The sequence below is a fragment of the Streptomyces sp. CBMA291 genome (assembly GCF_014596525.1).
Classification (GTDB): domain Bacteria; phylum Actinomycetota; class Actinomycetes; order Streptomycetales; family Streptomycetaceae; genus Streptomyces.
The window spans coordinates 1-55363 of the sequence record NZ_MSJP01000061.1 but is presented as its reverse complement, the minus strand read 5'-3'; the positions used below and the strand labels follow the sequence as shown (position 1 = coordinate 55363).

56 protein-coding genes, 1 tRNA gene, 1 pseudogene and 1 riboswitch (1 of these 59 cut by a window edge) are annotated in these 55363 nt (G+C 70.5%); of the genes and pseudogenes, 44 read left to right on the top strand and 14 right to left on the bottom strand.

Translation table 11 applies throughout. From position 1 onward, the window contains the following. The 6 genes from BU197_RS16135 to BU197_RS16115 form a co-directional block, all read left to right on the top strand. Positions 1–469: the final stretch of an ABC transporter substrate-binding protein gene (locus BU197_RS16135; protein WP_188268986.1), read on the top strand. 551 nt of this gene lie to the left of the window's left edge; 469 of the gene's 1020 nt are visible here — the last part of the coding sequence; its start codon lies beyond the left edge, outside the window; it ends in the stop codon at positions 467–469. Between the two features lie 10 nt (positions 470–479). Further along, positions 480–1565 carry a FecCD family ABC transporter permease gene (locus BU197_RS16130; protein WP_188268985.1) on the top strand — a complete coding sequence of 362 codons (1086 nt, stop codon included), beginning with the start codon at positions 480–482 and terminating at the stop codon, positions 1563–1565. Next, complete coding sequence (locus BU197_RS16125; RefSeq protein ID WP_188268984.1) at positions 1562–2347, top strand: ABC transporter ATP-binding protein; 786 nt, start codon at positions 1562–1564, stop codon at positions 2345–2347. The genes BU197_RS16130 and BU197_RS16125 overlap by 4 nt, the downstream gene beginning before the upstream one ends. Positions 2348–2391: 44 nt before the next feature. Next, on the top strand, positions 2392–2508 hold the full coding sequence (locus BU197_RS31490) for a putative leader peptide (RefSeq protein WP_317452027.1): 117 nt from the start codon (positions 2392–2394) through the stop codon (positions 2506–2508). Positions 2509–2600: 92 nt separating this feature from the next. Then, a complete protein-coding gene (locus BU197_RS16120) occupies positions 2601–2879 on the top strand; it encodes a MoaD/ThiS family protein (protein WP_188268983.1) in 279 nt (92 codons plus the stop codon). A gap of 5 nt (positions 2880–2884) precedes the next feature. Then, the gene (locus BU197_RS16115; RefSeq protein ID WP_188268982.1) at positions 2885–3835 is read left to right on the top strand and encodes a PLP-dependent cysteine synthase family protein; all 951 of its coding nucleotides are present in this window, start codon (positions 2885–2887) and stop codon (positions 3833–3835) included. A 95-nt stretch (positions 3836–3930) separates the two neighbouring features. Here BU197_RS16115 and BU197_RS16110 read toward each other — a convergent pair whose 3' ends face one another. Next, entirely contained in the window at positions 3931–4452 is a 522-nt protein-coding gene (locus tag BU197_RS16110; protein WP_188268981.1) for a type II toxin-antitoxin system PemK/MazF family toxin, read from the bottom strand. A gap of 202 nt (positions 4453–4654) precedes the next feature. Between BU197_RS16110 and BU197_RS16105 the strand changes: the two genes are divergently transcribed. Beyond that, positions 4655–5407, top strand: a complete 753-nt coding sequence (locus BU197_RS16105; RefSeq protein ID WP_188268980.1) for an MBL fold metallo-hydrolase — start codon at positions 4655–4657, stop codon at positions 5405–5407. A gap of 113 nt (positions 5408–5520) precedes the next feature. Here BU197_RS16105 and BU197_RS16100 read toward each other — a convergent pair whose 3' ends face one another. Beyond that, positions 5521–6786 carry a PTS transporter subunit EIIC gene (locus BU197_RS16100; protein WP_188268979.1) on the bottom strand — a complete coding sequence of 422 codons (1266 nt, stop codon included), beginning with the start codon at positions 6784–6786 and terminating at the stop codon, positions 5521–5523. 337 nt (positions 6787–7123) lie between these two features. Then, positions 7124–8422 (bottom strand): PTS transporter subunit EIIC, encoded by a 1299-nt coding sequence (locus BU197_RS16095; RefSeq protein WP_188268978.1) that lies wholly within the window; start codon positions 8420–8422, stop codon positions 7124–7126. Positions 8423–8656: 234 nt separating this feature from the next. Here BU197_RS16095 and BU197_RS16090 point away from each other — a divergent pair, with 234 nt between their 5' ends. The 4 genes from BU197_RS16090 to rdgB all read left to right on the top strand — a co-directional run bounded on the left by BU197_RS16090 (position 8657) and on the right by rdgB (position 10964). Then, complete coding sequence (locus BU197_RS16090; protein ID WP_018517946.1) at positions 8657–8890, top strand: glucose PTS transporter subunit EIIB; 234 nt, start codon at positions 8657–8659, stop codon at positions 8888–8890. 87 nt (positions 8891–8977) lie between these two features. Then, complete coding sequence (gene rph, locus BU197_RS16085; RefSeq protein WP_188268977.1) at positions 8978–9709, top strand: ribonuclease PH; 732 nt, start codon at positions 8978–8980, stop codon at positions 9707–9709. 234 nt (positions 9710–9943) lie between these two features. Beyond that, on the top strand, positions 9944–10324 hold the full coding sequence (locus BU197_RS16080) for a hypothetical protein (protein WP_223182499.1): 381 nt from the start codon (positions 9944–9946) through the stop codon (positions 10322–10324). Between the two features lie 37 nt (positions 10325–10361). Then, the gene (gene rdgB / locus BU197_RS16075; RefSeq protein WP_188268976.1) at positions 10362–10964 is read left to right on the top strand and encodes an RdgB/HAM1 family non-canonical purine NTP pyrophosphatase; all 603 of its coding nucleotides are present in this window, start codon (positions 10362–10364) and stop codon (positions 10962–10964) included. Positions 10965–11029: 65 nt separating this feature from the next. Here the strand turns inward: rdgB and BU197_RS16070 are convergent. After that, a tRNA-Leu gene (locus BU197_RS16070) sits at positions 11030–11104 on the bottom strand. A gap of 61 nt (positions 11105–11165) precedes the next feature. Beyond that, positions 11166–11633 carry a thioredoxin-dependent thiol peroxidase gene (gene bcp, locus BU197_RS16065; protein WP_188268975.1) on the bottom strand — a complete coding sequence of 156 codons (468 nt, stop codon included), beginning with the start codon at positions 11631–11633 and terminating at the stop codon, positions 11166–11168. A 143-nt stretch (positions 11634–11776) separates the two neighbouring features. Between bcp and BU197_RS16060 the strand changes: the two genes are divergently transcribed. The 3 genes from BU197_RS16060 to BU197_RS16050 all read left to right on the top strand — a co-directional run bounded on the left by BU197_RS16060 (position 11777) and on the right by BU197_RS16050 (position 12972). Next, a complete protein-coding gene (locus BU197_RS16060; RefSeq protein ID WP_188268974.1) occupies positions 11777–12115 on the top strand; it encodes a DUF3618 domain-containing protein in 339 nt (112 codons plus the stop codon). A 46-nt stretch (positions 12116–12161) separates the two neighbouring features. Next, on the top strand, positions 12162–12500 hold the full coding sequence (locus tag BU197_RS16055) for a GroES family chaperonin (protein WP_056558350.1): 339 nt from the start codon (positions 12162–12164) through the stop codon (positions 12498–12500). Between the two features lie 54 nt (positions 12501–12554). Then, positions 12555–12619: riboswitch (guanidine-III (ykkC-III) riboswitch) on the top strand. A gap of 32 nt (positions 12620–12651) precedes the next feature. Further along, positions 12652–12972, top strand: coding sequence for a DMT family transporter (locus tag BU197_RS16050; protein ID WP_188268973.1), 321 nt, complete (start codon positions 12652–12654; stop codon positions 12970–12972). A 372-nt stretch (positions 12973–13344) separates the two neighbouring features. Here BU197_RS16050 and BU197_RS16045 read toward each other — a convergent pair whose 3' ends face one another. Further along, on the bottom strand, positions 13345–15891 hold the full coding sequence (locus BU197_RS16045; protein WP_188268972.1) for a transglycosylase domain-containing protein: 2547 nt from the start codon (positions 15889–15891) through the stop codon (positions 13345–13347). A gap of 260 nt (positions 15892–16151) precedes the next feature. Between BU197_RS16045 and BU197_RS16040 the strand changes: the two genes are divergently transcribed. From BU197_RS16040 to BU197_RS16025, 4 genes and pseudogenes are all read left to right on the top strand, one after another. Beyond that, positions 16152–16952: an ABC transporter permease gene (locus tag BU197_RS16040; RefSeq protein WP_188269006.1), complete on the top strand. Its 801-nt coding sequence runs from the start codon at positions 16152–16154 to the stop codon at positions 16950–16952. A gap of 277 nt (positions 16953–17229) precedes the next feature. Then, positions 17230–18006, top strand: coding sequence for an ABC transporter permease (locus BU197_RS16035; protein ID WP_188268971.1), 777 nt, complete (start codon positions 17230–17232; stop codon positions 18004–18006). Positions 18007–18011: 5 nt separating this feature from the next. Beyond that, positions 18012–18992, top strand: coding sequence for an ATP-binding cassette domain-containing protein (locus BU197_RS16030; protein ID WP_188268970.1), 981 nt, complete (start codon positions 18012–18014; stop codon positions 18990–18992). An 18-nt stretch (positions 18993–19010) separates the two neighbouring features. Beyond that, positions 19011–20273: pseudogene (locus tag BU197_RS16025) on the top strand (DUF445 domain-containing protein); the annotation flags it as partial. Positions 20274–20439: 166 nt separating this feature from the next. On the opposite strand, the gene BU197_RS16020 reads toward BU197_RS16025, so the two are convergent. Continuing rightward, positions 20440–20742 (bottom strand): hypothetical protein, encoded by a 303-nt coding sequence (locus BU197_RS16020; RefSeq protein ID WP_188268968.1) that lies wholly within the window; start codon positions 20740–20742, stop codon positions 20440–20442. Between the two features lie 61 nt (positions 20743–20803). Next, the gene (locus BU197_RS16015) at positions 20804–22570 is read right to left on the bottom strand and encodes a DUF262 domain-containing protein (RefSeq protein ID WP_188268967.1); all 1767 of its coding nucleotides are present in this window, start codon (positions 22568–22570) and stop codon (positions 20804–20806) included. A 229-nt stretch (positions 22571–22799) separates the two neighbouring features. Here BU197_RS16015 and BU197_RS16010 point away from each other — a divergent pair, with 229 nt between their 5' ends. Beyond that, the gene (locus BU197_RS16010) at positions 22800–23552 is read left to right on the top strand and encodes a hypothetical protein (RefSeq protein ID WP_188268966.1); all 753 of its coding nucleotides are present in this window, start codon (positions 22800–22802) and stop codon (positions 23550–23552) included. Positions 23553–23692: 140 nt separating this feature from the next. Here BU197_RS16010 and BU197_RS16005 read toward each other — a convergent pair whose 3' ends face one another. Further along, positions 23693–24172, bottom strand: a complete 480-nt coding sequence (locus BU197_RS16005) for a TrmO family methyltransferase (RefSeq protein ID WP_188268965.1) — start codon at positions 24170–24172, stop codon at positions 23693–23695. Positions 24173–24237: 65 nt separating this feature from the next. After that, positions 24238–25623 carry a Tat pathway signal protein gene (locus tag BU197_RS16000; RefSeq protein WP_223183144.1) on the bottom strand — a complete coding sequence of 462 codons (1386 nt, stop codon included), beginning with the start codon at positions 25621–25623 and terminating at the stop codon, positions 24238–24240. A gap of 122 nt (positions 25624–25745) precedes the next feature. Between BU197_RS16000 and BU197_RS31340 the strand changes: the two genes are divergently transcribed. From BU197_RS31340 to BU197_RS15985, 3 genes are all read left to right on the top strand, one after another. Then, a complete protein-coding gene (locus BU197_RS31340; protein ID WP_317453390.1) occupies positions 25746–26405 on the top strand; it encodes an ATP-binding protein in 660 nt (219 codons plus the stop codon). Between the two features lie 14 nt (positions 26406–26419). Further along, positions 26420–27031 (top strand): ATP-binding protein, encoded by a 612-nt coding sequence (locus BU197_RS15990; RefSeq protein WP_188268964.1) that lies wholly within the window; start codon positions 26420–26422, stop codon positions 27029–27031. Positions 27032–27103: 72 nt separating this feature from the next. Further along, positions 27104–28240: an MrcB family domain-containing protein gene (locus tag BU197_RS15985; RefSeq protein WP_188268963.1), complete on the top strand. Its 1137-nt coding sequence runs from the start codon at positions 27104–27106 to the stop codon at positions 28238–28240. 32 nt (positions 28241–28272) lie between these two features. Here BU197_RS15985 and BU197_RS15980 read toward each other — a convergent pair whose 3' ends face one another. Then, positions 28273–29277 carry a hypothetical protein gene (locus tag BU197_RS15980; RefSeq protein ID WP_188268962.1) on the bottom strand — a complete coding sequence of 335 codons (1005 nt, stop codon included), beginning with the start codon at positions 29275–29277 and terminating at the stop codon, positions 28273–28275. A gap of 62 nt (positions 29278–29339) precedes the next feature. On the opposite strand from BU197_RS15980, the gene BU197_RS15975 reads away from it, so the two are divergent. The 3 genes from BU197_RS15975 to BU197_RS15965 are packed head-to-tail and all read left to right on the top strand — an operon-like array spanning position 29340 to position 31899. After that, the gene (locus BU197_RS15975) at positions 29340–30215 is read left to right on the top strand and encodes a class E sortase (protein WP_411158493.1); all 876 of its coding nucleotides are present in this window, start codon (positions 29340–29342) and stop codon (positions 30213–30215) included. After that, complete coding sequence (locus BU197_RS15970; RefSeq protein WP_317452164.1) at positions 30212–30394, top strand: hypothetical protein; 183 nt, start codon at positions 30212–30214, stop codon at positions 30392–30394. Before BU197_RS15975 ends, BU197_RS15970 begins: the two co-directional genes overlap by 4 nt. Further along, complete coding sequence (locus tag BU197_RS15965; RefSeq protein WP_188268961.1) at positions 30391–31899, top strand: sodium:solute symporter; 1509 nt, start codon at positions 30391–30393, stop codon at positions 31897–31899. The genes BU197_RS15970 and BU197_RS15965 overlap by 4 nt, the downstream gene beginning before the upstream one ends. Positions 31900–31938: 39 nt before the next feature. Here the strand turns inward: BU197_RS15965 and BU197_RS15960 are convergent, their stop codons facing one another. Beyond that, on the bottom strand, positions 31939–33405 hold the full coding sequence (locus BU197_RS15960; RefSeq protein ID WP_317452165.1) for an MFS transporter: 1467 nt from the start codon (positions 33403–33405) through the stop codon (positions 31939–31941). Positions 33406–33674: 269 nt separating this feature from the next. Here BU197_RS15960 and BU197_RS15955 point away from each other — a divergent pair, with 269 nt between their 5' ends. From BU197_RS15955 to BU197_RS15935, 5 genes are all read left to right on the top strand, one after another. After that, positions 33675–34205: a winged helix-turn-helix transcriptional regulator gene (locus BU197_RS15955; protein WP_188268959.1), complete on the top strand. Its 531-nt coding sequence runs from the start codon at positions 33675–33677 to the stop codon at positions 34203–34205. Between the two features lie 292 nt (positions 34206–34497). Next, positions 34498–34800 carry a DUF6412 domain-containing protein gene (locus BU197_RS15950; protein ID WP_188268958.1) on the top strand — a complete coding sequence of 101 codons (303 nt, stop codon included), beginning with the start codon at positions 34498–34500 and terminating at the stop codon, positions 34798–34800. Between the two features lie 102 nt (positions 34801–34902). Beyond that, positions 34903–35670: a YidC/Oxa1 family membrane protein insertase gene (locus BU197_RS15945; RefSeq protein WP_188268957.1), complete on the top strand. Its 768-nt coding sequence runs from the start codon at positions 34903–34905 to the stop codon at positions 35668–35670. Between the two features lie 138 nt (positions 35671–35808). Beyond that, positions 35809–36666 (top strand): fumarylacetoacetate hydrolase family protein, encoded by an 858-nt coding sequence (locus BU197_RS15940; RefSeq protein WP_188268956.1) that lies wholly within the window; start codon positions 35809–35811, stop codon positions 36664–36666. A 213-nt stretch (positions 36667–36879) separates the two neighbouring features. Next, positions 36880–38748 (top strand): choice-of-anchor A family protein, encoded by a 1869-nt coding sequence (locus BU197_RS15935; protein ID WP_188268955.1) that lies wholly within the window; start codon positions 36880–36882, stop codon positions 38746–38748. A gap of 79 nt (positions 38749–38827) precedes the next feature. On the opposite strand, the gene BU197_RS15930 is transcribed toward BU197_RS15935, so the two are convergent. Continuing rightward, complete coding sequence (locus BU197_RS15930) at positions 38828–39925, bottom strand: Gfo/Idh/MocA family oxidoreductase (RefSeq protein ID WP_188268954.1); 1098 nt, start codon at positions 39923–39925, stop codon at positions 38828–38830. Positions 39926–39981: 56 nt separating this feature from the next. Here BU197_RS15930 and BU197_RS15925 point away from each other — a divergent pair, with 56 nt between their 5' ends. From BU197_RS15925 to BU197_RS15915, 3 genes are all read left to right on the top strand, one after another. Continuing rightward, on the top strand, positions 39982–41130 hold the full coding sequence (locus tag BU197_RS15925) for an ROK family transcriptional regulator (protein WP_317452166.1): 1149 nt from the start codon (positions 39982–39984) through the stop codon (positions 41128–41130). A 238-nt stretch (positions 41131–41368) separates the two neighbouring features. After that, complete coding sequence (locus BU197_RS15920; protein ID WP_317452167.1) at positions 41369–42004, top strand: DUF4365 domain-containing protein; 636 nt, start codon at positions 41369–41371, stop codon at positions 42002–42004. A 1-nt stretch (position 42005) separates the two neighbouring features. Further along, positions 42006–43136, top strand: a complete 1131-nt coding sequence (locus BU197_RS15915; RefSeq protein ID WP_188268953.1) for a hypothetical protein — start codon at positions 42006–42008, stop codon at positions 43134–43136. Between the two features lie 405 nt (positions 43137–43541). On the opposite strand, the gene BU197_RS15910 is transcribed toward BU197_RS15915, so the two are convergent. Further along, on the bottom strand, positions 43542–43778 hold the full coding sequence (locus BU197_RS15910) for a DUF6243 family protein (protein WP_188268952.1): 237 nt from the start codon (positions 43776–43778) through the stop codon (positions 43542–43544). 459 nt (positions 43779–44237) lie between these two features. Between BU197_RS15910 and BU197_RS15905 the strand changes: the two genes are divergently transcribed. The 11 genes from BU197_RS15905 to BU197_RS15855 all read left to right on the top strand — a co-directional run. Then, positions 44238–45422 (top strand): hypothetical protein, encoded by a 1185-nt coding sequence (locus tag BU197_RS15905; RefSeq protein ID WP_188268951.1) that lies wholly within the window; start codon positions 44238–44240, stop codon positions 45420–45422. After that, positions 45419–46216, top strand: a complete 798-nt coding sequence (locus BU197_RS15900; protein ID WP_317452168.1) for a GntR family transcriptional regulator — start codon at positions 45419–45421, stop codon at positions 46214–46216. Before BU197_RS15905 ends, BU197_RS15900 begins: the two co-directional genes overlap by 4 nt. 88 nt (positions 46217–46304) lie before the next feature. After that, positions 46305–47426, top strand: coding sequence for a TIGR03364 family FAD-dependent oxidoreductase (locus BU197_RS15895; protein WP_188268950.1), 1122 nt, complete (start codon positions 46305–46307; stop codon positions 47424–47426). Between the two features lie 5 nt (positions 47427–47431). Continuing rightward, positions 47432–48163 (top strand): phosphonatase-like hydrolase, encoded by a 732-nt coding sequence (locus BU197_RS15890; RefSeq protein ID WP_188268949.1) that lies wholly within the window; start codon positions 47432–47434, stop codon positions 48161–48163. Then, complete coding sequence (locus BU197_RS15885; RefSeq protein ID WP_188268948.1) at positions 48160–49212, top strand: ABC transporter ATP-binding protein; 1053 nt, start codon at positions 48160–48162, stop codon at positions 49210–49212. Before BU197_RS15890 ends, BU197_RS15885 begins: the two co-directional genes overlap by 4 nt. Then, positions 49205–50128 (top strand): 2-aminoethylphosphonate ABC transporter permease subunit, encoded by a 924-nt coding sequence (locus BU197_RS15880; protein ID WP_411158492.1) that lies wholly within the window; start codon positions 49205–49207, stop codon positions 50126–50128. Before BU197_RS15885 ends, BU197_RS15880 begins: the two co-directional genes overlap by 8 nt. Next, complete coding sequence (locus tag BU197_RS15875; RefSeq protein ID WP_188268946.1) at positions 50115–50912, top strand: ABC transporter permease; 798 nt, start codon at positions 50115–50117, stop codon at positions 50910–50912. The genes BU197_RS15880 and BU197_RS15875 overlap by 14 nt, the downstream gene beginning before the upstream one ends. A 102-nt stretch (positions 50913–51014) precedes the next feature. Beyond that, positions 51015–52073: a 2-aminoethylphosphonate ABC transporter substrate-binding protein gene (locus tag BU197_RS15870; RefSeq protein ID WP_188268945.1), complete on the top strand. Its 1059-nt coding sequence runs from the start codon at positions 51015–51017 to the stop codon at positions 52071–52073. 210 nt (positions 52074–52283) lie between these two features. Beyond that, positions 52284–53822, top strand: a complete 1539-nt coding sequence (locus BU197_RS15865; RefSeq protein ID WP_188268944.1) for an alkaline phosphatase family protein — start codon at positions 52284–52286, stop codon at positions 53820–53822. A 78-nt stretch (positions 53823–53900) separates the two neighbouring features. Beyond that, entirely contained in the window at positions 53901–54680 is a 780-nt protein-coding gene (locus tag BU197_RS15860; protein ID WP_188268943.1) for an HAD-IIA family hydrolase, read from the top strand. A 125-nt stretch (positions 54681–54805) separates the two neighbouring features. Then, positions 54806–55363: hypothetical protein (locus BU197_RS15855; protein WP_317453391.1), on the top strand; the 558-nt coding region annotated here is incomplete at its 3' end.

Sequence of the window (55363 nt, the reverse complement as noted above, 5' to 3'; positions counted from 1 at the left end):
CGACCGCGCCGAGACCTGGATCCGCGAGGCCCGCACCACCCTCGCCGCCACCGAACAGCGCCTCAAGGGCGTCGAACCCGTCTCCGTCCTCGTCTACGACAGCGGCGACAAGACCGCGTTCACGGCGGGCGGCAAGGGCATCGGCAACGAACTCATCACCCGCGCCGGCGGCCGGAACGTCTTCGCCGACCTCGACAAGACCTTCGGCGACGCCACCTGGGAACAGGTCGTCGCCCGCAAGCCCGAGGTCATCGTCCTCTACGACTACGGCTCCACCACCCTCGCGCAGAAGAAGAAGCGGCTCCTCGACGACCCCGCCCTCAAGGACGTCCCCGCCGTCAAGAACCGCCGGTTCGCCGTGATGCCGCTCTCCGACACCGTCCTCGGCGTCCGCGTCCCCGCCGCCGTCGGCACCCTCGCCGCCCAGCTCCACCCGGCCACCGGCACCACCACCCCCGCCGCCCGGTGATCCCCGCCCCGTGAAGACCGCCACCCGCCCCGCCCCGGCCCGCCACGAGGCCGGGGCCCCCGCCCCCGCGCGCCCCGCCCGCTACGCCCTCGTCGTCGCCGGACTCCTCGCCGCCCTCGCCCTCGCCGCCCTGGCCTCCCTCGCCCTCGGCTCCGTCCGCGTCCCGCCGGGACAGGTCCTCGACGCCCTCACCGGCCGCGCCGCCCCCTCCCCGTACCGCACGATCGTCCTCGACGTACGCCTGCCCCGGGTCCTGCTCGGCGTGGTCGTCGGCGCCGGACTCGCCGTCGTCGGCGCCGTCCTCCAGGCTCTCGTCCGCAACCGGCTCGCCGACCCCTTCCTCCTCGGGATCTCCTCCGGCGCCTCCGCCGGAGCCGTCCTCGTCCTGGTCGTCGGCGGCGGCACCGGCCTCGTCGCCGGGATCACCACCACCGTCGCCCTGCCCACCGGCGCCTTCGCCGGTGCCCTCCTCGCCCTCGTCCTCGTCTACGGCCTCGCCCGCAAGGGCGGTGTCCTGACCGGCACCCGGCTCGTCCTCGCCGGAGTCGCCGTCTCCTACGTCCTCTCCGCCCTCGCCACCCTCCTCCTCGTCCTCGCCGGACGCCCCGAGCACTTCCAGGAGGCCATGTTCTGGTCCCTCGGCGGCCTCGGCAGCGCCCGCTGGGACACCCTCCTGCTGCCCGCCGCCGTCCTCGTCCTCGGCACCGGACTCCTCCTCGCCCTCGCCCGCCCCCTCGACCTGCTCCTCGTCGGCGAGGAGGGCGCCACCGTCCTCGGGCTCGACACCGCCCGCTTCCGCGCCGCCGTCTTCGTCCTCGCCTCCCTCGTCACCGCCGTCATGGTCGCCGCCAGCGGCGCCGTCGGCTTCGTCGGACTCATGGCCCCGCACGCCGCCCGGCTCGCCGTCGGCGCCCCGCACCGGCGCCTGCTGCCCGTCGCCGCCCTCGGCGGAGCGCTCGCCCTGGTCCTCGCCGACCTCGCCGCCCGGACCGTCGCCGCACCCCAGGACATCCCCGTCGGCGTCCTCACCGCCCTCACCGGCGGCCCGTTCTTCCTCTGGCTGATGCGCCGCCGCCCGGAAGGAACCACCCCGTGACCGAACTGCGCGTCCAGGGACTCTCGTACGGAGCCCGGCTCCGCTCCGCCGACCTCACCGTCCGCCCCGGCGAGACCGTCGGACTCATCGGCCCCAACGGCAGCGGCAAGACCACCCTCCTGCGCTGCGTCTACGGCACCCTCGCCCCCACCGCGGGCCACGCCCTCCTCGGCGGCGAGGACCTGCGCGCCCTCGGCCCCAAGGCCCGCGCCCGCCGCGTCGCCACCGTCCCCCAGGACGGCGCCGTCGAGTTCGAGCTGACCGTCCGCGAACTCGTCGCCCTCGGCCGCTCCCCGCACAAGCGCTTCTGGGAGGGCGACACCGGCGCCGACCACGAGCGCGCCGGGAGGGCCCTCGCCCGGGTCGGCCTCGCGGACCTCGCCGACCGCCCGTACCCCACCCTCTCCGGCGGCGAACGCCAGCGCGCCCTGGTCGCCCGCGCCCTCGTCCAGGAACCGGAGCTGCTCGTCCTCGACGAGCCCACCAACCATCTGGACATCCGCCATCAGCTCGACGTCCTCGCCCTGGTCCGCACCCTGGGCACCACCAATCTGCTCGCCCTCCACGACCTCAACCTCGCGGGGGCGTACTGCGACCGGCTCTACGTCCTGGAGCGCGGCCGGGTCGTCACCGGCGGCACCCCCGCCGAGGTCCTGACCCCCGCCCTCCTGGCCGCCGTCTACGGGGTGGAAGCCGAGGTCATCCCCCACCCCGGGACGGGTTCCCCGACCGTCCTCTACCAGGCCCGTCCGGCCACCGGTCGCCAAACATCCACCATGTGAGATCACATTCCGAAACCCGGACCGGGAATCGATACGATGAGCCCATGGTTTCCCACGACGTGAGCGAAGAGACTCCGGGCACGGTCATGCTCGTAGGCCGCCTGCACGTCGACCTGTGCCGCCTCGCCAGCGCGATGTGTCCGTCCCGCGCTGCGCTCTGATACACCGGCCGAGCGCACCTTTTCACGACCCCCCTCCGCGCGGGGGCCCCAGCAGCGCGCCCTTCACGCCACTTCCGACAGGAGCCCACGCCATGGCCATCGAGGTCCGCATCCCGACCATCCTCCGCACCTACACCGACGGCGAGAAGGCCGTCGAGGGCAGCGGCGGCACCCTCTCCGAGCTTTTCGCCGACCTGGAGACCCGCCACAACGGCATCGAGGCGCGCATCGTCGACGGCGGCAAGCTCCGCCGCTTCGTCAACGTCTACCTGAACGACGAGGACGTCCGCTTCCTCGACGGCATCGACACCAAGCTCACCGACGGCGACAGCGTCACGATCCTGCCGGCCGTCGCCGGCGGCATGGTCTGATCCACATGCGCTACGACTCCTCGCTGGAGGCGGTCGGCAACACGCCGCTCGTCCGCCTCCCCCGGCTCTCGCCCTCCGAAGACGTCCGCATCTGGGCGAAGCTGGAGGACCGCAACCCGACCGGCTCGGTCAAGGACCGCCCCGCGCTCCACATGATCGAGCAGGCGGAGAAGGACGGCCGCCTCACCCCCGGCTGCACCATCCTGGAGCCGACCAGCGGCAACACCGGCATCTCCCTCGCCATGGCCGCCAAGCTCAAGGGCTACCGCATCGTCTGCGTCATGCCCGAGAACACCAGTGAGGAGCGGCGGCAGCTGCTCGCCATGTGGGGCGCCGAGATCATCTCGTCCCCGGCGGCGGGCGGCTCCAACACGGCGGTCCGCGTCGCCAAGGAGCTGGCCGCCGAGCACCCGGACTGGGTGATGCTCTACCAGTACGGCAACCCGCACAACGCGGGCGCCCACTACGCCACCACCGGCCCCGAGATCCTCGCCGACCTGCCCTCGATCACGCACTTCGTGGCCGGGCTCGGCACCACCGGCACCCTCATGGGCGTCGGCCGCTATCTGCGCGAGCACAAGCCCGATGTGAAGATCGTCGCCGCCGAGCCGCGCTACGACGACCTCGTCTACGGGCTGCGGAACCTCGACGAGGGCTTCGTACCGGAGCTGTACGACGCCTCCGTCCTCACCACCCGGTTCTCCGTCGGCTCCGCCGACGCCGTCACCCGTACCCGTGAACTCCTCCAGCAGGAGGGCATTTTCGCGGGCGTCTCCACCGGCGCCGCCCTGCACGCGGCGATCGGCGTCGGCAACAAGGCGCTGAAGGCGGGGGAGAGCGCGGACATCGCGTTCGTCGTCGCCGACGGTGGCTGGAAGTACCTCTCCACCGGCCTCTACACGGCCGCGACCACGGAAGAGGCGATCGCGGCGGTCCAGGGCCAGCTCTGGGCCTGAGCCCCGGTACGGCTCCGGCCTGGTCCCGCCCGGCCAGGCCCGGCCCCACCAGGCCTCGCGCCCCCGCGGCCGATCAGGCCCCGCCCCGCGCGGGTCTACCGCGCCAGATGGCGGACCCGGTTCCACAGGACCGGGTCCGCCATCCCCGCTTTACGGCGGAAACGCGCCACCGGCACCTCCCGCAGCTCGTCCGTCTCCAGGAAGCTCGCCCGCCCCCGCGCGTCGCCCACCACACCCGGCGGCAGCGCGATCACCCCGGGCCGCTCGTCATGGTGCTTGCTGGTGATCTTGGCGACGAGAGCCCGGTCGCCGCGGAGCGAGAGCACCAGACACGGCCGGTCCTTCGAACCGGGCCCGTCCTCGAAGGGCACGTCCGCCCACCAGATCTCCCCCTGCTTCGGCAGCCGCGCCGACGCCCTGTCAGAAGCCTTGCCGGGAGCCTTCCCCGAGGCCCTGCCGGGTGCCCTTCCCGGCGCCTTCCCCGAGGTCGAGGGGCCGCGCGGCGGGCGGGTCCGGCCGGTGGGCCGCCGGGACGAGCGCTTGCGTCCCTCGGCGAGCGCCGTCACCAACGCGAGCAGTACGACTCCGGCCGACGCGAGCCACCATGACGTGTCCATACCTCAAGACCGTACCGGCGCCCCGCCCGCGCCACCGCGACGGCCCGCCTTCCATCCGAACCGGTGACAGAGCCCGTGAGTTCGCCCACAACGGGCCACCACGGAGGAGCCAGGGGCCCGGCCGCGCCGTACGCTCGACAGACCGCACAGCCTCCCCCTCCCCAGCGCGCTTTCCGTATCCGTCCACGGAGGTTCACGCTCCATGAAGCTCACCGTCGTCGGCTGCTCCGGGTCGTTCCCGTCCGCGGACTCGGCCTGTTCGAGCTACCTCGTCGAGGCCGACGGCTTCCGGCTGCTCCTCGACATGGGCAACGGCGCCCTCGGCGAGCTACAGCGTCACATCGGTCTGTACGACCTCGACGCGATCTTCCTCAGCCATCTGCACGCCGACCACTGCATCGACATGTGCGCCTATTTCGTCGCCCGCTACTACCGGCACGAGGGCGGGCGCTGCGGCCAGATCCCGGTGTACGCGCCCGAGGGCGCCGAGCAGCGGCTGACCACGGCGTACGCGGACACGCCCTCGGACAGCTCGATGAGCGAGGTCTTCGACTTCCGCACCCTGAAGCCGGGCTCCTTCGGGATCGGCCCGTTCTCGGTGCGCGTCGAGCGGGTCTGCCACCCGGTGGAGGCGTACGGCATCCGGATCGAGCACGGCGGCCGTTCGCTGACGTACTCCGGGGACACCGGGACCTGCGAGTCGCTGCGCGAGCTGGCCGAGGGCACCGATCTGTTCCTCTGCGAGGCCTCCTTCACCCATGGCAAGGAGGACGTCCCGGCCCTGCACCTCAACGGCCGGGAGGCGGGTGCGGAAGCGGCCCGCGCCTCGGTGGGCCGCCTGGTCCTCACCCACGTACCGCCGTGGACCGACGGCGAGCGGAACCTGGCGGACGCGCGCGCGGTCTACCCGGGCCCGGCGGAGCTGGCCAGACCGGGCGCGGTGTACGAGATCTGAGCGTCTCCCCGTACGCGTACGGGGAGGCGGGCGCAGGTCCGCCGCGTGCGGAAAAGGGGGAAGGCCCCGGAACCTGGACGGTTCCGGGGCCTTCCCCTTGGTGCGGGTGAGGATCACGCCTTGGTGAGGTCCTCGATCTCCTCCTCGGGCTCGCGGCCCGGGGTGGGGAGGTTGAACTTGGTGATCGCGAAGCGGAAGAGCACGTAGTAGACCACCGCGAAGACCAGACCGATCGGGATGATCAGCCAGGGCTTGGTCGAGAGGCTCCAGTTCAGGCCGAAGTCGATCAGACCGGCGGAGAAGGTGAAGCCCGCGTGGACGCCGAAGGCCCAGGTGACGGCCATCGATATGGCGGTCAGGACCGCGTGGATCGCGTAGAGGACCGGCGCGATGAACATGAAGGTGAACTCGATCGGCTCGGTGATACCGGTGACGAAGGAGGTCAGTGCCAGCGAGACCATCATGCCCATGACGGCCTTGCGGCGCTCGGGGCGGGCGGCGTGGGCGATGGCGATCGCGGCGGCCGGGAGGCCGAACATCATGATCGGGAAGAAGCCCGACATGAAGATTCCGGCGCTGGGGTCACCGGCGAAGAAGCGGTTGAGGTCACCGTGGACGACCTCGCCGGCGGCGTTGGTGAAGTCGCCGATCTGGAACCAGGAGACGGTGTTCACGAACTGGTGCATGCCGACCGGGATCAGCGCGCGGTTGATGAGGCCGAAGAGACCGGCGCCACCGGCACCGAGGCCGGTCATCCACTCGCCGAAGCTGGAGATGCCGTTGCCGATGGGCTCCCAGACCAGACCGAAGATCACACCGACGGCGGTGCCGACGAAGGCCATGATGATCGGGACGAGGCGGCGCCCGTTGAAGAAGCCGAGCCAGTCGACCAGCTTGGTGCGGTGGAACCGCTGCCACAGGACGGCGGAGAGCAGACCCATCAGGATGCCGCCGAGAACGCCCGGGTTGTTGTACGTCGCGGCGACGTCGACACCCTTGTTGGCGGTGGTGTTGACGATCGCCTCGGTGACCGGGAAGGCCTTCAGCACATTGCTGTAGACCAGGAAGCCGACCAGCGCGGCGAGGGCGGTGGAGCCGTCCGCCTTCTTGGCGAAGCCGATGGCGACGCCGATACAGAAGAGCATGGGCAGGTTATCGAAGACCGCGCCGCCGGCGGTGGCGAAGACGGAGGCGACCTTGTCCCAGCCGAAACCGTCGGCGCCGAAGACGTCGGGCTGGCCGAGGCGGAGCAAGATACCCGCGGCCGGCAGCACGGCGATCGGCAGCTGCAAGCTGCGACCGACCTTCTGCAGGCCCTGGAACAGGCCGGATCCACGCTTCTTCGCGGGAGCCGCGGCCTGGGCGGTGGCCGTACTCATCAACTTCCTCCAGTGGGGCGCAAGGCGCCGCCAGAGGACAGGGGAAGGGGGGCGGCGGCGACTCGTGGAACGCGGTGTTCCAACCGCGTGGTCTACACCAATGAGTGGTGTAGACCAGTTTTAGCACGTGAGACTTAGATAAGGAACCTACGAATTTCCGAGGTGTGGTCACCGTTCGTGACGAACGACGAAAGGCCCCTGGACACTGGGGTCCAGGGGCCTTCCGGGGGCCGTGCGCGCAGGGCCGAAAGCCCTGCGGGCGGGCGGCCGTACGGCGGTAGATCGGATGGTCGTACTGCGGGAAGTCAAGCGGCCTTATGGCCGGGAGGGCGCCGGGTCACTTGACGTTGTCACGCTCCATCTCCTTCTCCACCTCCTCGGGCTCGCGCCCCGGGGTCGGCAGATTGAACTTGATGATCGCGAACCGGAAGATCACGTAGTACACGATCGCGAATCCGAGACCGATCGGAATGATCAGCCAGGGTTTCGTCGCCAGATTCCAGTTGATCAGGTAGTCGATCAGGCCGGCCGAGAAGCTGAAGCCGTCCTTCACGCCGAACGCCCAGGTCAGCGCCATCGACACACCCGTGAGCACCGCGTGGATCGCGTAGAGCAGCGGCGCGATGAAGAGGAACGAGTACTCCAGCGGCTCCGTGATGCCGGTGACGAACGAGGTCAGGGCCACCGAGAGCATCAGACCGCCGACCTCCTTGCGCCGGTGCGGCTTGGCGCAGTGGGTGATCGCGAGCGCCGCCGCCGGGAGGGCGAACATCATGATCGGGAAGAAGCCCGAGGTGAACTGACCCGCGTTCGGGTCGCCCGCGAGGAACATGCTGATGTCACCGTGGACCACCGTGCCGTCCGGCTTCGTGAACGAACCGAACTGGAACCAGACGGGCACGTTCAGGAACTGATGCAGACCGATCACGAGCAGGGCGCGGTTCGCGACGCCGAAGATGCCCGAGCCCCAGGCGCCGAGCCCGACCAGCCAGTCGCTGAAGCTCTCCAGGGCGTCGCCGATCGGCGGCCAGATCCACAGGCAGAGCGCGGCGAAGGCGATGCCGACGAAGGCCATGATGATCGGGACGAGGCGGCGCCCGTTGAAGAAGCCGAGCCAGTCGACCAGCTTGGTGCGGTGGAACCGCTGCCACAGATAGGCGGCGAACAGGCCCATCAGGATGCCGCCGAAGACCCCGGGGTTCTGGTACGTGTACCCGGCGAAGGTGTCGGCCGCGCCCAGGCAGCCGCCCCCGACGTCCTTCGTGCCGGTCGGGCAGTCCTTCGGGAACTGGCGCAGGACCGTGTAGTAGACGAGGAAGCCGACCACGGCGGCGAGCGCGGTCGAACCGTCCGACTTCTTCGCCATGCCGATCGAGACGCCGATGCAGAACAGCAGCGGCAGCCCGAGGCTGCCGTCGAGCAGGGCGCCGCCCGCGCCGGACATCACCTTGGCGATGTCGTCCCAGCCGAGACCTTCGGCGCCGAAGACATCGGGCTGCCCGAGCCGGTTGATGATGCCGGCGGCGGGCAGCACGGCGATGGGCAGCTGAAGGCTCCGGCCCATCTTCTGGAGCCCCTGGAAGAGTCCGCCGCCCCAGGACTTCTTCCGCCCCGCCGCAGCGCTTTCGGTACTCATCGGCGTCCTTCCTGTCCGGAACAAGCCGGGTCCGCGTCTCGTTGTGAACTGGTGTAGACCACTTGCGATAGGCTCCGGGAGCCCACAGAGGACAGGCCGCCGTTGATCGTCATCATTCGGCAGAACGGCGGCACTCGCTCGTGAAGTTGGGCCAACCGTGGGTTACCGTGACAAAGCGGACCGCAGGTGCGCCGAGATTCGCGTTTCGCGAACGGAACGGACAGGGAGAGACACATGGCCAGCAAGGCTGAGAAGATCGTCGCCGGCCTCGGCGGCATCGAGAACATCGAAGAGGTCGAGGGCTGCATCACCCGTCTGCGCACCGAGGTCATCGACCCGAGCAAGGTCGACGAGGCCGCCCTCAAGGCCGCCGGCGCCCACGGCGTCGTCAAGATGGGCACCGCCATCCAGGTCGTCATCGGCACCGACGCGGACCCGATCGCCGCGGACATCGAAGACATGATGTAAGCAGCCGCGCCCGGCTGCCCCAGCACACCGAGGGGCCCGTTCCGTCGCCGGAACGGGCCCCTCGTGCCGTACGGCTACGCTCGTCGCATGTCTCGTATCGACGGCCGTACCCCCGAACAGCTCCGCCCCGTCACCATCGAACGCGGTTGGAGCAAGCACGCCGAGGGCTCCGTCCTCGTCTCCTTCGGCGACACCAAGGTCTTCTGCACCGCCTCCGTCACCGAAGGCGTCCCCCGCTGGCGCAAGGGCAGCGGCGAGGGCTGGGTGACCGGCGAGTACTCCATGCTCCCCCGCGCCACCAACACCCGCGGCGACCGCGAATCCGTCCGCGGCAAGATCGGCGGCCGGACCCACGAGATCTCCCGCCTCATCGGCCGTTCCCTGCGCGCCGTCATCGACTACAAGGCGCTCGGCGAGAACACCATCGTCCTCGACTGCGACGTCCTCCAGGCCGACGGCGGCACCCGCACCGCCGCCATCACCGGCGCGTACGTGGCCCTCGCCGACGCGGTCGCCTGGGCCCAGGGCAAGAAGCTCGTCAAGGCCGGCCGCAAGCCCCTCACCGGCACCGTCTCCGCCGTCTCCGTCGGCATCGTCGACGGCACCCCCCTCCTCGACCTCTGCTACGAGGAGGACGTCCGCGCCGACACCGACATGAACGTCGTCTGCACCGGCGACGGACGCTTCGTCGAGGTCCAGGGCACCGCCGAGGCCGAGCCCTTCGACCGCGAGGAACTCAACGCCCTCCTCGACCTCGCCTCCGGCGGCTGCGCCGACCTCGCCGAGATCCAGCGCAAGGCCCTCGAAGGCACGCTCTGACGACAGGTCCTGACGACAGGTCCTGACGACCGGTCCTGACAGCAGGTCCCGACGTCAGGCCCTGGCGGCAGGCCCCGGCGGCGCGTGCCCGGGAGGTACGCGCCGAGGGGTACGCGCCGGGGCAACCGCCGGTCCCCCGACGGCGTCCTGTCGGAAAAGCGGGCGCGCGGCTACGATCCGTGCGCCCGCATCCGACGCCCGGTGCGGGCGTCACGCACCGGGGGAGGACCCGACTTGAAGCGCCGTCTCGCACTCGCCGCGGCCACGGCGGTCGCACTCGCCACCGTCCTGAGCGGCTGCGGAGCCCTCGACACCGCCATGGACTGCGTCAAGACCGCCGACGCGATCGCCACCAGCGTCGACCATCTCCAACAGGCCGTCTCCGACGCCTCGAACGACCCGACGCGGATCGAGGAGTCGCTGAACTCCATCTCCGAGGAACTCGGCAAACTCAAGGACACCACGGACAACGCCGACCTCGCCAAGGCGGTCGACGACCTCACCAAGGGCGTCGACAGCGTCCGTACCGCCGTGAAGAACGGCGACGCCACCCCCGACATCACCCCCATCACCGAAGCGGCCGGCGAAGTGGCCAAGGTCTGCACCCCGGGGTGAACGCACTCCGGGACGGACGCCTCGGGATAATCGGGGCATGACCCGTCTGATCCTCGCCACCCGCAACGCGGGCAAGATCACCGAACTCCACGCGATCCTCGCCGACGCGGGCCTCGACCTCGAACTCGTCGGCGCGGACGCGTACCCCGAGATCCCCGACGTCAAGGAAACCGGCGTCACCTTCGCGGAGAACGCCCTGCTCAAGGCCCACGCGCTGGCCCAGGCCACCGGCCTGCCCGCCGTCGCCGACGACTCGGGCCTCTGCGTCGACGTCCTCAACGGAGCACCCGGCATCTTCTCCGCCCGCTGGTCCGGCACCCACGGCGACGACCGCGCCAACCTGGACCTGCTCCTCGCCCAGCTGGGAGACATCGCCGAGGAACACCGCGCCGCCCACTTCGCCTGCGCGGCGGCCCTCGCCCTCCCGGACGGCACGGAACGCGTGGTGGAGGGCCGGATGGAAGGCACCCTCCGCTCCGCCCCGGCCGGCACCAACGGCTTCGGCTACGACCCGATCCTCCAGCCCACCGGCTACGACCGCACCTGCGCCGAACTGACCCCGGCGGAGAAGAACGCCATCAGCCACCGGGGCAAGGCCTTCCGCGCGCTGGTGCCGGTGGTACGGGAGCTGCTGGGCTGAGGTCCGGCGGCCGGTACGACGACGGCAAAGGGCGCGGCCCCCGGAGGGAGCCGCGCCCGTCGACGTGGGCCCGGTGGGACTCGAACCCACGACACACCGGACCTAAACCGGCGCCCTCTGGCCAGCTGGGGTACGGGCCCAGACGGCGACTACCTTACTGCCCCGAGGGAAACGGGTCTGCCCCATCGCGACACCTCGTGATCAGATGCCCAGGTCCCTGATGATCTTGGCGACATGGCCGGTGGCCTTCACGTTGTAGAAGGCGTGTTCGACCTTGCCTTCCTCGTCGACGACGATCGTGGAGCGGATGACACCCGTCACCGTCTTGCCGTACAGCTTCTTCTCGCCGAAGGCGCCGTACGCCTCCAGGGTGCTCTTCTCCGGGTCGCCGACCAGGGTGACCCGGAGGTTCTCCTTCTCGCGGAACTTCGCCAGCTTCTCCGGCTTGTCCGGCGAGACGCCGATGACGTCGTAGCCCGCCGCCGCGAGGACGTCCAGGTTGTCCGTGAAGTCGCAGGCCTGCTTGGTGCAGCCGGGGGTGAGCGCCGCCGGGTAGAAGTAGACGATGACCTTGCGGCCCTTGTGGTCGCCGAGGGAGACCTCGTTGCCGTCCGCGTCGGGCAGGGTGAAGGCGGGGGCGGTGTCGCCGGGCTCTAGTCGCTCGCTCATGGCTCTCCTCGGGATTGTTCGCGTACGCGATGAGAGCCTAATGGGGGTCGGGGACGGCCCGACGGCGACAGAGCTGACAGACTGTCCACAAGGACCGATCACGAACCGGTCGACGACCGGATCACGACTACGGAGGCAGCGCGGTGTCGGACGCCAGGACCCCTGCGCAGATCGAGGCGGACATCGTCCGCCGGCGCGAGCAGCTCGCCGTCACTCTCGACGAGATCGGCATGCGGGTGCACCCCAAGACGATCATCGGCGACGCGAAGGCAAAGGTCGCCTCGACGGTCGACCAGACCGCGGGACGCGCCTTCGTCGCCGTCAACCGCGTCGTCTCGGATGTGAAGGCACGTTTCACCCATGAGGACGGGGCCCCCCGGATGGACCGCGTGCTGCCCGCCGCGCTCGTCGCCGTGGCCGTCGTCGGACTCCTCGTGTCCTCCTCGCGTAAGGAGTCGTCCTCCCGCGAGGGCAAGGGATGACGCCTCCCGGCCACGGGCGTCACGCCCGGACGGGTAGGTTCACTCCGTGAGCGAGAACACGCACGACAAGCTGCCCATCCGGATGCTGCACGACCGGGTCCTGGTCCGTACCGACTCCCCGGAGGGGGAGCGGCGCTCCGGTGGCGGCATCCTGATCCCGGCGACCGCGGCCGTCGGCCGTCGGCTGGCCTGGGCCGAGGTCGTCGCGGTCGGCCAGAACGTCCGGACCGTGGAGATCGGCGACCGGGTCCTGTACGACCCCGAGGACCGCGCCGAGGTCGAGGTGCGCGGAACCGCGTACGTCCTGATGCGGGAGCGCGATCTGCACGCGGTGGCCGCCGACCGCTTCCAGGGGACCTCGGACTCGACCGGCCTCTATTTGTAAGAGCGAAGCACCCTACGGGCCCTGGTGACCAGTGTCACCAGGGCCCGTCGCCGTTCTTTGCTAGCCTGATTCCACCCGACGAGACGCGCCGTACCGGGATCCCGACAAGACGACGCATCCCTGTTTTCCGTCTCTCGGAGGTGTCGTCGTCATGGCCTGGGTTCTTCTGATCATCGCGGGTCTGCTCGAAGTCGGCTGGTCGATCGGGATGAAGTACACCGACGGCTTCACCCGGCTCTGGCCCAGTGTCTTCACCGGTCTCGGCATCGTCGCCTCCATGGTCCTGCTCTCCCAGGCGGCCAAGACGCTGCCCATCGGCACGGCGTACGGCGTCTGGGTCGGCATCGGCGCGGCGGGCGCGGCGGTACTCGGCATGGTGATCCTGGGCGAGCCCGTGACCGCCGCCCGGATCTTCTTCGTCTCCCTGCTCCTGGTCGCCGTGGTCGGCCTGAAGGCGACCTCGGGGCACTGACCGGGGTCACTGCGGGGCCTGAACGCAGGGTTGCCGCGTGGGGACTTGGCACGGGGTTCTGACCGGGGTGGCCTGACCTGGGTGGTCCTGACCGGGGTGGCCTGACCTGGGTGGTCCTGACCGGGGTGGCCTGACCTGGGTGGCCCTGACCGGGGCGGCCTGACCTGGGTGGCCCTGGCCTGGGCCTTCCGTCCGGGCGGCCCGCACCGGTCGCTCACCCGGCCGTTCACCGTTTGCGCCTCCGGTCGCTCGTCGGCCGCTCGCCGTTTCTCCCCTGGCCGCTCACCCGGCCGCCCGCCCGGTCGCTCGTCGGCCGCTCGCCGTTTCTCCCTCCAGCCGCTCACCCGGTCGTTCGCCAGCCGCTCACCGGCCCTACGGGCCCCGGGGCGGCTGCGGGCCGCCGGGCGGGCCGGGGGCGAAGGACGGCCAGGGGTCGGGCGGCGCGGCTTCCGCGTCCCGCCCCGGCCCCGCCTCCGCGCCGCCGCCCGCCCCCGGGGCCGCCCCGGGACCCGCGCCCGTACCCGGCCCCGTGCCTGGCCCCGGATCCGTACCCGATCCTGATCCCGTACCCGGTCCCGCGCCCGAACCGGTACCCGGCTCCGTGCCCGATCCTGGTCCCGTACCCGATCCGGGAACCGGGCCTCCTCCCGGACCTTGTCCCTGTCCCGGCCCCCATCCCGCGCCCGGACCCGGTCCGGGGCCCGGCCTTCCCCCGGGGCCCGTTCCCGCTCCCGGGCCCGACCCCGGCCGTCTCCCCGCCTGCGGTCCCGCCTCTCCCGTCACAGGCGAATCCGCCGCCCCGTCCGTCCCGCCCGCCGGGCCTCCCGGCCGGAACGGGCCGTACGGACCGAACGGCCCCCCGGGTCCCTCCTGTCGTGCCGTCATCCCCTCCGCCCCCGGCATCAGCCGGAGGTCGAAGTCCTGGGGCGGGTCCTCCGCCAGTGCCTCCCGGGTGAAGGCGGCCCAGATCTCGGCGGGCAACCCGCCCCCGTTGATCCGGCGCTGCCCGAGCGCCCCGTACAGCGGCTCCTGGTGGCCCGACTCGGGGTCCTGGCCCATCAGCGCGACGACGGTCGCGAGTTCCGGGGTGTACCCGGCGAACCAGGCGGCCTTGTCGTCCTCCGCCGTGCCGGTCTTGCCCGCCGCCGGGCGTCCGGCGCTCCGCGCGGCCTTCCCGGTGCCCGTGTCGACGACGCTCCGCAGGATCGCCGTGGTCGTGTCGGCGGCCTCCCTGCTGACCGCCTGCCGGGTTCCGACCTTCGGCGACCGCAGCTCCTGCCCGTCCTTGACGACCCGTTCGACCAGGGTGGCTGCGCCGTGCCGGCCGTGCGCGGCGAGAGTGGCGTACGCGGTGGCCATGTCGAGGACGCTGGCGGTGGCGGGACCGAGCGCGATGGAGGGGGAGGCGGTGAGGTCGGGTGTGGAGCCGGGCACGCCGAGGGCGACGGCGGTGCGCCGGACGTGCCCGGGACCGACGTCGACCGCCATCTGCGCGTAAACCGTGTTCACAGAGAGATCGGTGGCGGTGCCCACCGGGATCTCCCCGTAGCTCCGGTCGTCCTCGTTGGAGGGGTCGTACGGGCTGCCGTTCCAGCCTTCCACCGGGCGCCGGTTGTTCCCGTCGTACACGGTGTACGGGGTGATCGGCTCGCCCCGCTGGGTCTGGGCGCCGCTCTGCACGGCCGCCGTGAAGACGAAGGGTTTGAAAGTGGAACCGACCTGGTAGTCACGGCGGGTCGCGTTGTTGACGTACTGCCGGGTGTAGTCGACGCCGCCGTACATGGCGAGGACCTTGCCGTCGGCCGGGTCGACCGCCGCCGCCCCTACGCGCACGTTCCGGTCGGCGGGGAAGCGCGTCGGGTCGAGCCGGGAGACGACCCGCTCCTCTACGGCGTCGACGAGCGCCTCTTGCTTGGCCGGGTCGAGCGTGGTGGTGATCCGGAAACCGCCCCGGGCGAGGGTCTTCTCGTCGACGACGCCATGGCCGGTCAGGAAGTCGGCGACGGCGTGGACGAGATAGCCGCGCTGGCCGGAGAGTCCGGTGGAGGGGCGGGCGGTCTGGGGGGCGGGGAAGCGGAGGGCCGCGCGGGCGGCGGGGGCGAGCCAGCCCTCGGAGACCATGCCGTCGAGGACGTAATCCCAGCGGGCGACGGCCGTGGCGCGGTTCTCGGGGTGGGTGGTGACGTCGTAGGCGCTGGGCGCCTTGAGGAGGGAGGCGAGGTACGCGCCTTCGGCGGTGTCGAGCCGCTCGACGTCCTTGCCGTAGTAGGCGCGGGCGGCGGCCTGGACCCCGTAGGCGTTGCGGCCGAAGTAACTGGTGTTCAGATAGCCCTGGAGGATCTCCTCCTTGCTCTTCTCGCGGCCCAGTTTGATCGCGATGAAGAACTCCTTCACCTTGCGGCTGAGGGTCTGCTCCTGGCCCAGGTAGTAGTTCTTGACGTACTGCTGGGTGATGGTGGAGCCGGACTGGCGGCCCTTGCCGGTGACGGTGTTCCAGGCGGCGCGGAGCATCGCCTTGGGGTCGACCGCCCGCGAGGTGTGGAAGTCGCGGTCCTCGGCGGCGAGGACCGCCTGCCGGAGGGCGGGCGGGACGCGGTCGAGCCGTACGTTCTCGCGGTTGACCTCGCCGTCCCGGGCGAGGGTGCTGCCGTCGCGGTACAGATAGACGTTCGACTGGGCGACGGCCGCCGAGTTGGCGGGCGGGATCTCCACGAGGAGATAGCCCGCGACGAAGGCGCCGACGAGCAGCAGCGTCCCGAGGAGGAACGCGCCGAGCAGGACGCGCAGGGTCCGCCGGAGGGGTCGGCGTCTCGGGGCGGGGGGCGGGGGAGCGGCGAGGGTGGGGTCCCTCGGCTCCCAGCCGGGCGCGGGGACCGGCCGGGGGCCGTCGGGGGCACTCGTATCGGAGGAAGGCGGCATGGCAACCCATATTGCCCCTCTTGTCTCGAAAGTCTGGATTGCGACCCGAATATGACGGTTCCTTGAGTTCCCCTGGACTCCTTCGGCCCGACCGGACGTGACTCGACCGAACGTGATCCGACCGAACGTGACCGGACCCGACCGGACGTGACGGGAAATCCGGTCGCGGCCCCCCGGCCCCGTCGCTAAGGTCGGGCGCTTCGGCTTTTTCGGCGTCTCCGCGGTGCTGCGGCCCGCGAACCGGAAAGGGGAGCAGCATGCTGCGGCTGTACGCGACGGTGGCCGCGGGCGGATTCCGGCGCCATGCCACCTACCGGGTGGCGACGGCGGCGGGCGTCTTCACCAACAGCGTCTTCGGCCTCGTCATCTCCTACACCTACCTCGCCCTGTGGTCCGAGCGCCCGCACCTGGGCGGCTACACGGCGGACGACGCCCTCGCCTACGTCTGGCTCGGCCAGGCCCTGCTGACCGTCTGCGGACTGATGGGCGGCGGCTTCGAGGAGGAGCTGATCGAGCGGATCAGGACGGGGGACATCGCGGTGGACCTCTACCGCCCCGCCGACCTCCAGACCTGGTGGTTCTCGGCCAACGCGGGCCGGTGCGCCTACCAGTTGCTCGGCCGGGGCGTCGCCCCGATGGTGGTCGGCTGGCTCGTCTTCCGCTTCACGCTGCCGTCCGGCCCCGGCACCTGGCTTGCCTTCCTGGTGGCCGTGGTCCTGGGCGCCACGGTCGGTTTCGCGATCTGGTACCTGGTCGCGATGAGCGCGTTCTGGCTGCTCGACGGGCAGGGCGTCTCCCAGCTGGCCTGGCTGAGCGGCCTGTTCTTCTCCGGGATGCTGCTCCCGCTGAACGTCTTCCCCGGCGCGCTAGGCGAGGTCGCCAGAGCCCTGCCCTGGGCGGCGCTCCTCCAGGTGCCCGCCGATGTGTACCTGGGCCGGTACGAGGGCTGGGAGTTGGCGGGGGCGTACGCCTTCCAGGGCTGCTGGGCCCTCGTCCTGCTCGGCGCGGGACGGGCGGCACAGGCGGCGGCGACACGGAAGGTGGTGGTCCAGGGTGGCTGAGGAGGGGACGGACACGGAGAGGGAGAGCCGCCATCCATGCGGAGCCGGGGATGGGGAGGGCGGCTGCCCATACGGCCGGGGGGATGGGGAGGGCGGCTATCCATACGGCCCGGGGGATAGAGAGAGCGGCTATCCATACGGCCCGGAGGATGGAGAGGGCCGCTATCCATACACCCCCGGAGACAGAGAGAGCCACTATCCATACGCCCCCGGCGAAACCGGCTCCTCCTCCCCGCGCGCGTACGGTCCGCCGGTCGGCTCCTGGAGCACGTACCGGATGGTGGCGGGGATGTGGATCCGCTCCACGATGGCGTATCCGGCGTCCTTCGCGCTGACGCTGGCGGTCAGCGGCTGCGTCACCTTCTTCGACTTCGTCGTGATCCTCCTGATGTTCGGCCAGGTGCGCGGGCTCGGTGGCTTCGCGTTCGCCGAGGTCGCGCTGCTCTACGGGCTCGCGGGCACGTCGTTCGGGATCGCGGATCTGACGATGGGCTCGATCCAGCGGATGGGGCGGCGGGTCAGGGACGGCTCCCTGGACACCTTTCTGATGCGTCCGGCGCCACTGCTCGCACAGGTGGCGGCGGACAAGTTCGCGCTGCGCCGTTTCGGCCGCTTCCTCCAGGGCATGGCCGTGCTGATCTGGGGGCTCTGTCTGCTCGATCTGGAGTGGACGCCGGTGAAGGTGCTGCTGCTGCCGGTGACGGTGGTCTGCGGGGCGGTGATCTTCTCCGCGCTGATGGTGCTCGGCGGCTCGGCGCTGTTCTGGATGCAGGACGCGGCGGAGGTGACCAACGCCTTCACGTACGGCGGGAACACCCTCCTCGGCTATCCGCCGTCCGTCTTCGCGCAGGAGCTGGTACGGGGAGTGGTGTACGTGGTGCCGCTGGCGTTCGTGAGCTGGCTGCCCGCCCTCCGTCTGCTGGGCCGCCCCGCCCCGCCGGGGGTGCCGGAGGGAGCGGCTTTCGCCGCCCCGCTGGTCGCGGCGGTCTGCTGCGGGCTCGCCGCGCTCGCCTGGCGGGCCGGGGTCCGTTCGTACCGATCGACAGGAAGCTGAGGACCGTGACGTTCATCGAGCTGGAAGCCCTGGAGAAGACGTTCACGGTCCGCCGCAGGACGGGCCCCTTCCGCCGGGAACGGCGCGAGGTCCGCGCGGTCGACGGGATCACCTTCACCGTCGGGCGCGGGGAGATGGTCGGCTACATCGGCCCCAACGGCGCCGGGAAGTCGACCACCGTCAAGATGCTCACCGGCATCCTCACCCCCAGCGGAGGCAGGCTGCGGGTCGCGGGCATCGATCCCGCGCGCGAACGCACCCGGCTCGCCCAGCGGATCGGTGTGGTCTTCGGGCAGCGCACGACCCTCTGGTGGGACCTGCCGCTGAAGGACTCGTACCGCCTGATGCACCGCATGTACCGCATCCCCGACGCCCGCTACCGGGAGAACCTGGCCCGCTGTGTGGAACTGCTCGAACTCGGGGACCTGCTCGACGTGCCCGTACGCCAGCTCTCCCTGGGGCAGCGGATGCGCGGCGACATCGCGGCGGCGCTGCTGCACGACCCGGAGGTGCTCTATCTGGACGAGCCGACGATCGGCCTGGACGTCGTCTCCAAGACACGGGTCCGCGAATTCCTGCGCGAGCTGAACGGCAGCCGGGGCACGACGGTGCTGCTCACCACGCACGACCTCACGGACATCGAGCAGCTCTGCTCCCGGGTCATGGTGATCGACCACGGGCGGCTGATGTTCGACGGGGCGCTCGCCGGGCTGCACGCCGTCGGCGAGAGCGAACGGCTCCTCGTGGTGGACCTGGAACGGGAGACACCGCCCATCGAGGACGTGCCGGGGGCGCGTTTCGTGCGCGCGGAGGGCCCCCGCCAGTGGCTGGCCTTCCCGGCCACCGCATCGGCGGCGCCCTTGGTCGCCGCGGTGGCCGCGAGGCATCCACTCGTCGACCTCTCGGTGCGGGAACCGGACATCGAGGCGGTGATCGCGAAGATGTACGGGGGAACTCGGGAGGAGCGCCGGGAGTCCCTGAAGTAGGAGGTCAAGTCCATGGTGAGCTTTTCGTACACGGCCGCTGACGAGGAGAAGAGCAGAGGCGTCCGCCGCATGAAGCTGCTGGCGACCTCGCTCCTCGTCGGAGTGGCGGTGATCTACGCCCTGGCGACCTGGGCGCGGAACGCCGGCGCGGGTGCCTGGGCCGGTTATGTCGCGGCGGCGGCGGAGGCGGGCATGGTCGGCGCGCTCGCCGACTGGTTCGCGGTGACCGCGCTCTTCCGGCACCCGCTGGGGCTGCCGATCCCGCACACGGCGATCATCCCCACGAAGAAGGACCAGCTGGGGGCGTCCCTCGGCTCGTTCGTCGGCGAGAACTTCCTCTCCGCCGACGTCGTACGGGGCCGGCTCGCCGCCCTGGGCATCGGCCGCAGACTCGGCGCCTGGCTCGCGGACCCCGCGCACGCGGACCGCGTCACGGCGGAGGCGTCCACGGCGCTGCGCGGGGCACTGACGGTGCTGCGCGACTCCGATGTGCAGGCGGTCGTCGGGGAGGCGATCACCCGCAGGGCGGAGGCGGCCGAGATCGCGCCGGGCATCGGCAAGACCCTGGACAAGGTCGTCGCGGACGGCGCCCACCGCAGGGCCGTCGACCTGATCTGCACCCGCGCCCACGACTGGCTGGTCACCCACGGGGACTCGGTGATGGACGCGGTGCAGGGCGGCGCGCCGGGCTGGACGCCCCGGTTCGTGGACCGGCGCATCGGCGAGCGCGTCTACAAGGAGCTGCTGCGTTTCGTCACGGAGATGCGGGACGCGCCGGGCCACCCGGCGCGCGGCGCGATCGACCGCTTCCTCACCGACTTCGCGGCCGACCTCCAGGGCGACACGGAGACACGCGCGCGCGTGGAACGGCTCAAGTCGGACCTGCTTGCCCGCCCCGAGGTCCAGGACATCATCGCCTCGGCGTGGTCCTCGGTCCGCGCCCTGATCATCGCGGCGGCCGAGGACGACCGCAGCCAGCTCCGCCTGCGCGCCCGTGCCTCCCTGATCTCCCTGGGCAACCGCCTGTCGACGGACGCCCGCCTCCAGTCGAAGGTCGACGGCTGGGCGGAGGACGCGGCGGCCTACCTGGTCACGACCTACCGCCCGGAGATCACTTCCCTGATCACCGACACGGTCGCCGGCTGGGACGCCACCCAGACCTCGAAGAAGATCGAGGCGAACATCGGCCGAGACCTCCAGTTCATCCGTATCAACGGAACGGTGGTGGGGGCGCTGGCGGGCCTGCTGATCTATACGGTGAGCCGGGGGGTGGGGGCGTAAGGGCCTCCCGCCGGGGACCGGTTGCCGGGCAGGGCCTCCGCCGGGGAGGGCCCGTGGCACGAAGGGCCTGCCGGGAGGCTTCCGGTCCGGACGTCGGCCCGGGACGGGCCCCCGGCGCGAGCCTCCCGCCCAGGAGAGCCCTCCGCGCGGAAGGCCCGCCCGGGGATCAGCCCTTGGCGCGGGTGACGGCCCAGGAGGCCCCGGCGACGGCCCCGGCGACGGAGAAGACGGCGGGCCAGGCGCCGATCTTCCTGGCGAGCGGGTGGGACCCGGCGAAGGCGACGACGTAGGCGACCCCGAGCCCGGCGGCGGCCTTCCCCCCGGCGACCCGCCGCCACTCGTACGCGGCCACGCCCCCGGCCCCGGCCAGCACGACCCCACCGAGCGGCCGCTTCTTCGTCCACCGTGCGACGGCATAACCCCCGACGAGACCGGCGGCGGCGATGGCGGGGGAGGGGAGGGAGGACATGGCGGGGCCTTTCGGGAGCGAGTAGTTTCACCACGAGGGTACGAGTCCTTGTATGAGCAGACTAATGGGCACCCTCATTGCGGTCGCCGACCGGCCATACCTTGACAGCGATCTCGGCAAGATCTGCCTGGCGTTCCTCGATTCCGCGGGCACGCCAAGATCCAAGTTCGAAGTCCCAGAGACGCTCGATTCCTGATTGCTGTGTAATGAGGAGCGAGGAGGAGTCGTAAGCCTCAACTTTTTCTGGGTACGCCTTATTGGATGCGACTCGGTTCTTTCGCCCATGTAGAAGAGTTTGATTTCCAAGCCGGTTGATCAATGTAGAGTGATCATCGAGCTGAAGGTCAGCTTCGGGACTCTTAGGGTAGATGTGCTCGATGTGAACGGCGGTCGTGCTGGCCACAACGACATCGTCGACACCTGCGCTTTGCCGGAGGTGCTGCTCAATCAAGGTGAGGAGATAGCGGGCCTGTGTACTTCGGGGAATAGGAGCCTGGGCGAAGTCAGCCTGAAAGGCTATATCGTCAGGTGTCCACTGAGCAATCTGCTCAAAGGCGGCGTCAATGGTGAGGCCGGAGGTAACTTTCTTCGCTAGAGTGAAGAGCTTTTCTTCTAGGAGGGTTGACTCACGACGGCCGACGACCGTCCAGCGAACGTAGTAGCTGATGAGGGCCTGCGTGACCCGGATCATCTCGCTGTAGGGGGACTTCTCGGAGACTGCGAGGAGGAGCGGGTAGGCGGCGTCAGCGCTGAGGCTCTTCACTTCATCAAGCAAGCCATCGAGAGTTTCGGAATCTGTGCTTGCCGTGATCAGTTCGATGTAGCGGGTGGAGGCGTTTTGGAGTTCTCCCGCGAACGTACGCACCTCGTAGCGAGGTGAAATGCATTCAAATCGGGAAGTGAGTTCTTCTCGGATGGTGGTATAAAGACTGTGTGAGCGAACATCGCCATGGCGCGCCACCCAGAAATGGCGTAGGAATTTTTCGATTTCTTCGCGACGCTCGAATCCGTCGAGAAGGGATCGCCAGGCGTTGTTTACCCTCTCCTTCTCCTCGCCGTTTCGGCTCTTTTCCATGAGGAAATTTCGAACAAGGTCGACGGTTGAGAGGTCTTTGCCGCGAGAATTTATAGTCTCGAATACTTCGTTGGCATCGCTTGATGTGGGTGTCTGCACTTCGACGAAAACCAAGCCCTTGACGAGACACTGGGACAATTCGTCAAGCCAATCCAGGCGCTCTTCATCCGAATGAATCGACTCTAGAGTGCGTGCGATGTGTGTTTTGAAAGAAGTGTAAGAACCCTGGATGAGGGTGTGGGAAGGTCTTGAAGATTTTTCCGTGACGGTTGTCCTCCCGGTGGTCTCATTCCAGTTCTGGATGTAATCCTTGAAGAAGTCTCGATCAAAAAGGGAGAGAGTGAGGAAGTACTGGGGGTTGGAGTGTCGACCGTCACGCCTCGCTATGTAGTCACGCTGGATGTTGTTCGCTACGACGCGAGCCTCGGTGGATGACATTTCTCCGAGTGTGTCTCTGATTGCCGCAATCAGAATGGTTGACGTGGTGAGTCGCTGCTGACCGTCGAGGAGCGACCGAGTTGTGATCTTGTCGTCGGTTATTGTTACGATGGGGCCGATGAAATACTCGGATGAAGCCGGACTGCCTGTCTTGCGCGCCCGCATGAACTTCTGAATGTCATCCCAGTACGTGTCTACTTCACGCTTCCCCCACGCGTATTGACGCTGACTGTCGTCCGGTACCACGACAGGCGGATTGTTGGCGCCAATGAGCTGGCCGAGGGTCTGGCGAGCGGCGTTCTTGATGATGGCCATGCGGTTCCTTCCGGGTCTACCCAGAGGTTAACTCGCTTACCGGTGACTGCATTGTTGATACTGACTTGTGTGTCAGTTGAGTGGTTGATTTATGACGAAATCGCCCGATATGTGACAACAGGGGAGAGGCGTACGCTTCGGTGTGGAGTGGTAACTTCGTTGCTCTACTGATGGCCGCTTGTGAGGGTGGGGGATGGAGAGCCAGGTTCCCAGTACGAATGCTCACGGTTTGCATGAGATTCTTGAGCGGGTGTGGCAGTCAGGAGCTGCGGACTTCCGAAGTGGATGGGGAGAAGTCCTCGACGCGGAGTGGGGGTCTCCTGATTTTGCGCAAAGGCATGCCGAGGTTGCAGGGCTTCTAGCTGAAACCATTCGCCAAATTGATGCGTTGCCGGAGGCTCAGCGCCGTAGGTACTCGCGCTACTTCCCACAGTGGTGGTCGGCTGTCGTTCAGCCAGAGTTGAGCTGGATCGACGCAGGCCGGCCGGCCCGCCGGTTGGTCACGCAGGAAACTCTCGACCACTTGGCTTCGGCAGCCGATCTCTTGCAGAGCGCCTTGCGCGGTACCTGCTCAGCGCCTGTGGGTAGCAATTTGGAGGCGTTGAAAGAGAGCTGCAACGATTGGCTCGAGCTGCTTGAGCAGATGCCTGATGAAGAGCTTGTTCCTTCTATGCGTGAGGAAATCGCGGCTCAGATTCGGCACCTGCTGTGGTTGATGGACCATGCGGCTCTCTTTGGGACTGCTCGCATCTCCCGCGAGGCCACCTTGGTTGTGGGCTCGATCGCACAGGCATCGACTGTGGTTAGCGGCCAGGATGAACAGGTCGCTGGGAGGTGGAAGCGAGGGTTTATCACGTTTATTGCGGCTTCAACCCTGCTCGCCACGGGGGCGACGCAGTTGCAGACAGCCATTGAAGCAGGCTCCGGAGTGGTCAAGGAGATTACTCAAGTGGTTGAGAGTGTGTCGGGTTCGGTTGGCTGACGACTCGATCCCGATAAGACCATGGCGATGGTGGAGTGCCCCCTCATGAGTACCAGGGGGCACGTGGATTCTCTGATGCCCTACCAACTCCATGGGTACTTGGGACCGGATCCGCTACAGCGGGATGGCATCGCTTCGCCTCAACGCTCCGAAGCACCCCGCCAGTAGTCCGAGAGCATCTCGGACGGCCACGTCGGCTGGGTGACAGGTCCCCGAGGGAGCATTTCTCGGAACGCCGCGACGAGGTCGATGACCTCCGTTCCCTCGTCGGCGTCGAGGTCTGTGACGTGTAGGTCAAGGCCCTCCACCCTGAGCAACTTCGGGAAGGAGGTGGCGATCCGTGCCGGGCGTCGATGGTTGTGGTGCACGAAGGTGCCGGTGGCGGGCCATGCGGGGTTGTCTCGGGGGCTGCGGGCGTGGAGGGCCACATCGTCAGGGGACCCGAGGTTGAAGAACCACGTGACTTGGAGGTGTGAGAACTCCTCGATGCCTCGCAGCGTCTCGACAGGGAACTCTGGCCTCAGCCGGATGATCGACTCAACGCCGCCCTTGAAGTCGTCGAGACGTCCGGCATGGCCTCCCACGACGTCGGCGATGACTGGCACCTCGATGAACTGCATAGGCACGGCTGACCCCTCTTCCCTCCTGGCGGTGCCGCTTACGAAGCGGGGCGGCGTCGGCGGCGTCAGGTTACGCGTTGAAGCACAGCCCTGGCCCGCGCGTCCACTTCCAGGGCGCCGGGGATGCCCCGGCTGCGGAACGGAGACAGCGCGGCACGCATGGTCGCGGCAGCGTCCCGCGTTCGGCCGGACTGCACGCCATCCATGGCATCGAGAGCGCGGGACCACGTCTGGCAGGCCGCGTCGATGTTGCCCTGCTTGGCTTCGACCGTTCCCATGTATCCGAGTGTGACGGCGTGGGTCCTGCTGAAGGAGTCGGCTCTACGGTGTCGCACACTGGCCCGGAAGTGGCGTAGGGCATTGTCGAGGTCGCCCAGAGCCCACAGGGCTTGGGCGGTCTGGTGTGCCAGGGACGCTTCTTGGAAGAACCAGACCCGGTGGGGCTCGGCGTCGCCCGACGAGGCTTGTCTCAGGTCGGTCTCGGCTTGGTGGATCGCGGCGAGGGCCTTGTTCCGCTGTCCGTCTACGGCCAACGCCCGTGCGCGCACGATGCCGATCAGAGCCCGTTCCCGGGGAGTGGCATCGACGTACCTCTTACGCTCGACGGACGCGGTGGCCAGGGCCAGGCCCGCTCTGCCGTGCCTGAGGTCCATGGCCTGATGGGCCATCGCTCGGAGCACGTGTCCCGCAAGGGGCGCGTCGTCGGCCTCGGCGGCTAGCTTGAGCGCGAGGGTGAAGTGGTGTCGCGCGGACTCGTGTCGTGACGAGTCGAAGCCCATCCACCCGACCACGTACACCGCTTCAGCGGCGGCTGAGTAGAGGGCGCGACGCACCTTCTCGCTGCTGAAGGCTCCACCGACGTACCTGGCGACGTCATCGACGATGTACTGGCGAAGGGCGCTGCGGCCATCGATGCCTCCGTGCCGTTGATCGCGTCGCGCGAAGAACTCTGTCATCTCGCGAACGGCGCGTACTTCCACCTCGCCGACTCTGTGCCCCGTGCCGACCGTGCGGGTGCGGGCCCGCTCCGGGGCCTCGTCCCACCATGGTTCGTTGGGAAGGGCTAAGCCCCCGACGGAGTAGGCGGCACCGGCGAGGAGCCGTCGGCGTTCGTGATCCATGCTGTTTCTCCCCAAGTCGGCCAGAGCTGTCAGGGTGTCCGTGCCCCACTCGAACTCGGCGACCCTCTCGGGGGCCGCGCCGTTGAGACCGATCTCCGCGAGTGTCACAGGACGCTTCAGCCGTCGCGACAGCGTTTCGCGCAGGATGTCACCCGCCCGCCCCCGGGGCTGGGTGCCAGCGATCCACATGGCGATGTGAGAGCGCTTGACCGTGAGGAGTTCGTCAACTCCGGATTCCGCCGCTACGCGCACCATCGCAGCGGCGGCCGACGTTTGTGACCAGCCTGTTTCCGCGATCAACGCGGCCAGGTACTCATTCCTGCGTGCCATGTTGCACCCCTGTTCACAAGAGAACAATCTTTGACGGGTTTGACAGCGTCGAGACCTGGACTGGGGTATCCACCCGCCGTGAATCACGGTTCGCTGAGGGAACACGAAATCACCAATCAGCGATGCCGAAAGGGCAACTGGTGAAATTCAGCCACGCGGGTGACGGCGAGGGGCAAGGTGTGTCTGACCTGCTCTCGGAGGCAGTGGATACGTTGGCGCCCCGTACGGAATTCCATACTTTCCGGCCTCCGACTCTCCTGAGGGTGGCCGTTGGAGGCCCGGTCGATGAGGTCTCGTCAGTAGGGGAGAAGGCAGGAGAGAGGGCAGGCGAGACGGCCGTGCCTCCCGCCGGGCGTCCGATGGCGGAGCCCGCGCGTGCTCACCTCAGGGGGTGCCCCGCGTATTCGCAAACGCTTCCGCGTACCCCTCGAAGTGCTGAGGTCGCCCGCAGGCTGGTGCGTACGGCACTGACTCTTTGGAGCCTTGAGCCCTTGGCGGAGGACGCCACCCTCGTGATGACCGAACTGGTCTCCAACGCGGTTGACCACGGCCGACTCTCATCGATCCGCGTGAGCGTTGCCAGGCCGTCCTCGGACACGGTCCGCTTGGCTGTGAGCGACCGTTCCAAGGCCGTCCCGGTCTTGAATCCGGCCGTCGGTGACGAACAGACCCGAGGCCGAGGTCTGCTCCTTGTCGATGCCCTTACGGAATGTTGGGGAACCGAGCTGTACTCCTGGGGCAAGCAGGTCTGGGCCGAGCTGGGCGACGGGGAGGCGGTGTGAACGTGGATGGATGCATGGTGCGTAAGCCGTGGGAGCTGTCGTTCTTGGCGGAGCCGCAGGAGGTTGCCGGGCTTCGTCGTGTGGTGCGGCTGCACCTGGGGTTCTGGGGGTTGTCACGTCAGATCGACACGGCTCAGCTCTGCGTGAGCGAGCTGGTTTCCCGGGTGATTCGCGAGGCCGGGACGGGGGCTCCAACATCGCTTCGGCTGTTGATGAGTGGTACCTCCTTGCGCATCGAGGTGAGGGGCCCCTCCTCGCAGCTGCCGCCCCCGACGCCTGGTGCCTCGGCGGATATGGGCATGGTGTTGGTGGAGGGGTTCGCGGATCGTTGGGGCGTCGTGGCAGAGCCCGAGCACAGGGTCACCTGGTGTGAGATCGGTACCGATCTCACGACATCGGACGGTCACAGCGGAGGCGCCCGCGTCACGCGAGCGGAAGCCATGCTCTCGCTCTACGGCGCTGTCGCCCTTCCGCAGGTGATCAACGGGAGTCGGCTGGCCGCAGCTGTGGCGAGTGACGTAGTGGTGCAGGTGATCGTGGATCTCCTCCACTGGGTGGAGGCCCATGGGTACGACGCGGACGATGTCCTAGACGTGGCGCAAGCCCGCTTCGACGCCGGGCTGTGAGCAGGCTGGTCAAGGTGACGAGGTAGCCCCGCCCCTTTCCCTTGGTGAGCCACTGTGATCTAGATTCTTCGCATGGGAATGCGAGAGTTGCTCAGTAAGGTCGCGACTACCTACGACCGCGATGCGGGTTCGAGGCGAGATGTGCTGGGACAGCAAGTGCTGCGGGGGGTTGCCGGTCGTACGGACCTTACGCTTCCCTCGGGCTTCAAAGCCAAGGGGCATGGAGGGCAGACCACCCCTGCGGCGACCCCATGGATTGAAATCTTCGACGAGAAGGGAATGCGGGATCCTAAGAAAGGCCTGTATCTCGCTTATATCTTCAGTGCTGATCTGAAGAACGTGGCTCTCACTCTGCAACAGGGCATCACCTGGCTGGAAGAACCCCTAGGGAAGGGTGAAGCCCGAGAAGCTCACCTCCGTCATCACGCGGCGCGGCTTCGGCGAGCGGTAAGGCGGCAGGAGCTTCTTCAGTGGGCGGATGAACCCTCGCTCCGGGACAGTGCCACGCGACCGAAGGCGTACGAGGCGGCTAGCGTCATCGCCCGGGTGTACGACACCGCCACGCTGCCTAGCGATGTCGCACTGATGGAGGATCTGCTTCTGGGTGTCGAAGCCTTGCGTAGAGCCGAGGAGTTTGACCGCATCTGGTGGATGAGCGGCGAAGCTGACGTGATCCAATTCGCCTACGCTCTCGACAGTCACACCTCTGAAGCGACACCTATCGCTTTGCCGGCCGACTTTGATCCGCTCGCCGACTTCCAGCCGAAGGACAGCAGTGAGTACGAGGTCCAGATCAAAGCCCGGCAGCAGGTCAAGCAGCGGCATCATGAGGCCTTGATTGACGACTTTGGAAACTACATCGCGAATCGCGGGTACCGGCCCATAACGAAACGCCAGCACCCCAAAGACTTGGTTCTGGCCGAGTCGCAAGACTCGGAGGGGAAAGGTTCGGAGTGGCTGGTTGAAGCGAAGGTCGTTCGCAACGGGAACGCGACGACGGCCGTTCGTGAGGCGCTCGGGCAGCTCTACGAATACCGTCACTTTCTCTACCGAAAGGAGCGGGAACCCTTTCTCCTAGGGCTTTTCTCCGAGGAGATCGGTGTCTACGCCCCGTACCTGGAAGAGCAAGGCATCGCCTCGATCTGGCGGTCCGGTGAGGGATGGGCCGGGTCCCCCCAAGCGCGGGGCTGGGGGATGACGACGGAGTAGTGGGTCGCGGGCAAGGAAGCCTGAAGCCTCCTTCACCCCACCCCCAACCCCCCATGACACTCCCCGTAAACCCTCCCACCCCCACACCAACACCCCTCCCCCCGCCCCGGCGGCCAAGTCGTGGCGCGGCCTCGGGCGGCGAGGGTCGTGGCGTATTGGGGGAGGAGGTCCGCGTTGGCGGGGGTGGTGGATTCCGAGGCGGCGAAGGCTTCGTAGGAGGGGACCGTGGCGCGGACGATGCCCAGGTTCGGGGTGCCCGCCTGGGCGAGTTCGCGGAGGGAGGCCTCGATGTCCGTCAGGTGTGCGGTGTACGTGGGGTACTCCGCCTCCAGTTCCGGATAGGCCGCGAGCAGCTCGTCCAGTTCCGGTTCCGGCCAGTGCAGGACCGCCACCGGGAACGGGCGGGAGAGCGCCGTGCGGTAGGCGCCCAGTTCCGAGCGGAGGCGCGCGATCTCGGCGCGCAGTTCCACCGGGTCCGAGGAGCCGAGCGACCACAGCCGCTTCGGGTCGTGCAGCTCGTCCAGCGGCACCTCCGCCGTGTGCAGCCGGTCCGCCAGGTCGTCCCAGGTGTCGTGGGCGAGCGCCAGCATCCTGCGTACCCGGTGCCGGGTCGTCAGGAGGGACTGGGTGGCGTGCGGCAGCTCCGCCGAGGTGGCCAGCAGCGTCGCCGCCTCCGTCAGCGTCGACTCCGCCGCCTCCAGCTCGTCGTGGGCCTCCAGCGTCTCCGCCGCGATCTCCCACGCCGCCGCGTCCGACGGCTTCGCCCGCCGCACCCCGTCGATGATCGCGCGGGCCTCGGCCTCGTGGCCGTACTCCCACAGGTTCGCCGCCTTCAGCGCCCTGATGAGCACCGGGTTCACGGGCGTGGCGGACAGCAGGTCGTCGTAGAGCGTGGTGGCCCGCGGGCGGTCGCCCGCGAGTTCCAGGTGTGCGGCTGCCCGCAGGGACAGCGACTCCCTGTCCCCGGGGTACTGCGCGGCGGTGCGCAGCAGGCGCTCGGCTTCGGTGGTGTGGGCGGCAGGCGTGTCGGGGCGCATGCCTTCCACCGTACTGCTGTACGGGCCTGGAGAGTTGGCGCCCCAGCGCTTATCGTGCCCGCGTGCGGGCCAGGATTGTGCGCGCTCCCCACCCGGTCGCGCCCCGGCGGGTGCCGGTCGTCGTCCAGTCGCCGGGGTGGCGCCCCGCTGCCCGCGCGCTCCGGGCCGGCGCCGAGACCGTCGTCACCTGCGGGGTCCTGATCCTGCTCCTCGTCGTCCACCAGCTCTGGTGGACCAACCACCAGGCCCTCGCCGACGCCCGCGACCAGGTCCGCGTCCTCGAACGAGGGTGGGACACCGACACCGACACCAGTCCCGGCACCAGTCCCGGCCCCGGCCCCGGCACCAGTCCCGACACCGGCACCGACGCCGATATCGGGACTGGTGCCGGTGCCCCTCTGCCGCCCGCTGGTTCGGAGACCGACAACCCCCCGCGCCCACCCGGCTCCCCCGACCCGTACCCCACCGGCATCCCCCCTGGCCCCCACGCCCCCGCCGCCCCCTTCGCCGTCCTCCGTATCCCCCGGCTCGGTCTCACCGTGCCCGTGGCCGTCGGGGTCTCCCGGCGGGCCGTGCTCGACAAGGGGTACGTCGGGGCCTACCCCGGCACCGGCGCCCCCGGGCGGGCCGGGAACTTCGCGCTCGCCGGGCACCGGAACACGCACGGCGAGCCCTTCCGGTACGTGAACCGGCTCGTGCGCGGCGACGAGATCTCGGTGCGGACCCGGGAGGCCACGTACACCTACCGGGTCGACCGGGTCCTGCCGCGGACCGCGCCCCGGGATGTCGGCGTCATCCGGCCCGTGCCCCGCTCCCTCGTCGAGCCGTCCTACGGGTACGACACCCCCGGCGCCTATCTCACCCTCACCACCTGCACCCCCGAGTTCAGCAGTGCCTACCGGCTCGTCGTCTGGGCGAAGCTAGTCTCGACCGGGTGATCAGACGCAGGCCCCAGCTGGTGTGGCTCCTCCTTCCGTACGTCCTGTTCGTGGCCGCGCTGCCGTTCGTGAACCGGGTTCCCCTTCTCGTCCTCTGGCTGCTGGGTGCCACGCTCGTCACCCCCGTCGCCGTCGGGCTCGCCCGCCGCGCGGACCTGAAGCGGGGTGAGCGGGGATGAGTCCCGCCGCCGTCGCCGTGTCCGTCTTCGCCGCCTTCATGGTGCTCACCGTCGTCCTCGGGCTGCTCGCCGTCCGCCGGCAGCAGGGCGGCGGGCTCGCCGCCTGGTCCGTCGGCGGACGTTCCCTCGGGCCCGTCTTCATCTGGGTCCTGATGGCCGGTGAGGGGTACACGAGCTTCAGCTACCTCGGCGCCGCGGGCTGGGGCTACAACTACGGCGCGCCCGTCCTCTACGTCGTCGCCTACATGTCCTGCGGTTACGCCGTGGGGTACGTCGTCGGGCCCATGCTCTGGGGGTACGCCCGCAAACACGGGCTCGTCGCGCTCAGCGACACGGCCGCCCACCGCTACCGCAGACCCTGGGTCGGCGCCGCCGTCGCCGTCCTCGCGACCGTCTTCCTCCTGCCGTACATCCAGCTCCAGATCACCGGCATGGGGATCGTGGTCTCCACGATCTCGTACGGGACGATCGGGCAGAACCTCGCCTACTTCCTCGCCTTCGCCGTCACCACCGGCTTCGTCGTGGTCAGCGGGCTGCGCGGGAGCGCCTGGGTCTCCGTGCTCAAGGACGCGCTCGTCGTCCTCACCCTCGCCTTCCTCTTCGTCTACGTGCCGCTGCACTACTTCGGCGGCTTCGGGGACTTCTTCGGGCGGCTCGTCGACGAGAAGGGCGCCTGGCTGAAGCTGCCCGGCAACGGAGGCGCGGAGAGCGGATACGGCATCGGCTGGTTCGCGTCCACGACCGTGCTCAACTCCCTCACCGTCGTCATCTTCCCCACCACCGTCGCCGGATACCTCGGCGCCCGCGACGCCGACACCCTCCGCCGCAACGCCGTCTGGCTCCCCGCCTACAACGTGCTCCTCTTCATCCCCATGGTCCTCGGCACGGCCGCCCTCTTCGTCGTCCCCGGACTGGTCGGCGCCGAGTCGAACCTGGCCCTGTTCAAGCTGGTCACGGACTCCCTGCCGGCCTGGGCCGTGGGGCTCGTCGGGGTCGCCGCCGCGCTCTCCTCGATCGTGCCGATGGCCGTGTTCATGCTGGTCATCGGCACCATGTGGGGGCGGAGCGTGCTCAGTCTCGCGCCCCGGCTCCGGTCCCGCGAGAAGGGCCTCTCCCAACTGGTCGTGGTCGTCGCGGGCGTCCTCGCGCTCCTCATGACGTACACCGTGCCCAACACCCTCGTCCGGCTCTCCCTCATCTCGTACGAGGGGATGGCGCAACTCCTGCCGCTGGTGCTGCTGGGGCTCGTGTGGCGCCGGATGACGCTGGTGGGCGGGGCCTGCGGGCTCGCCGTCGGCGTCGCGCTCGTCTGCGGCCTCGTCTTCACCGGGCACGATCCGCTCTGGGGCGTCAACGCCGGACTGCTCGCCCTCGTCGTCAACCTCGCCGTGAGCGTCCTCGTCAGCCTGTACGGGCCACCGGAACGCGCCGACGAACGCGCCGACGAGGACGTCCTCGCCCTGGAGGAGTTCACCGAAGCGGCCGTGGGAGCGGGGCGGGGGTGACTCGTGGGACCGGAGTACGGGAGGTGACCCCCGGGGCGCTCACCGGCGCGGGCGGCGGGCGAGCCCGAGGGTGATCCCCGCGCCGGTCAGCGCGAGCGCCGCAGCGACGAGGACGGCGGTGTCCGGGCCCGCTCCCGAGGTGGCCACGGCCATCGTCACCGCCACGCCCGAAGAGGAGCCGACGTAGCGGGCGGTGTTGTTGGCGCCCGAGCCCATCGCCGCCCGTTCCGGCTCCACCGAGTCCACCGCGAGCCGGGGCAGGGCCGCGTTGAGCAGGCCGCTGCCCACCCCCGCGACGAAGAGCCCCGGGAGCAGCCGGGGCCAGGAGCCGGGCCCGCCGTCCAGGGCGCCGAGCAGGGCGAGTGTCCCCGCCGCCGACAGGACGAACCCCAGCACGAGTTGGTACGCGGCGGAGAGCCGCCCCGCGAGGTGCCGTGCCTGGAGCGCCACCACGAACGCCGTGCCCGACCACAGCAGGAACAGCCACGCGGCGCCCAGGGCCGACATCCCGGACGCGTTCTGGATCAGCGCGGGCGCCACGCTGAACAGGCCGATCGCCCCCAGACCGGTGAACAGCGCGCCCAGCGTCGACACCAGGAACGCGGGCCGCCGCAGCAGCGCCGGATCCACCATGGGCGCCCGGCCCCGGTGTTCGACCACCACGAACAGCGCCGTCAGGGCGAGCGAGGCGAGCAGCAGCAGCCCCACCCGGGGCCGCAGCCAGCCGTCCCGCCCCAGGGTCAGCGCGGTGAGCAGCGCGGCGAGCGCGAGCCCGAACGTCACCGCACCCGCGAGATCGGGGCGGGGGCGGCGCGCGGAGGCGGCTTGGGGGTGGGGGCGGTACGCGGAGGCGGCTTCGAGGTGGGGGCGGCTCACGGAGGCGGCTTCGGGGCGCTCCTCCCGCGCCAGCGCCCGCGCCCCCAGGGCCGTCGTCGCCACCGCCGCCGCGCCGAGGACCCCGTACGTCAGCCGCCAGTCCGCCAGGCTCAGCACGCCCGCGAGCAGGGGGCCGAGGGCGATGCCGACGCTGACCGACGCGCCCCAGATCCCGGTCGCCCTGATCCTCTCCCGGCCCTCCGGGTACGCCTGGGCAAGCAGACCGAGGCTGCTCGCGAGGACGGCCGCGCTCGCCGCGCCCTGGGCGATCCTGGCCGCCGTGAAGGTGCCGGTGCCGCCTGCGAAGGCGCCGAGGGCGGTGAAGAGGCCGAGGGCGAGGTTGCCGAGGAGGAAGACCCGGCGGCGCCCGTGCGCGTCGGCGAGGCCGCCGGCCACCAGGAGGAGGACGGCGAGACCGAGCGGGGTGCCGTTGAGCAGCCACGCGCGGGCCGAGGCGGGGGTCCCGAAGGCGGCGGTCATGTCGGGGAGGGTGAGGAGCGGGGCCGTGTAGTTCATCAGCGCGACGGCGGTCGCCGTGGCGGTGACGGCGAGGGTGGCCCCGGGGCGGCCGGCCCGGGGCGGGGCGGCGGCGCGGGTGCGGTCGCGGTCGTGGGAGGCGAGTCGGGGCACGGCGGGAACCTCCACCTGGTCGGTACGGGCACGGCGGTACGGGCACGGCGATTCGGTCGCGTCGGTTCGATCCCGGCGGTGAGATCCCGGCGGTGAGATCCCGGCGGTTCGGTCACGTCGGCACGGTTGCTTCGGCGCGGTCGTGTCGGCGCGGTCACGTCGGCGCGGGCGTTTTGACCCGGCCGCTTTGGTTCGGTGAATGAACTGAGCGAGGGCCCCACCGTAGCAGCGAAGGTTCATTCAATGAACCATGCGAGTACGATGGGCACATGGCCCTCGGCAAGGACTACGTCCACCAGCAGTGCTCCATCGCCCGTGCCCTCGAAGTCATCGGCGAGCGCTGGACCCTCCTCGTCGTCCGCGACGCCTTCTACGGCGTCCGCCGCTACAGCGACTTCCTCGTCCACCTCGGCGCCCCCCGGGCCGTCCTCGCCACCCGCCTCCAGTCCCTCGTCGACGCCGGAGTCCTCGAACGGCGCCGCTACCAGGAGTCGCCCCCGCGCGACGAATACGTGCTCACCGGACGCGGGGTCGCCCTCTGGCCCGTCGTCCGCTCGCTCGCCGCCTGGGGCGGGGAGGAGCTGCCCGGCGCCGTCCCGCTGCGCCGCTTCCACCACGCCGACTGCGGCACCGAGACCGGCCCCTACGGCGAATGCCCGGCCTGCCGCCTCCCCGTACCGCCCGCCGACATCGAGATGCGGCCGGGCCCCGGACTCGACCAGGACCCCGCCGACCCCGTCAGCCGCGCCCTCCTGCGCCCCCGCCGCCTCCTCGTCCCGCTGGAGCAGACGGACGCCTGAGGGGCCGGGGCCCGGCCGACGGCCCATCGACCCTGCCTGACCGCCCGCATGACTGCCGCCGCGAACGGGGGCTCCGGACAGCGGGAACGGACTCGGTCCGACGCGAACGGGCTCCGGACGGCGCGAACGGGGCTCCGGATGGCGGGAGCGGACTCGGTCCGACGCGAGCGGACTTCGGATGACGCGAGCGGGCTCCGGGCGGCGGGAACTTCCGGTGCGCCCCGTGCGTCTCCATGACAAGGCGTCACGCGCGGCGCGTGAGAGAAGAGAAACGGGAGACGGGGGGAGTGCCATGACCGTCAGGGACCTCGTCCTGCGTGTCGTCGCGCCGCTGTTCTTCCTCCTCGCCCTCGCCGATCTCCTCCTCGCCGACAGCGCGGGCGTCTCCGTCTCCGTCGCCGTCGCCCTCGCCGCGACCACGGTGTTCTGCGCCCTCTTCGGAGCGCGTACGGCCCCGGTCGTGCCGACCGCCGTCGTCCGCACCGCCCTGCGCGACCGCGAGCGGCGGACCGCCTTCCTGCCCCAGCGCGACCCCGACGCGGCCGGGCGCCGCAGACCCAGGGCTCCGGGCCGTCCCCTCCCGACGGCCGCGTAGGAGCCTGGGCGCCACCACACACCGGACCGGCCCCTCGCGGATCCGTCATGCCGAGACACGTCTCTCTTCCCGGCACGACGAGACCCCACGGAGGGCTCCCCCATGTCCGTCTTCGCTTCCCTGGTCGAGTGGCTCGCCGAGCTGCTCCGACCGCTCTTCGCGGGCGCCGCCACGGCCGCCGCCATCGTCCTGTTCACCGCGCTCGTACGGCTCGCGATCCATCCGCTGTCCCGCGCCTCGGCCCGGGGGCAGAAGGCCCGCACCCGGATCGCGCCGCAACTCGCCGAGATCCGCCGCAAGCACGCCAAGAACCCCGAGCGCCTGAGGAAGGAGATGCTCGCGCTCCACGAGCGGGAGAAGGTCTCGCCCTTCGCCGGACTGCTGCCCGGACTGCTCCAGGCTCCTGCCTTCCTGCTGATGTACCACCTGTTCTCCGGCGGCCGGATGGCAGGGCACGCGCTCCTCGCCGCGCCGCTCGGCGGGCGCTGGGCCGACGCCCTCGCACACGGCGGGCCCTTCGGTCCCGCCGGGCGGGTCTATCTGGCCCTGTTCGCACTCGCCGCCGCCGTCGCCACGTACGGCTACCTCGGCGCTCGGAAACGACTCGCCGAACAGCCTCTCGACCCGGGGCCGTCCACCCCGGGTGCGGGCGCCCTCGCCAAGGTCATGCCGCTGCTCTCCTTCGGCACCCTCGTGACGGTCGCCGTCGTCCCGCTCGCCGCCGCCCTCTACATCGTCACCAGCACCACCTGGACCGTCGTCGAACGCGCCCTGCTCTTCCGGGACGAGACGGGTCATGAGGCCGAGAAGACCGGGAAGGGCGGGGAGACCGGGGGCGTCGTCGCCAAGGCCCGGACCACCCGCCCGTAAGGGTCCACGGGCTGAGCGGGGGCTTGCAGGGCGGTGCGTTCTCTTGGAGGATCCGGCTCATCCTCCGATGGCCGCACTCCATCGGCCGGGGTACCCCAGGGCCCTTCCCGGGCCCACCTCGACCACAGGGAGAAGTCCATGAAGCTGCTGCGTGTCGGCCCGCCGGGGGCCGAACGGCCCGCCCTGCTCGACCAGGGCGGAACCCTCCGCGACCTGTCCGCGCTGGTCGACGACATCGACGGCGCCCTGCTCGCCGACGCCTCCGCCCTGGACCGCGTACGGGCCGCCGGCGGCGCCGGGGTGCTGCCCGCGCTCGACGCCGCCGGACTGCGCGTCGGCCCGCCCGTGGCCCGGATCGGCAAGGTCGTGTGCATCGGCCTGAACTACCACGGCCACGCGGCGGAGGTGGGCGCCGCGATCCCGGAGGAGCCCGTCGTCTTCCTCAAGGCGTCCGACACCGTCGTCGGTCCCGACGACACCGTGCTCGTGCCGCGCGGCTCGGTGAAGACCGACTGGGAGGTCGAACTCGCGGTCGTCATCGGGCGCACCGCCCGCTATCTGGAGACCGACGAGGAGGCACTCGCGCACATCGCCGGGTACGCGATCGCGCACGACGTCTCCGAGCGCGAGTTCCAGATCGAGCGCGGCGGCACCTGGGACAAGGGCAAGAACTGCGAGACCTTCAACCCGCTCGGCCCCTGGCTGGTCACCGCCGACGAGGTGCCGGACCCTCAGGCCCTCGGTCTGCGCCTGCGGGTCAACGGCGAGCTGCGCCAGGACGGGCACACCTCGGACCAGATCTTCCCGGTCGTCGAGGTCGTCCGGTACGTCAGCCGGTTCATGACGCTGTATCCGGGCGACGTCGTCAACACCGGCACGCCCGCCGGAGTCGCCCTCGGACAGCCGGACCCCAAGCCGTATCTGAGGGACGGTGATGTCGTCGAGCTGGAGATCGACGGGCTCGGCCGGCAGCGACAGCGGCTGAAGGGGGCCTGACTCCCGCAAGGGGCCCGACCGGTCGGGAGGGCGTCTGACTCCCCGTCGAAAGTCCGACTCCCTTGACACGCCCAAAAAGTGACCATACGTGACCGGGTGGGCCTAAGGGCGATACATTCCAGTATGATCCGATGTGATCTACGCCTAAAAAGGCGGCGTTTCCCCTCGGGGAGGTGCCGCCTTTGTCGTTTCTGTGCTTGCATATTGTCCGATATGGAACGAAACACGCATCGACGACGAACCGATCGGCGCCGCATCGCCGCCATCGCCGCCGCCACGGTCGGGGGCGCCGCCCTGGTCGGCGCGCTGGCCATGAACGGCTGGGCCGATCCCCTGCCCGGGGGTCTCGGGCCCTGTAAGCCGGGCAACTGCCCGGCCACCTACCCGGAAGTCGGCAACGGAGCCGTCGAGTACCGGGACAACAACATCAGCGTCTTCGTCGGAGGCGACTTCCTCGTCCGCGAGGCGGCTGCCGAGGCCGAGGGCAAGGTCGTGGCCCTCGGCAACTTCGACATGGAGAAGCGCGAAGGCGTATCCGGCATCTACAACGTGGGCGTCGCGGGCGTCGGCTCCCGCGTCCCCCCGGACGACGGCACCGACTTCCTCACCGTCGGCAAGAACATGACGGTGGCCGACGGGCAGCGCGTGGTGGCCGAGGACATCGACGTCACCGGCGTCGTACGGTACGGGGACACGCTGTCCGGCACCGTGACGCCCGAGGCCGTGCACGACCCGAAGGCGGCGGACCCGTACCTCGACCTCCGGGGTCAGCTCACCGACGCCAGCCGGTGCTACGCGTACGTGGACGGGGCCTCCCGGCCCGCCACCGGCACGGCCGTCAACAACGACTACGAGACCACCTTCACCGGTGACGGCACCTCGAAGTTGCAGGTCTTCACCGTCGACTTCGACATGGAGTCCTCGTCCAAGGGCCAGCAGGGCATACGGTTCGAAGGCATACCCGACGACGCGACCGTCCTGGTCAACATCCTGGGCGCGGACCGCACCATCGACTCGTACATCAACCAGCTGCCGGACGGCCTGCGCGAGCGGGTCCTGTGGAACTTCCCCGACGCCACCGCGGTGACGATCGAGGGCTCCGCCCAGTTCGCGGGCAGCGTGCTGATCGGCAACCAGTCCAGCATGGCCACGGTGACCGTCCCCGGCATGAACGGACGCTTCTTCACCACCGGCAACCTGACGCACACCTCGGCGCCGGGCGGCGGCGGTGGCGGCCAGGAGTTCCACGCGTACCCGTTCAACGGCGACCTGCCCGACTGCGGGAAGACCACGCCTACGCCGACGGAGCCGACGGAGACGCCCACGGAGCCCACCGAGACTCCGACGGAGCCCACGGAGACTCCCACGGAGCCGACCGAGACCCCGACCGAGCCGACGGAGACTCCGACCGAGCCGACGGAGACTCCGACCGAGCCGACGGAGACCCCGACCGAGCCCACGGAGACCCCGACCGAGCCCACGGAGACTCCGACCGAGCCCACGGAGACTCCGACGGAGCCGACGGAGACTCCGACCGAGCCCACGGAAACCCCGACGGAGCCGACGGAAACTCCGACGGAGCCCACCGAGACTCCGACCGAGCCGACGGAGACTCCCACCGAGCCGACCGCGACTCCGACGGAGCCCACCGCGACTCCCACGGAGCCGACGGCTACCCCGACCGAGCCCACCGCGACTCCGACGGAGCCCACCGCGACCCCGACCGAGCCGACGGCTACCCCGACCGAGCCCACCGCGACTCCCACCGAGCCCACCCCCACGTCCACCGACGTGACCACCGGTGGTTCCTCGACGGGTGGTTCCGCGAACGGCGGCTCGACCGGTGGCGGCTCGTCGATCGGCGGCGGTGACGGCGGCGGCACCGGTGGCAACGGCGGCACCTCCGGCGGCATCGGCGGCGTCGGTGGTTCCGGTGAGCAGTCCGGTGCGACCGGGGGCGGCCAGCTGCCCCAGACCGGTGCGGGCGGCAACGAGTTCGGTATCGCTCTCGCGGGCGCGGGCCTGGCCCTCGTCGGTGGCGCGATCGTGTTCGTCAGCCGCATGAGGCGCCGTACGAACTGAACATCCGTCCACCCGTCATGACTGCTCGACAAGAGCGACAAGAGCGACGGGACCTACGGAAATGAGGGGAGGGAGGGCGTCACGGTCTCACCGTGACGCCCTCCCTCACCGAGCGGCGGCCGGCCTCCAGGACAGCGAGGGTGGCCGCCGCTTCGTGTGCGGTGACCGGGTTCGGGCCGGTTCCGCGCAGGGCGGCGGCGACGGCCGCGTAGTACGCCGGATAGTCACCCGGCAGGGAGGGGACCGGGGTTCCGCCGCCGGTCAGCGGGGACTCGCCGGAGCCGAGCCGGCCCCACAGCTCCTCCGGCTCCACGCCCCACGGGGCGCCCGGCACCGGCCGCAGTCCTTCGCGCAAGGCGGCTTCCTGCGGGTCGAGCCCGTGCTTCACGAAGCCCGCGCGCTGTCCGAGCACCCGGAAACGCGGGCCGAGCTGGGCGGCGGTGGCGCTCATGTACAGATGGGAGCGGACCCCGTTCGCGTGGGTCAGGGCGAGGAACGTGTCGTCGTCGGCTTCGGCGCCCGGTCTGCGGACATCCGATTCGGCGTACACCGAGACCACGGGCCCGAAGAGGACGAGGGCCTGGTCGACGACATGGCTGCCCAGGTCGTAGAGGAGACCGCCGATCTCCTCGGGGGCGCCGGACTCGCGCCAGCCGCCCTTGGGGCGGGGCCGCCAGCGTTCGAAACGGGACTCGAAGCGCTGGACCTCGCCGAGCGCGCCGACGTCGAGCAGCCCGCGCAGGGTGCGGAAGTCGTTGTCCCAGCGCCGGTTCTGGAAGACCGAGAGCAGCAGTCCCCGTTCCTCGGCGAGCACGGCCAGGGCGCGTGCCTCGGCGGAGGTCCCGGCGAGGGGCTTGTCGACGACGACGGGCAGTCCGGCTTCCAGGGCGGCGGTGGCGACGGCGACATGCGTCTTGTTCGGGGAGGCGACGACGATCAGGTCGAGCCCGTCCGCCCACAGCTCCTCGGGGGAGGCGGCGACCCGGACACCGGGGTGGGCGGCGCGCGCCTCTGCGGCCCGCTCGGGGTTGCCGGTGGTGACGGCGGCGAGCGCGAAGTCCTCGGACGCGGCGAGCAGAGGGGCGTGGAAGACGGATCCCGCGAGGCCGTATCCGACGAGTCCGACGCGGAGGGGAGCGGGGGAGGAGGGGCTGCCGGTGGGGGCGGTGCCATTCATGGCGCCCACTTAAGCAACGGTGTTGCCGAAGTGCAAGCAACGGCGACAATGGGCGGGTGAAGACGGACCTCGGCGGAGTGAACGTACCGGCGCTGCGCAGCCACAACGCGGCGCTCGTCCTCGACCTGCTGCGGACGGCGGGGGAGACCGGCATCAGCCGCCCGGAGCTGGCCGAGCGCACCGGGCTCACCCCGCAGGCGGTCAGCAAGATCACCGCACGGCTGCGTGCGGAGGGCCTGGCCGCCGAGGCGGGGCACCGCGCCTCGACGGGCGGCAAGCCGCGGACCGTGCTGCGGCTCGTCCCCTCCGCCGGGTACGCGGTGGGCGCCCACCTCGACCGAGACGAGCTGACGGTCCTCCTCGTCGACCTCGCGGGCACGCCGGTCGCGGTACGCCGCAGCCCGCGCGGGCTGCGGGCGGGGGCGGGGGCCGCCCGGGACGCGGTGGGGCCTGTCCTCGATGCCGGGGCGGGGCCCGTCGCCCACACCGTGGTTCTCGATGCCGTGGTGGAGGAGGTGCGGCGGCTGCTCGCCGAGGCTCCCGGGCGGGTCCTCGGCGTGGGCGTGGCCATGCCGGGTCCGCTGGACCATCGCACGGGCGTGCCGGGACGGGTGACGGGCTTTCCGCAGTGGGAGGGCCGGCCGGTCCGCGCCGAGCTGGCCCGCCGCCTCGGGCTGCCGGTCGCCCTGGACAAGGACACCAACGCCGCCGCCCTCGGCCTGGCCCTGGCCCCCGGCGCCCCCGCCTCCTTCGCGTACGTCCACCTCGGTACGGGTCTGGGCGCGGGCCTCGTCCTCGGCGGGGCGCCGCTGCGCGGGGAGAGGACGGGCGCGGGGGAACTGGGCCACCAGACCGTACGGCTCGACGGGCCGCCGTGCGCCTGCGGAGGACGCGGCTGCCTGGAGGCGCTGTGCCTGGCGGCGGTCGCGCGCGACGACCTGCCGGGTGCCGCCCGCCTGCTGGGCACCGGCGCGGCCAACCTCGTACGGCTCCTCGACGTCGACCGGATCGTCCTGGGCGGCCGGACGGTACTGGCCGCACCGGAGACGTTCACGACGGGTGTACGGGAGACCCTGACCGCCCTCCACCTGCCGACCCCGGTCGAGCCCGCCACCCACCCGGACCTGGTGGCGGAGGGCGCGGCGTGGCTGCTCCTGAGCCCTGTGTACGGGGGGCGGGCGGGGAGGGTGTGGGGGGAGGGGTGAGGGGCGCTACCCGCTCTCGAAGACTGCCGGTGACCTGCCCGACCTGGGCCGTCAGCCCGACTGGGCACCGGCCCCTGGTCTCGCTCCGGCGGCCACCGGCACGCCGTTGCCGAGCTTGCCGCCTCCGCCTCACTACGCTGACCGGTGGGACGCCCATCTGAAGAGGGAGACCATGCCGCACCGCACCGACCGTTCCCTCGTCTGACATCAGCCACACGCGGCTTCAAGGACGAGATTCGTGGCTCTACTGGACATGCGTGGCGAGAAATGCGCGCCGCCAACTCATGTAAATGGCCAGGCGCGTGATGCCCTGTTCCCACAAGCTTCGTCCGCGCCTATCCTCGCGATCAAGCGGCGAGGGGGAGGGCGCGTGGCAGGCGAGGCGACAAGCTGGCAGAAGGAACAGATCAGCCGCGCGTACGTACACGCACTCGCTTCCCGAGGCGGTTACACCGTGGGTGAGTGGAACGTCGACAAAGACGGTGTGGACGTCACCCTCCGGGATCGCGGTCTCATGGTCGACTTTCAGCTCAAGTGCACCCAGAGTCCTCGGGTCGTCCGAGGCGGATACAGCTTTGACCTGGATATCGAGACCTACGACAAACTGCGCAGCACGGAACGTTCGGCACCCGGGCACCTGGTGCTCCTGGTCGTGCCGACCAACCTCGAACTCTGGGTCACTCAGCACTCCGATTCGGTCGTGCTCGCCTGCCACGGATATTGGGCCTGCTTACATGGCCGTGACTCGGTGACCAGCAAGGTGACGACGGCTATCAGTCTTCCGGAGGAGCAACAGCTCTCGGTGAAGTCCATGCGCGGCATGTTCGACATGGCGCGCGGCATTGTTCTCTCCGGCAGCGGGGCGGTGAACTGACATGGCGAGCGACGCACTTCCCTTCGGGCCCGAAGAGATCCGCAGCTACCTCAAGGTCACCGGCTGGTCTGCCGTCTCCGGCGGCGCCGTGGCGGAACTCTGGCGCCTGCCGGGGCCGACCGAGGAAGTCGTACTCGTCCCCATGAAGGCGGGCGCCCCGGATTTCGGCAAGCGCGCCCGTATGCTCGTCGAGGACCTGGCGCGTGTCGGTTCCGAAGACATCCGGACCGTGCAGGACGCCATCGCATCCGTTTTCCACGACGTCACGGACCTCAGAGCGTCCCACCCCACCATTCGCGACGGATCGATTCCACTCGATGCCGGATTCGAGTTGTTCCAGTCCGCCAAACGTCTCCGCGTGGCTTCGGCCGCCGCCACCATCCGCCGACAGGGACACTTTCGCAATTTCCCTACGCGCGCCCGGGACCAGGCCCGCGATGTCCGCCTCGGCCAGACCCGCAAGGGCTCGTACATCGTGCCCATCATCAGCCAGGCGCGGTCCCCTCGGGACGTGTACGAGCGCGGGCAGGAGCAGATCGACATCGAGGTCGAGGAGACGCTCTTCGACCGGCGGGTCACCGCGACCATGTCCCGCGCCTTGGGCGTGCTGGAGGAAATGGCCGGCGCCACGCGGGTGCCCACTCCCAGCGAGATCACCGATTCCATCGGGGAAGGCGTCTCGTACGAGCTGTGCCAAGCCCTGACGAAGGTCGTGAACAGCGACGCGGTCGACACCCTGGACGTGACTTTCAACTGGTCCCGGGTGGCGGCAGCACCGCCCGGAACACCACGCGAAGTCGAGTTCAACCACGATGCCATCGCCATCGTGGAGCGGGTGTCCGACCAGCTCAAAACGAGTGTCTACAGCCGCGAGAACGTCATCTTCGGGCTGGTCACCCACCTGAACCGCCATCCGGGCGACGAGACGGGCAGAGTGGGCGTCCAGGCCCTCATCCAGCGACGCAGTCGCACGGTCTGGATGGATCTTCCCGACGCCGGCTATCACGAGGCAGTGCGCTGCCACGACTCCGGCATCCCCGTGCGCGTCCGTGGCGTGCTCAACAGCCCGCCCGGAGGATCGGCCACCATGCGGGTCGCCGACTTCGGACCGGATCCGTCCCTGGGGCAGTAGCTGCTCACGCCCGAGGGGAACGCTGACGCGAGCCGTGCCGCACCGTCCGGACGGTTTGGCATATCAGTATGTATGCCTCGGAATTGGCCTGGTTTCAGGTCCGATCTCAGTAGCCTGATCGCGGACCTGACGGGAAGAGGACGATGCGGTACTGCGAACGCCATGAAATGCACAACTGCGCGGACTGCGCTCCGCGCACACCTCGCGGCGGTGCGTCCGCCGACGGATGGGACGAGTGGCCGACGGCTGCGATCATCATTCACGCCAGCGGCAAGGCCCACCTTCCCGGCTGCGGGCAGTAGGGACAACCGATCCGCTCCACGGCGAAGCCCCAGGTCAGGGACCTGGGGCTTCATTCGTGTCCGGGGATTCCCCGGTGCGGTGCCGTCCTGTGGCGGCCGTGTGTCAGCTCTGCGTGGCGGCGTCGTCCGTCTGACCGGCGTCTTCGCCCGCCTGCGTGGTGGTCTCGGTCGCCTGGGCCTTCTCGCGCATCTTGCGGACCAGTTCCGCCTTGTTGTCGGCTGCGTTCTGGCGGTCGAGGTTGCGATGCGGGCCGTTGTTCTGCCGTTCGGCGCGGGACTGCCGCTTGCGCTGGCCGCCGCCCTGGCCCACGGGGTTGTTGATGTTCTTGCTGTCGGGCATGGGTTCTCCCGGTGATGAGGTGAGGTGGTCTACGGATTTCGGTGGGGGACGGGCGCGGTGACACGGAGCGGTGTCGACAGGGGCCCGTCACGCTCTCACTCGTAAATCGGCGTCTGGAAGAACATGACAAAGACGTTACCCCGTTCCGGCAGCCCTCGCGCCGGGCTTTTCGCCGCCCGCCGGGCTGCCTCACGTACCCGGTCCCGAGCGGGCCGTCGCCGATGGCCCCTCGGGGGCGTGGGTGATCTCCTCGTGGATCTCCTCGTGGATCTCCCGGCGGAGGGCGGCCTCCCGGGACGCATCCTCGGGCTCAAACTCCGATCGTCACACCATCCGCTAAACGGACCGATTCCCCGCTCATCCGAGGGACACCCCCGGCGCCGCCATTCCCCCCGCCCCCGCCCGCGTGGCAACGTCGCGGCCGACCCGTACGCCCGTGACCAGCAAAGGCCCGGCCCCATGGCACCCGTACCCCTGCGCCCGCGCAGCTCCCGCGCCCTCTCCACGGCCGTCGCCGCGCTCGCCGTCACCGCCGGCGCACAGCTGGTCCTGGCCGCTCCCACCCCGGCCGCCCCCGCCTCCGCCCCGGCCACCCCGGCCGCCACCGCCTCCGCCCTGGCCGCCCCCGGCGCCTTCGCGTCCGCCCCTGTCCCCGAGCCCCTTCCGCCCTCCTGTGGTCCGCCCGCCGGGGTCGTGTTTCCGCTCGCCGCGCGGATTCGGGGCGGGCCCGTCGACTATCCGGCGGGCGGGGTCTTCCAGGAGTGGCGGCTCGATCTCACCAACACCACCGCCGCCTCCTGCTCCGGCATCCATCCGGTGCTCGTCCTCACCGACCGCGACCGGGTCCTGCGGCCCGAGCAGATCCGGCTGGAGTTCTACGACGAGGGCGCGGCCCGCTGGCGTCCGGTCGCCTTCGAGGGGACCGACGAGGCGGAGAACGTGGGTGCCTTCACCGGCTTCGGCGGCTTCGCGGTGCCCGCCGGCGGGACCCTCACCGTCCCCGTACGGCTGGCCTTCCGGGTGGGGACCGCCCCCGAGGAGGTCGTCGTGAACGCGGCGGTCGTGCAGCGCCGGGGCGCCGACGGCGACTGGGTGGGCGAGTCCGGCGACTACCGGCTGACCGTCGGCCCCGCCGGTCCTGACGCCACAGGCACCCCTGACGCCACGGGCACCCCTTACGCCCCAGACCGGCCGGAGTCGCCGACGTCGGAGTCGCCGAAGCCGGAGTCGCCGATGTCGGCGACTCCGGGCAGGTCTGACCGTACGAGCCCCGCCCCCGCCACCGGCACCGGCCCCGCCCAGAGCCCCGTCACCCCCGGCCCCGCCCAGAGCACCCCCGTCGTCGGCGGCACCCCCCGGCCCCCCGCACCTGACACATCCCCCCCTTCCCGGCCCCCCTCGGCCGCCCCCCGGCCCCTCGGCCCCGGCGCCGTCGAGTCGGAGGTCGACGAGAGCCCCGTACGGGGTGAACTCGCTTACACCGGGCGGGAGTCGAGGGCTCGGGCCCTGCGGGTCGCGCCCTACGCGGGCGGGTTCCTGCTGCTCGGTGCGGTGTTGGTGATCGTGGGGCGGAAAGTCCGGCACCGGCGGGTCACTTCCCGTACACCTTCCCGTTCATCCCCGTCTGCGACCATCCCCCGGTGAACTATCAGAGCACCCCCGGCGCCCCTGTCCGCGCCGGCGTTCCGGAGCACGGCCGCGTTCCCAAGTACTACGCGGTGAAGGCCAAACTCTCCTTGATGGTCGACGACTTGGGGGAGGGCGGGCTGCTGCCCACGGAGCGGGACCTCGCCGTCCGGTACGAGGTGTCCCGCGAGACCCTGCGGCAGGCGCTGCGCGAACTCCTCCTCGAAGGGCGGCTCCGGCGGCAGGGCCGGGGCACGGTCGTCGCGGGTCCCAAACTCGAACAGCCGCTCTCCCTCGCCAGTTACACCGAGGGCCTGCGCCGTCAGGGCCGCCGCCCCGGCCGCGCGCTGATCTCGCTGGACCGTTTCCCCTGCCCCGAGGTGCTGGCCCCCGAGGTCGGCGCCGAGCCCGGCGCGAACGTCTGGCACATGGAGCGGGTGCTGCTCGCCGACGACGAGCGGGTCGGGCTCGAAAGCACGTACGTCTCCGAGGCGCGGGCTCCCGGGCTCGACGTCGAGTTCGACCCGGACTCCTCCTTCTACGCCTATCTCCGCGACCGGCTCGGGATCTCCTTCGGCGACGCCGACGAGCGCATCGAGACGGTGCTGGCGACCCCCAGGGAAGCCCTGCTGATCGGCACCCCGCCGGCCCTTCCCATGCTGCTGCTGCACCGGGTCTCCCGGGACGCGGCGGGCCGCCCGCTCGAACGGGTCCGCACCCTCTACCGGGGCGACCGGTTCAGTTTCACGGCCCATCTGGGGCGCCAGGACCGGCCCTCGGAACCCCCGCCTCCATTGATCACGGAACGGTAACGGGTCTGGTCCAAGCTTGTCGGCCCGTTCACCGTCCCGTTGCCCGGCGGCCCCACCCGGGACACCCCCCGCCGCGAATCTCGCTGTCATGAAGGTGATCGTCGTAGGAGCCGGCGTGGTGGGAACCATGCACGCCTGGCACGCAGTGGAACGCGGCCACGAGGTCGTACACATCGAGCGCGAGGCCGAGGCGCGCGGGGCGTCCCTCCGCAACTTCGGCCAGATCTGGGTCAGTGGCCGGGCGGGTGGCGAGGAACTCGACACCGCCCTGCGCGCCCGGGAACTCTGGGAGGGCGTCGGAGCCCGCGTCCCCAGGCTCGGCTTCCGGGCCATCGGGTCCCTCACCCCCGTACGCAACGAGCTGGAACTGGCCGTCGCCGAGGCCGCCCTGGCCCGCCCCGACGCCGCCGCGCGCGGCTACAAGCTGCTCACCGCCGCCGAGGCGCGCGAGGTCAACCCGGCCCTGCGCGGTGAGTTCCAGGCCGCCCTGTGGTGCGAGCGGGACGCCGCCGTCGAGCCGCGCACCGCGCAACTCGCCCTCCGCGAGGCCCTCCTCGCCAGCGGCCGCTACACGTTCCTGCCGAACCGCGAGGTCCGTGACGTCGTCGGCGAGAACGCCGTCCGCGACGACCGGGGCGAGATCCACCGGGGCGACGCCGTCGTCCTGTGCACCGGCGCCTGGCTCTCCGGTCTGGTCCGCGAGGTCGCGGGCGAGGTCCCCGTCCGCCGCGTCCGGCTCCAGATGATGCAGACGGAGCCCCTCGGCGAGCGGCTGACGACCTCCGTCGCCGACGCCGACTCCTTCCGCTACTACCCGGCCTACGCCTCCGAGGCCCTGGACGCCCTTCAGGCCGGTCAGCCGCAGGACCCGACCGCCGCCGCCCACAAGATGCAGCTCCTCATGGTGCAGCGCCTCGACGGCGGGCTGACCATCGGCGACACCCACGAGTACGAGCACCCCTTCGCCTTCGACACCCTCGAAGACCCCTACGAGCACCTCACCCGGGTCGTCGAGTCTTTCCTCGGCCGCCCGCTGCCGAAGATCCGGCGCCGCTGGGCCGGTGTGTACGCGCAGTGCGCCGACAAGAGCCGCGTCGTGCACCGCCAGCAGGTCCGCGACGGCGTGTGGCTGGTCACCGGCCCCGGCGGCCGAGGCATGACCTGCTCGCCCGCCATCGCCGAGACGACCGCCGACACGCTGGGCTGGTGAACCCCATGACCACGAACCCCACCCCCGACTCCGTGAGCACGAGCACCCCCGTGAACCAGAAGCAGAAGAAGAACCTCGTCGTCCTCGACATGGCCGGCACCACCGTCGCCGACGGGGGACTCGTCGAGCAGGCCTTCGCCACCGCCGCCGAGCGGCTCGGCGAAGACCCCGCCACGATGATCGACTACGTCCGTGCCACCATGGGCGAGTCCAAGATCTCCGTCTTCCGCCACCTCTTCGGCGGCGACGAGAACCGCGCCCAGCAGGCCAACCAGGCCTTCGAGGCGGCCTACGGCGAACTCGTCGCCGACGGCAGGATCGCCGCCATCCCCGGCGCCGCCGAGACCATCGCCGCCCTCGCCGAGGAAGGCCGCACGGTCGTTCTCACCACCGGCTTCGCCCGGGTCACCCAGGACGCCATCCTCGACGCCCTCGGCTGGCGCGACCTGGTCTCCCTCACCCTCTGCCCGGCCGACGCCGGCGGCCGGGGCCGCCCGTACCCGGACATGGTCCTCGCCGCCTTCCTGCGCACCGGCGCCGTCGACGACGTCCGGCAGGTCGTGGTCGCCGGGGACACCTCGTACGACATGCTCAGCGGTGTCCGCTCCGGCGCCGGACTCGTCGCGGGAGTCCTCACCGGCGCCCACGACGAGGCCGCGCTCACCGGCCACGGCGCCCACCGGGTCCTCGGCACCATCGCCGGACTCCCCGAGCTGATCCGGGAGTACGAGGCATGACCAGCGGCATCCGCTTCGACGCCGTGTCCGTCGCGTACGGCGGCACCACCGTCCTCGACCGCCTCGACCTGACCGTCGAGCCCGGCGAGGTCATGGCCCTCCTCGGGCCCTCGGGCTCCGGCAAGACCACCGCGCTGCGGGCCGTCGCCGGATTCGTGCGGCCGGCCTCGGGGCGGGTGCTCATCGGCGACCGTGACGTCACCCATCTCCCGCCGTACAAGCGGGGCATCGGCATGGTCGTCCAGCAGTACGCGCTCTTCCCGCACCTGCGGGTCGACGCCAACGTCGCCTTCGGCCTCAAGGCCCAGAAGGTCTCCAAGGAGGAGATCCCGGCCCGGGTCGCCGAAGCCCTGGAGATGACCGGCATGGCGTCCTACGCCCACCGGTACCCCCGCGAGCTGTCCGGCGGCCAGCAGCAGCGCGTCGCCATCGCCCGCGCCCTCGCCATCCGGCCCGGAGTCCTCCTCCTCGACGAACCGCTCTCCGCGCTCGACGCCCAGCTCCGCTCCGGCATGCTGGCCGAACTGGCCCGCCTCCACCGCGAACTGCCCGACGTGTCGATCCTCTACGTCACCCACGACCAGATCGAGGCGCTGACCCTCGCCGACCGGATCGCGGTCATGGACAAGGCCCGCCTCCAGGACTGCGGCACCCCGCAGGACCTCTACCGCAGGCCCCGCACCGAGTTCACCGCCTCCTTCGTCGGCAACGCCAACCTGCTGCCGGTCACCGTCACCCCCGACGGCGTCACCCTCGGGGACACCCGGCTCAGCGTCGCCACCGACGGCATCGCCCCCGGCGCCGCCGCCACCCTCTGCGTCCGCCCGCACCTGATCGGCCTCGGCGAGGGACCCAACGCCCTGCGCGGCCGGATCACCGAGGTCCAGTGGCGCGGCTCCACCCACCGCCTCTACGTCGAGACGGCGGGCCGGCGCGTCAAGGCCGACGTCCGGGAGCTGCGGGACACCCCGCCGCTCGGCACCGAGGTCACCCTGAACTTCGCACCGGAAGACGCGGTACTGCTCGGATCGGGGGTCGGCGATGGCTAGCCCCGCGACCGGGCTCAAGGAGAGGGAACCGGTGAAGACGACCACCCCCGCACCGCCCGCACCGCCCGCCCCCGCGGTCACCGCCCCCGCGCCCGCCGCCGCTTCGGCCCCCCGGCGCACGGTCCCCGGCTGGGTCTGGGCCCTCCCGCCCGTCGCCGTCCTCGCCGTCGTCTTCCTCTACCCGCTGGCGCTCGTCGTCCAGGAATCCCTGGCCCCCGGCGCGTACGCCGACGTCTTCGCCTCCCCGTCCTTCCGCGAAGCCCTCGTCACCACCGTCTGGCTGGCCGTCGCCGCCACCGTCGGCTGTCTCGTCCTCGGCTTCGTCCTCGCGGTCGTCATCGCGTTCGTGCCCTTCCCCGGCGGGAAGGCGGTGTCGAAGTTCATCGACGTCTTCCTCTCCTTCCCGTCCTTCCTGATCACGCTCGCCCTGCTGTTCCTCTACGGCACGGTCGGCATGGCCAACGGCCTGTGGACGGACGTCACCGGAGCGGCCACCGGCCCCTTCCAGTTCCTCACCACCCCGTGGGGCGTCCTCCTCGCCGAGATCACCTACTTCACGCCCTTCGTGATGCGCCCCCTGCTCGCCGCCTTCTCCCAACTGGAGACCGCGCAGCTGGAGGTGGCCTCCTCGCTCGGCGCCCGCCCGATGCGGATCGTCCGGCAGGTGATCCTGCCCGAGGCGCTCCCCGCGCTCGCCGCGGGCGGCAGCCTGGTCCTCGTCATGTGCCTCAACGAGTTCGGGATCGTCCTCTTCACCGGCGCCAAGGGCGTCACCACCCTGCCGATGCTGGTCTACAGCAAGGCGATCCTCGAATCCGACTACACCGCCGCCTGCGTGGTCGCCGTCGTCAACATCGCCCTCTCCGTCGGCCTCTACACCGTCTACCGGGGGGTGAGCCGCCGTGCTGGTGCATAGCCGCTCGGGCCGCTGGACCGCCTGGACCGCCTTCGGCGTCCTCTTCGTCCCGCTCTTCGCCCTGCCCCTGGCGGTCATCGTCACCGCCTCCTTCTCCACCAACTGGTCGGGCGCCTTCCCCTCGGGACCCACCACCGCCCACTACGCGGCGGCCGTCCGAGGCGAATCCCTCCAGGCGCTCACCACCAGCCTGATCACCGCCGTCACCGCCAGCGTCATCGCGCTGACCGTCGGCACCTGGGCCGCCCTCGCCGGAGCCGCCCTCGGCAAGAAGGGCAAGAAGGTCCTCGACGCCCTGTTCATGCTGCCGGTGGCGGTGCCCTCGGTGGTCGTCGGACTCGCCGTCCTGGTCGCCTTCTCCCAGCCGCCGCTGCTCCTCAACGGCACCCGCTGGATCGTGATCATCGCGCACACCGTCCTGGTCACGGCCTTCGCCCACCAGTCGGTCTCGGCCGCGATCCGGCGCCTCGACCCGATGTACGAGCAGGCCGCGGCCAGCCTCGGCGCCCGCCCCTCGTACGTCCTCCTGCGCGTCAAGCTTCCGCTGCTGCTGCCCTCCCTGAACGCGGCGGCCGGACTCTGCTTCGCCCTCTCCATGGGCGAACTGAGCGCCACGATGATGCTCTACCCGCCGGACTGGGTCCCGCTCCCGGTGCGCATCTTCACCGCCACCGACCGGGGCTCCCTCTTCACCGGCTCGGCGCTCGCGGTGGTCCTCATGGCCACCACCCTGCTGGCCCTGCTCGCCGTCTCCCGCATCCGCACCAAGGCCTCGTTCCGCTAGGCCGCTCCAGAGCCTCACCGCTTCACCCCGAGCCTTCACCCGCGTCACCCCGAACTCCACGCGTCACCCCGAGCTTTCCTTCCCCAGGAGAAAAAGAACGTCATGCGTACGTACGCCAAGCCGATCGCCGCACTGACCGGTTCCCTCGTCCTCGCCGCCGGCCTCACCGCCTGCGGAGGTTCCTCCGACGCCGCCGACGAGAAGATCGTCACCGTCTACAGCGCCGACGGCCTCAAGGGCGAGGCGGGCGACGGCTGGTACGACAAGGTCTTCGCCGACTTCGAGAAGAAGACCGGCATCAAGGTCAAGTACGTCGAGGGCGGCTCCGGCGAGATGGTGCAGCGCGCCCTCCGCGAGAAGAGCAACACCCAGGCCGACGTCCTCGTCACCCTGCCCCCCTTCATCCAGCAGGCCGGTTCCAAGGGCCTCCTCCAGAAGTACGCGCCGCAGGGCTCCGACCAGGTCGACGGCGGCGACAAGGCCACCGACGGCAGCTGGACCTCGGTCGTCAACAACTACTTCGGCTTCATCTACAACAAGAAGGAGCTGGCCACCGCCCCGAAGACCTGGGAGGAGCTGCTCGACGCCAAGTACAAGAACAGGCTCCAGTACTCCACCCCCGGCGTCGCGGGCGACGGCACCGCCGTCCTCATCAAGGCGATGCACGACTTCGGCGGCAAGGACGCGGCCATGGAGTACCTGAAGAAGCTCCAGGCCAACAACGTCGGCCCGTCCTCCTCCACCTCCAAGCTCGCCCCCAAGGTGGACAAGGGCGAACTCCTCGCCGCCAACGGCGACGTCCAGATGAACTACGCCCAGTCGAAGAGCATGCCGAACCTCGGCATCTGGTTCCCCGCCGCCGGTACGGGCAAGCCCACCACCTTCGCCCTGCCGTACGCGGCCGGCCTGGTGGACAAGGCCCCGCACACCGAGAACGGCAAGAAGCTCCTCGACTTCATGCTGAGCCAGGACGCCCAGCAGCAGGTCAGCGCCGTCGGCGGCGGCTTCCCCGCCCGCAAGGACGTCAAGCCCACCGACGCCAACGCCGTCGAACTCGCCAAGATCACCGAGGGCGTCGAGATCTTCCAGCCCGACTGGACCGACATCGACCAGAACCTGAAGACGTACGTCGACGCCTGGAAGGCCGCCACCGGCAGCTGACCGACCGCCGACCGGCAGCCGACCGGCGACGGACCGACCGCCGCACGGCAGCCGACCGACCGCCGCACGGCACCAAGAGTTCACCGCACGTCCCTGGCAGCCCCTCCGCGCATCGCGGAAGGATAACGGGTACGGACCAACGCCCCTGAGAAATCAGGGGCGTCGGCATGCCCGCCCCCGCTTCCCCGGACTTCCACGGAGGACCCCGACATGCCGCTCCCCGGCATCTCCCGCCGCACCGTGCTCGCCGCCGCCGGTGCCACCGCCGCCGTCGCCGCCACCGGGACCCTCGCCGCCCCCGGCGCCCTCGCGGCCGGTGCGCCCGTGCTCCCCGACGGCACCAGCCAGGACAAGGTGCTCGTCGTCGGCATGGACGGCCTGCGGTACGACCGGATCGACGCCGCCCAGGCCCCGCACCTCAAGTCCCTGATGGCCGAAGGCACGTACGGCCGCTCCCTGCTCTACGCCAACCCGATGGCGGCGACCTCCTCGGGCCCCGGCTGGTCCACCATCTCCACCGGCGTCTGGCCCGACAAGCACGGCGTCAAGGACAACACCTTCACCGGCAAGAACTACGGCCGCTACCCGGGCTTCCTCGCCCGGCTGCACCAGGTCCGCCCCGCACTCTCCCTCTTCGCCGCCGTCGACTGGCCGGAGCTGGACACCCACGGCACGGTCACCCCCGGCGCCGACGCCAAGCTCGTCTACGACAACAACTACGCGGTCAACGACCGGACCATCACCGACCTCACCGAGGACGTCCTGCGGAACCAGAACCCGGACGTCCTCTTCGTCTACTTCGGCGAGACCGACGAGATCGGCCACAACCTCGGCGCCGCCAGCGCCCAGTACCTCGCCGCCATCGACGTCCAGGACGCCTACCTCGGCCGCCTCCTCGCCGCGATCAAGGCCCGCCCGACGTACGCCGCCGAACGCTGGACCGTCATCGTCGCCACCGACCACGGCCACACCGACACGGGCGGCCACGGCGGCTCCAGCATCGAGGAGCGCCGCACCTTCGTCCTGGCCAAGGGCCCCGGCATCGCCGCGGGCGCCCGCCCCATCGACACCCGGCTCGTCGACGTCGCCGCCACCGTCTTCCACCAGCTCGGCATCGTGCCCGACCCGGCGTGGGGACTCGACGGCAAGCCGGTCCAGGAGCGCTCCGGCGACCCGTTCGACACCCTCTACGGCTCGCTGACCGGCCGGGTCGACGAGACCGGCATCCCCGCCGGAATCCTCGGCTTCACCCACACCGCGCCCAGCGGCTGGTCCGTCATCAACAACGCCATGGGCACCGGCGGCATGACCGAGTGGCGCGGCTGGTCCTTCGCCACCGACGAGTTCTGGTCCCGCTCCCAGCGCGACCAGTCCCGCGAGCTGAACGTGCGCGCCCGGGGCGTCTTCGCCGTCGCCGACTCCGACGAGTGGGCCGACAAGACCTTCTCGGGAAGCTACGACTCCACCCTGGTCACCCCCGCCTACAGCGTCGCAGGGGCCGGTACGGTCACCCTGGACTTCACCACCCTCTACCGGCAGGAGGGCGCCCAGAGCGCCCAGGTCCTCGCGAGCTTCAACGGCGGCACCCCGGTCCTGGTCAAGAGCTACACCGCCGACGTCATCTCGCAGCCGCAGTCCCTCGCCGTCGCCGTCCCCGCCGGAGCCTCCAGCGTGAGCTTCCGCTTCCGCTACACCGGGGCCAACAACTGGTACTGGACCCTCGACGGGGTCAGGGTCGCCACATCCTGACTAGGCTGGGGGCGCCGCCACAGTGCTGTGGCGGCGCCCCCAGCACACGCAGGTCTGTACGGCAGGAGTCCCGCACCCATGGCAGAGCGCAAGCCGATCGAATCCTGGCTCACCGACATGGACGGCGTCCTCATCCACGAGGGCGTGCCGATCCCCGGCGCCGACGCGTTCATCAAGAAGCTGCGGGAGACCGGGAAGCCGTTCCTGGTCCTCACCAACAATTCCATCTACACCGCCCGGGACCTGCACGCCCGTCTGGCCCGGATGGGCCTCGACGTCCCCGTCGAGAACATCTGGACCTCGGCCCTGGCCACCGCCAAGTTCCTCGACGACCAGCGCCCCGGCGGCACCGCGTACGTCATCGGCGAGGCGGGTCTCACCACCGCGCTGCACGACATCGGCTACGTCCTCACCGACCACGACCCGGACTACGTGGTGCTCGGCGAGACCCGGACGTACTCCTTCGAGGCGATGACCAAGGCGGTCCGGCTGATCAACGCGGGGGCCCGTTTCATCTGCACCAACCCCGACGAGACCGGGCCCTCGCTCGAAGGCCCGCTCCCCGCCACCGGTTCGGTCGCCGCGCTCATCACCAAGGCCACCGGCAAGGAGCCCTACTTCGCGGGCAAGCCCAACCCGCTGATGATGCGCACCGGGCTCAACGCGATCGGCGCCCACTCCGAGTCCAGCGCCATGATCGGCGACCGGATGGACACCGACATCCTGGCCGGTCTCGAAGCGGGCATGCAGACCTTCCTGGTCCTCACCGGTCTCACCGGCCACGCCGAGATCGACCGCTTCCCGTTCCGCCCGTCGAAGATCGTCGACTCGATCGCGGACCTCGTCGACCGGATCTGAACCTCCCCGCCGCCGTTCCCTGCGGATGCGAAGCGGCCCGATCCGGGTGACCCTGCCAGTACCAGGAGGTCACGATGCGTTCAGGTCCCATTGCTCTTCGTGCCGCGGGGGCGGCCTTGGCCCTCGTGCTCGCACCCGCCGCCGGCGCGTACGCCCACGACGGGGTGAAGGCAGCCGCCACCCCGGCCACCGCCGCCCCGGGCGCCGACATCGACATCCGCGTCCAGGGCTGCGGGGAGGCGTCCGGAACGGCGAAGTCCCCGGCGTTCGTCGCCGACGCCGAGCTGACCGGACGGGACCGGGGCGAGCGCCCGCTCACCGGCGGTGCCACCCTCCGCTCGGGCCTCCAGGACGGTACGTACCAGGTGGGGGTGGTCTGCGACGGGCACGAGCACCCGGACGCGGGGACCGTACGGGTCCAGCGCCACCAGCCCTCCCGCGAGCCCTCCCACCCGGCCGCCCACGAGCCCGCGCACCGGCCGACCCCGCACAGCAGCCCCGTCGCCCCGGTACGGGCCGGTGGCGGAGGCACCGCCGCGTTCGCCGCGCCCATGGCCCCCGGGGTCGCCCAGACCGGCGGAGACGGCGGCCTCGGCACCCCGTACACCCTGGTCGGGCTCGGTCTGGCCGGGGTCGCCGCCGTCGCGGTCGCCTTCCGCAGCTCCCGCCGCCGCGCCCAGGAG

Excerpts from the sequence above, each read along its gene's own strand:
- BU197_RS16000 (WP_223183144.1), bottom strand. The coding sequence starts at position 25,623 with ATGGCACGCAGGAATGAGTACCTGGCCGCGTTGATCGCGGAAACAGGC.
- BU197_RS15915 (WP_188268953.1), top strand. The coding sequence starts at position 42,006 with ATGGCGAGCGACGCACTTCCCTTCGGGCCCGAAGAGATCCGCAGCTAC.
- BU197_RS16120 (WP_188268983.1), top strand. The coding sequence starts at position 2,601 with ATGGCCATCGAGGTCCGCATCCCGACCATCCTCCGCACCTACACCGAC.
- BU197_RS15985 (WP_188268963.1), top strand. The coding sequence starts at position 27,104 with ATGGGAATGCGAGAGTTGCTCAGTAAGGTCGCGACTACCTACGACCGC.
- BU197_RS15980 (WP_188268962.1), bottom strand. The coding sequence starts at position 29,277 with ATGCGCCCCGACACGCCTGCCGCCCACACCACCGAAGCCGAGCGCCTG.
- BU197_RS15905 (WP_188268951.1), top strand. The coding sequence starts at position 44,238 with ATGGCACCCGTACCCCTGCGCCCGCGCAGCTCCCGCGCCCTCTCCACG.
- BU197_RS15910 (WP_188268952.1), bottom strand. The coding sequence starts at position 43,778 with ATGCCCGACAGCAAGAACATCAACAACCCCGTGGGCCAGGGCGGCGGC.
- BU197_RS15945 (WP_188268957.1), top strand. The coding sequence starts at position 34,903 with ATGTCCGTCTTCGCTTCCCTGGTCGAGTGGCTCGCCGAGCTGCTCCGA.
- BU197_RS15955 (WP_188268959.1), top strand. The coding sequence starts at position 33,675 with ATGGCCCTCGGCAAGGACTACGTCCACCAGCAGTGCTCCATCGCCCGT.
- BU197_RS16100 (WP_188268979.1), bottom strand. The coding sequence starts at position 6,786 with ATGAGTACGGCCACCGCCCAGGCCGCGGCTCCCGCGAAGAAGCGTGGA.
- BU197_RS16095 (WP_188268978.1), bottom strand. The coding sequence starts at position 8,422 with ATGAGTACCGAAAGCGCTGCGGCGGGGCGGAAGAAGTCCTGGGGCGGC.
- BU197_RS15940 (WP_188268956.1), top strand. The coding sequence starts at position 35,809 with ATGAAGCTGCTGCGTGTCGGCCCGCCGGGGGCCGAACGGCCCGCCCTG.
- BU197_RS16005 (WP_188268965.1), bottom strand. The coding sequence starts at position 24,172 with ATGCAGTTCATCGAGGTGCCAGTCATCGCCGACGTCGTGGGAGGCCAT.
- BU197_RS16035 (WP_188268971.1), top strand. The coding sequence starts at position 17,230 with ATGGTGGCGGGGATGTGGATCCGCTCCACGATGGCGTATCCGGCGTCC.
- BU197_RS15950 (WP_188268958.1), top strand. The coding sequence starts at position 34,498 with ATGACCGTCAGGGACCTCGTCCTGCGTGTCGTCGCGCCGCTGTTCTTC.
- BU197_RS16115 (WP_188268982.1), top strand. The coding sequence starts at position 2,885 with ATGCGCTACGACTCCTCGCTGGAGGCGGTCGGCAACACGCCGCTCGTC.
- BU197_RS15880 (WP_411158492.1), top strand. The coding sequence starts at position 49,205 with ATGGCTAGCCCCGCGACCGGGCTCAAGGAGAGGGAACCGGTGAAGACG.
- BU197_RS15890 (WP_188268949.1), top strand. The coding sequence starts at position 47,432 with ATGACCACGAACCCCACCCCCGACTCCGTGAGCACGAGCACCCCCGTG.
- BU197_RS16015 (WP_188268967.1), bottom strand. The coding sequence starts at position 22,570 with ATGGCCATCATCAAGAACGCCGCTCGCCAGACCCTCGGCCAGCTCATT.
- BU197_RS16020 (WP_188268968.1), bottom strand. The coding sequence starts at position 20,742 with ATGTCCTCCCTCCCCTCCCCCGCCATCGCCGCCGCCGGTCTCGTCGGG.
- bcp (WP_188268975.1), bottom strand. The coding sequence starts at position 11,633 with ATGAGCGAGCGACTAGAGCCCGGCGACACCGCCCCCGCCTTCACCCTG.
- BU197_RS15865 (WP_188268944.1), top strand. The coding sequence starts at position 52,284 with ATGCCGCTCCCCGGCATCTCCCGCCGCACCGTGCTCGCCGCCGCCGGT.
- BU197_RS15930 (WP_188268954.1), bottom strand. The coding sequence starts at position 39,925 with ATGAATGGCACCGCCCCCACCGGCAGCCCCTCCTCCCCCGCTCCCCTC.
- BU197_RS15885 (WP_188268948.1), top strand. The coding sequence starts at position 48,160 with ATGACCAGCGGCATCCGCTTCGACGCCGTGTCCGTCGCGTACGGCGGC.
- BU197_RS31490 (WP_317452027.1), top strand. The coding sequence starts at position 2,392 with ATGGTTTCCCACGACGTGAGCGAAGAGACTCCGGGCACGGTCATGCTC.
- BU197_RS16045 (WP_188268972.1), bottom strand. The coding sequence starts at position 15,891 with ATGCCGCCTTCCTCCGATACGAGTGCCCCCGACGGCCCCCGGCCGGTC.
- BU197_RS16105 (WP_188268980.1), top strand. The coding sequence starts at position 4,655 with ATGAAGCTCACCGTCGTCGGCTGCTCCGGGTCGTTCCCGTCCGCGGAC.
- BU197_RS15870 (WP_188268945.1), top strand. The coding sequence starts at position 51,015 with ATGCGTACGTACGCCAAGCCGATCGCCGCACTGACCGGTTCCCTCGTC.
- rph (WP_188268977.1), top strand. The coding sequence starts at position 8,978 with ATGTCTCGTATCGACGGCCGTACCCCCGAACAGCTCCGCCCCGTCACC.
- BU197_RS15935 (WP_188268955.1), top strand. The coding sequence starts at position 36,880 with ATGGAACGAAACACGCATCGACGACGAACCGATCGGCGCCGCATCGCC.
- BU197_RS16050 (WP_188268973.1), top strand. The coding sequence starts at position 12,652 with ATGGCCTGGGTTCTTCTGATCATCGCGGGTCTGCTCGAAGTCGGCTGG.
- BU197_RS16090 (WP_018517946.1), top strand. The coding sequence starts at position 8,657 with ATGGCCAGCAAGGCTGAGAAGATCGTCGCCGGCCTCGGCGGCATCGAG.
- BU197_RS31340 (WP_317453390.1), top strand. The coding sequence starts at position 25,746 with ATGCCGAAAGGGCAACTGGTGAAATTCAGCCACGCGGGTGACGGCGAG.
- BU197_RS16110 (WP_188268981.1), bottom strand. The coding sequence starts at position 4,452 with ATGGACACGTCATGGTGGCTCGCGTCGGCCGGAGTCGTACTGCTCGCG.
- BU197_RS15990 (WP_188268964.1), top strand. The coding sequence starts at position 26,420 with ATGGTGCGTAAGCCGTGGGAGCTGTCGTTCTTGGCGGAGCCGCAGGAG.
- BU197_RS15965 (WP_188268961.1), top strand. The coding sequence starts at position 30,391 with ATGAGTCCCGCCGCCGTCGCCGTGTCCGTCTTCGCCGCCTTCATGGTG.
- BU197_RS15860 (WP_188268943.1), top strand. The coding sequence starts at position 53,901 with ATGGCAGAGCGCAAGCCGATCGAATCCTGGCTCACCGACATGGACGGC.
- rdgB (WP_188268976.1), top strand. The coding sequence starts at position 10,362 with ATGACCCGTCTGATCCTCGCCACCCGCAACGCGGGCAAGATCACCGAA.
- BU197_RS15895 (WP_188268950.1), top strand. The coding sequence starts at position 46,305 with ATGAAGGTGATCGTCGTAGGAGCCGGCGTGGTGGGAACCATGCACGCC.